Origin of the sequence: Ferrimonas kyonanensis DSM 18153 (assembly GCF_000425405.1) — a bacterium.
Taxonomy (GTDB): Bacteria; Pseudomonadota; Gammaproteobacteria; order Enterobacterales; family Shewanellaceae; genus Ferrimonas; species Ferrimonas kyonanensis.
In genome coordinates, this window is the sequence record NZ_AUDJ01000027.1 from 1 (window position 1) to 57,671 (window position 57,671).

50 protein-coding genes and 4 tRNA genes (1 of these 54 running past the window's edge) are annotated in these 57,671 nt (G+C 57.1%); 16 read left to right on the forward strand and 38 right to left on the reverse strand.

The features are described from left to right. Positions 1-277 (reverse strand): IS3 family transposase (locus tag H598_RS0109925; RefSeq protein ID WP_028112890.1); only part of this gene is annotated, 277 nt, incomplete at its 3' end. Positions 278-478: 201 nt separating this feature from the next. Between H598_RS0109925 and H598_RS27105 the strand changes: the two genes are divergently transcribed. The 3 genes from H598_RS27105 to H598_RS0109940 all read left to right on the forward strand — a co-directional run bounded on the left by H598_RS27105 (position 479) and on the right by H598_RS0109940 (position 2,585). Continuing rightward, positions 479-1,000: a sugar O-acetyltransferase gene (locus H598_RS27105; RefSeq protein WP_425402357.1), complete on the forward strand. Its 522-nt coding sequence runs from the start codon at positions 479-481 to the stop codon at positions 998-1,000. Positions 1,001-1,085: 85 nt separating this feature from the next. Further along, on the forward strand, positions 1,086-1,883 hold the full coding sequence (locus H598_RS0109935) for an AraC family transcriptional regulator (RefSeq protein ID WP_028112892.1): 798 nt from the start codon (positions 1,086-1,088) through the stop codon (positions 1,881-1,883). A 39-nt stretch (positions 1,884-1,922) separates the two neighbouring features. Beyond that, positions 1,923-2,585: a LysE family translocator gene (locus tag H598_RS0109940; protein WP_028112893.1), complete on the forward strand. Its 663-nt coding sequence runs from the start codon at positions 1,923-1,925 to the stop codon at positions 2,583-2,585. Positions 2,586-2,615: 30 nt separating this feature from the next. Here H598_RS0109940 and H598_RS0109945 read toward each other — a convergent pair whose 3' ends face one another. The 5 genes from H598_RS0109945 to H598_RS0109965 all read right to left on the reverse strand — a co-directional run bounded on the left by H598_RS0109945 (position 2,616) and on the right by H598_RS0109965 (position 9,659). Next, entirely contained in the window at positions 2,616-3,902 is a 1,287-nt protein-coding gene (locus tag H598_RS0109945; protein WP_028112894.1) for a DUF4785 domain-containing protein, read from the reverse strand. A 9-nt stretch (positions 3,903-3,911) separates the two neighbouring features. Further along, entirely contained in the window at positions 3,912-4,760 is an 849-nt protein-coding gene (locus tag H598_RS0109950) for a lipase family protein (protein WP_028112895.1), read from the reverse strand. A 266-nt stretch (positions 4,761-5,026) separates the two neighbouring features. Then, positions 5,027-5,638, reverse strand: a complete 612-nt coding sequence (locus H598_RS0109955) for a LysE family translocator (RefSeq protein ID WP_028112896.1) — start codon at positions 5,636-5,638, stop codon at positions 5,027-5,029. Positions 5,639-5,757: 119 nt separating this feature from the next. Then, positions 5,758-7,392: a phosphoethanolamine transferase gene (locus tag H598_RS0109960; protein WP_051252640.1), complete on the reverse strand. Its 1,635-nt coding sequence runs from the start codon at positions 7,390-7,392 to the stop codon at positions 5,758-5,760. A 365-nt stretch (positions 7,393-7,757) separates the two neighbouring features. Further along, positions 7,758-9,659, reverse strand: coding sequence for a methyl-accepting chemotaxis protein (locus H598_RS0109965; protein ID WP_245595586.1), 1,902 nt, complete (start codon positions 9,657-9,659; stop codon positions 7,758-7,760). Between the two features lie 525 nt (positions 9,660-10,184). Here H598_RS0109965 and H598_RS0109970 point away from each other — a divergent pair. Next, entirely contained in the window at positions 10,185-11,165 is a 981-nt protein-coding gene (locus H598_RS0109970) for a cytochrome-c peroxidase (protein ID WP_028112899.1), read from the forward strand. Between the two features lie 48 nt (positions 11,166-11,213). On the opposite strand, the gene H598_RS0109975 is transcribed toward H598_RS0109970, so the two are convergent. The 5 genes from H598_RS0109975 to H598_RS0109995 form a co-directional block, all read right to left on the reverse strand. Beyond that, positions 11,214-11,564, reverse strand: a complete 351-nt coding sequence (locus tag H598_RS0109975) for a DUF2750 domain-containing protein (RefSeq protein WP_051252642.1) — start codon at positions 11,562-11,564, stop codon at positions 11,214-11,216. Between the two features lie 8 nt (positions 11,565-11,572). Beyond that, positions 11,573-11,959 carry a DUF3069 domain-containing protein gene (locus H598_RS0109980; protein WP_035415784.1) on the reverse strand — a complete coding sequence of 129 codons (387 nt, stop codon included), beginning with the start codon at positions 11,957-11,959 and terminating at the stop codon, positions 11,573-11,575. Positions 11,960-12,075: 116 nt separating this feature from the next. Then, a complete protein-coding gene (locus H598_RS0109985; RefSeq protein ID WP_035415786.1) occupies positions 12,076-14,310 on the reverse strand; it encodes an ammonia-forming cytochrome c nitrite reductase subunit c552 in 2,235 nt (744 codons plus the stop codon). A 342-nt stretch (positions 14,311-14,652) separates the two neighbouring features. Next, positions 14,653-16,137, reverse strand: coding sequence for a VWA domain-containing protein (locus H598_RS23940; protein WP_051252643.1), 1,485 nt, complete (start codon positions 16,135-16,137; stop codon positions 14,653-14,655). Position 16,138: 1 nt separating this feature from the next. Beyond that, complete coding sequence (locus tag H598_RS0109995; protein ID WP_028112903.1) at positions 16,139-17,740, reverse strand: AAA family ATPase; 1,602 nt, start codon at positions 17,738-17,740, stop codon at positions 16,139-16,141. Positions 17,741-18,037: 297 nt separating this feature from the next. On the opposite strand from H598_RS0109995, the gene H598_RS0110000 reads away from it, so the two are divergent. The 3 genes from H598_RS0110000 (at position 18,038) to dauA (ending at position 23,929) form a co-directional block, all read left to right on the forward strand. Then, complete coding sequence (locus H598_RS0110000) at positions 18,038-18,433, forward strand: SWIM zinc finger family protein (RefSeq protein ID WP_028112904.1); 396 nt, start codon at positions 18,038-18,040, stop codon at positions 18,431-18,433. A 205-nt stretch (positions 18,434-18,638) separates the two neighbouring features. Beyond that, positions 18,639-21,977 carry an EAL domain-containing protein gene (locus H598_RS25530; RefSeq protein WP_051252644.1) on the forward strand — a complete coding sequence of 1,113 codons (3,339 nt, stop codon included), beginning with the start codon at positions 18,639-18,641 and terminating at the stop codon, positions 21,975-21,977. Positions 21,978-22,207: 230 nt separating this feature from the next. Next, the gene (dauA, locus tag H598_RS0110010; protein ID WP_028112905.1) at positions 22,208-23,929 is read left to right on the forward strand and encodes a C4-dicarboxylic acid transporter DauA; all 1,722 of its coding nucleotides are present in this window, start codon (positions 22,208-22,210) and stop codon (positions 23,927-23,929) included. A 1-nt stretch (position 23,930) separates the two neighbouring features. Here the strand turns inward: dauA and H598_RS23950 are convergent, their stop codons facing one another. From H598_RS23950 to H598_RS0110050, 8 genes are all read right to left on the reverse strand, one after another. Then, complete coding sequence (locus H598_RS23950; protein WP_035415788.1) at positions 23,931-24,791, reverse strand: BrxR family helix-turn-helix transcriptional regulator; 861 nt, start codon at positions 24,789-24,791, stop codon at positions 23,931-23,933. Positions 24,792-24,851: 60 nt separating this feature from the next. Beyond that, on the reverse strand, positions 24,852-25,589 hold the full coding sequence (pxpA, locus tag H598_RS23955; RefSeq protein WP_051252645.1) for a 5-oxoprolinase subunit PxpA: 738 nt from the start codon (positions 25,587-25,589) through the stop codon (positions 24,852-24,854). Further along, entirely contained in the window at positions 25,579-26,499 is a 921-nt protein-coding gene (locus tag H598_RS0110025) for a 5-oxoprolinase subunit C family protein (RefSeq protein WP_028112906.1), read from the reverse strand. Before H598_RS0110025 ends, pxpA begins: the two co-directional genes overlap by 11 nt. After that, complete coding sequence (locus H598_RS23960) at positions 26,492-27,166, reverse strand: 5-oxoprolinase subunit B family protein (RefSeq protein WP_051252646.1); 675 nt, start codon at positions 27,164-27,166, stop codon at positions 26,492-26,494. The genes H598_RS0110025 and H598_RS23960 overlap by 8 nt, the downstream gene beginning before the upstream one ends. 70 nt (positions 27,167-27,236) lie before the next feature. Continuing rightward, on the reverse strand, positions 27,237-29,315 hold the full coding sequence (locus tag H598_RS23965) for a UvrD-helicase domain-containing protein (protein WP_051252647.1): 2,079 nt from the start codon (positions 29,313-29,315) through the stop codon (positions 27,237-27,239). Between the two features lie 94 nt (positions 29,316-29,409). Further along, positions 29,410-31,515: a 5-histidylcysteine sulfoxide synthase gene (ovoA, locus tag H598_RS0110040; RefSeq protein ID WP_028112907.1), complete on the reverse strand. Its 2,106-nt coding sequence runs from the start codon at positions 31,513-31,515 to the stop codon at positions 29,410-29,412. A gap of 196 nt (positions 31,516-31,711) precedes the next feature. Further along, positions 31,712-31,788 (reverse strand) — tRNA-Val (locus H598_RS0110045). Between the two features lie 5 nt (positions 31,789-31,793). Further along, positions 31,794-31,870: transfer RNA gene (locus H598_RS0110050), tRNA-Val, on the reverse strand. A 170-nt stretch (positions 31,871-32,040) separates the two neighbouring features. On the opposite strand from H598_RS0110050, the gene H598_RS0110055 reads away from it, so the two are divergent. Further along, a complete protein-coding gene (locus tag H598_RS0110055) occupies positions 32,041-33,039 on the forward strand; it encodes a 2-hydroxyacid dehydrogenase (RefSeq protein ID WP_028112908.1) in 999 nt (332 codons plus the stop codon). Positions 33,040-33,138: 99 nt separating this feature from the next. Here the strand turns inward: H598_RS0110055 and H598_RS0110060 are convergent, their stop codons facing one another. Further along, positions 33,139-34,155, reverse strand: a complete 1,017-nt coding sequence (locus H598_RS0110060; protein WP_028112909.1) for an AraC family transcriptional regulator — start codon at positions 34,153-34,155, stop codon at positions 33,139-33,141. Positions 34,156-34,300: 145 nt separating this feature from the next. Between H598_RS0110060 and H598_RS0110065 the strand changes: the two genes are divergently transcribed. Beyond that, positions 34,301-35,800, forward strand: coding sequence for a flavin-containing monooxygenase (locus tag H598_RS0110065; protein WP_051252648.1), 1,500 nt, complete (start codon positions 34,301-34,303; stop codon positions 35,798-35,800). Between the two features lie 54 nt (positions 35,801-35,854). Here the strand turns inward: H598_RS0110065 and H598_RS0110070 are convergent, their stop codons facing one another. The 4 genes from H598_RS0110070 to H598_RS0110085 form a co-directional block, all read right to left on the reverse strand. Next, positions 35,855-37,099 (reverse strand): multiheme c-type cytochrome, encoded by a 1,245-nt coding sequence (locus H598_RS0110070; RefSeq protein ID WP_028112911.1) that lies wholly within the window; start codon positions 37,097-37,099, stop codon positions 35,855-35,857. An 80-nt stretch (positions 37,100-37,179) separates the two neighbouring features. After that, the gene (locus H598_RS27110) at positions 37,180-37,734 is read right to left on the reverse strand and encodes a type II secretion system protein (RefSeq protein ID WP_028112912.1); all 555 of its coding nucleotides are present in this window, start codon (positions 37,732-37,734) and stop codon (positions 37,180-37,182) included. A 146-nt stretch (positions 37,735-37,880) separates the two neighbouring features. Continuing rightward, positions 37,881-38,297, reverse strand: a complete 417-nt coding sequence (locus tag H598_RS23970) for an Hsp20/alpha crystallin family protein (RefSeq protein ID WP_051252649.1) — start codon at positions 38,295-38,297, stop codon at positions 37,881-37,883. Positions 38,298-38,447: 150 nt separating this feature from the next. Then, on the reverse strand, positions 38,448-39,857 hold the full coding sequence (locus H598_RS0110085; protein WP_028112913.1) for an aminotransferase-like domain-containing protein: 1,410 nt from the start codon (positions 39,855-39,857) through the stop codon (positions 38,448-38,450). Between the two features lie 59 nt (positions 39,858-39,916). Between H598_RS0110085 and ccoG the strand changes: the two genes are divergently transcribed. Further along, positions 39,917-41,332 carry a cytochrome c oxidase accessory protein CcoG gene (gene ccoG, locus H598_RS0110090; RefSeq protein WP_084144413.1) on the forward strand — a complete coding sequence of 472 codons (1,416 nt, stop codon included), beginning with the start codon at positions 39,917-39,919 and terminating at the stop codon, positions 41,330-41,332. Between the two features lie 46 nt (positions 41,333-41,378). Here ccoG and H598_RS0110095 read toward each other — a convergent pair. The 3 genes from H598_RS0110095 to H598_RS0110105 all read right to left on the reverse strand — a co-directional run bounded on the left by H598_RS0110095 (position 41,379) and on the right by H598_RS0110105 (position 43,014). Then, positions 41,379-41,455: transfer RNA gene (locus H598_RS0110095), tRNA-Val, on the reverse strand. Between the two features lie 5 nt (positions 41,456-41,460). After that, positions 41,461-41,537 (reverse strand) — tRNA-Val (locus tag H598_RS0110100). Positions 41,538-41,649: 112 nt separating this feature from the next. Beyond that, positions 41,650-43,014, reverse strand: a complete 1,365-nt coding sequence (locus H598_RS0110105) for an MATE family efflux transporter (protein ID WP_028112915.1) — start codon at positions 43,012-43,014, stop codon at positions 41,650-41,652. Between the two features lie 37 nt (positions 43,015-43,051). Here H598_RS0110105 and H598_RS0110110 point away from each other — a divergent pair, with 37 nt between their 5' ends. Further along, positions 43,052-43,666 carry a riboflavin synthase gene (locus H598_RS0110110; RefSeq protein WP_028112916.1) on the forward strand — a complete coding sequence of 205 codons (615 nt, stop codon included), beginning with the start codon at positions 43,052-43,054 and terminating at the stop codon, positions 43,664-43,666. 6 nt (positions 43,667-43,672) lie between these two features. Here the strand turns inward: H598_RS0110110 and H598_RS0110115 are convergent, their stop codons facing one another. After that, positions 43,673-43,879, reverse strand: coding sequence for a CPXCG motif-containing cysteine-rich protein (locus H598_RS0110115; protein ID WP_028112917.1), 207 nt, complete (start codon positions 43,877-43,879; stop codon positions 43,673-43,675). Positions 43,880-44,201: 322 nt separating this feature from the next. On the opposite strand from H598_RS0110115, the gene thrS reads away from it, so the two are divergent. From thrS to rplT, 4 genes are all read left to right on the forward strand, one after another. Beyond that, positions 44,202-46,130: a threonine--tRNA ligase gene (thrS, locus tag H598_RS0110120; RefSeq protein ID WP_028112918.1), complete on the forward strand. Its 1,929-nt coding sequence runs from the start codon at positions 44,202-44,204 to the stop codon at positions 46,128-46,130. 3 nt (positions 46,131-46,133) lie between these two features. Beyond that, positions 46,134-46,676, forward strand: coding sequence for a translation initiation factor IF-3 (infC, locus tag H598_RS0110125; RefSeq protein WP_084144414.1), 543 nt, complete (start codon positions 46,134-46,136; stop codon positions 46,674-46,676). A 93-nt stretch (positions 46,677-46,769) separates the two neighbouring features. Continuing rightward, positions 46,770-46,967, forward strand: a complete 198-nt coding sequence (gene rpmI, locus H598_RS0110130; protein WP_028112920.1) for a 50S ribosomal protein L35 — start codon at positions 46,770-46,772, stop codon at positions 46,965-46,967. A gap of 20 nt (positions 46,968-46,987) precedes the next feature. After that, a complete protein-coding gene (gene rplT / locus H598_RS0110135) occupies positions 46,988-47,347 on the forward strand; it encodes a 50S ribosomal protein L20 (RefSeq protein WP_028108504.1) in 360 nt (119 codons plus the stop codon). 126 nt (positions 47,348-47,473) lie between these two features. Here rplT and H598_RS0110140 read toward each other — a convergent pair whose 3' ends face one another. Next, a complete protein-coding gene (locus H598_RS0110140; protein WP_028112921.1) occupies positions 47,474-47,833 on the reverse strand; it encodes a hypothetical protein in 360 nt (119 codons plus the stop codon). Positions 47,834-48,130: 297 nt separating this feature from the next. Here H598_RS0110140 and H598_RS0110145 point away from each other — a divergent pair, with 297 nt between their 5' ends. Beyond that, positions 48,131-48,886: a Nif3-like dinuclear metal center hexameric protein gene (locus tag H598_RS0110145; RefSeq protein ID WP_028112922.1), complete on the forward strand. Its 756-nt coding sequence runs from the start codon at positions 48,131-48,133 to the stop codon at positions 48,884-48,886. 63 nt (positions 48,887-48,949) lie between these two features. Here H598_RS0110145 and ttcA read toward each other — a convergent pair whose 3' ends face one another. The 9 genes from ttcA to ccoP form a co-directional block, all read right to left on the reverse strand. After that, the gene (ttcA, locus tag H598_RS0110150) at positions 48,950-49,876 is read right to left on the reverse strand and encodes a tRNA 2-thiocytidine(32) synthetase TtcA (protein ID WP_028112923.1); all 927 of its coding nucleotides are present in this window, start codon (positions 49,874-49,876) and stop codon (positions 48,950-48,952) included. 146 nt (positions 49,877-50,022) lie between these two features. Next, positions 50,023-50,952, reverse strand: a complete 930-nt coding sequence (gene uspE / locus H598_RS0110155; protein WP_028112924.1) for a universal stress protein UspE — start codon at positions 50,950-50,952, stop codon at positions 50,023-50,025. 299 nt (positions 50,953-51,251) lie between these two features. Continuing rightward, the gene (uspE, locus tag H598_RS0110160) at positions 51,252-52,175 is read right to left on the reverse strand and encodes a universal stress protein UspE (protein ID WP_028112925.1); all 924 of its coding nucleotides are present in this window, start codon (positions 52,173-52,175) and stop codon (positions 51,252-51,254) included. 155 nt (positions 52,176-52,330) lie between these two features. Continuing rightward, positions 52,331-53,077: an electron transport transcriptional regulator EtrA gene (gene etrA, locus H598_RS0110165; RefSeq protein ID WP_176819262.1), complete on the reverse strand. Its 747-nt coding sequence runs from the start codon at positions 53,075-53,077 to the stop codon at positions 52,331-52,333. A gap of 61 nt (positions 53,078-53,138) precedes the next feature. After that, positions 53,139-53,828 carry a sulfite exporter TauE/SafE family protein gene (locus tag H598_RS0110170; RefSeq protein WP_028112927.1) on the reverse strand — a complete coding sequence of 230 codons (690 nt, stop codon included), beginning with the start codon at positions 53,826-53,828 and terminating at the stop codon, positions 53,139-53,141. Then, positions 53,821-53,979, reverse strand: a complete 159-nt coding sequence (gene ccoS / locus H598_RS0110175; RefSeq protein WP_028112928.1) for a cbb3-type cytochrome oxidase assembly protein CcoS — start codon at positions 53,977-53,979, stop codon at positions 53,821-53,823. The genes H598_RS0110170 and ccoS overlap by 8 nt, the downstream gene beginning before the upstream one ends. Beyond that, positions 53,976-56,342, reverse strand: coding sequence for a heavy metal translocating P-type ATPase (locus tag H598_RS0110180; RefSeq protein ID WP_028112929.1), 2,367 nt, complete (start codon positions 56,340-56,342; stop codon positions 53,976-53,978). The genes ccoS and H598_RS0110180 overlap by 4 nt, the downstream gene beginning before the upstream one ends. 11 nt (positions 56,343-56,353) lie before the next feature. Next, the gene (locus tag H598_RS0110185; RefSeq protein ID WP_028112930.1) at positions 56,354-56,830 is read right to left on the reverse strand and encodes a FixH family protein; all 477 of its coding nucleotides are present in this window, start codon (positions 56,828-56,830) and stop codon (positions 56,354-56,356) included. Between the two features lie 164 nt (positions 56,831-56,994). Next, positions 56,995-57,671 carry the 3' portion of a cytochrome-c oxidase, cbb3-type subunit III gene (ccoP, locus tag H598_RS0110190; protein WP_028112931.1) on the reverse strand. 286 nt of this gene lie beyond the right edge of the window, so only the last 677 of its 963 coding nucleotides appear in the window; its start codon lies off the right edge, out of view; its stop codon occupies positions 56,995-56,997.

Here is a 57,671-nt window from a genome sequence, read left to right on the forward strand (position 1 = left end):
GAGCTGTGGCCTTTTTTAGGATCGTCTTTTCTCTTTCAAGACGATTAATCTTGGCTTCCAGCTCTTGGATTTTACGCTGTTCTGGGGTTAATGCTTTGACCGTAGGCGTGGTGCCACCACGTTCTAGCTTGAGTTGTTCAACCCAGCGTCGAAGAGCCGTTTCGCCAACGTCCAGCGATCTTGCAGCTTCAGGGATTGAGTACCCCTGATCTAGAACCAAACAAGCTGTATCCACTTTGAACTCAGCTGAAAATGTACGTCGTTGTCGTTTTGTCATTGAACACCTCATTTACGGCGGTGACTTTACCACCTAATTTGGTGTCCGGGATCATTAGACCACTACAAAGGGGTAAATGGCTGATGTGTATCATGGATGAGGGCGACGCTTAGGGTAAAATCCCGGTCTCTGTGCCCCAGATGGCGCAGCAAATAATAACAGTACTGCCCTACAGGAGTTCCCATGACGTCACTCGAGAAGATGAAAGCCGGTCTGCCCTACAACCTGTTTGATCCGCAACTGGGTAAGATTCGAAAAAAGGCGGAACGGCTGGTGTTTCAATTTAATCATGAACCGGATGCCGAGATTCGGCGTGAATACCTGGTCCAACTCGGGATCAAGATGCACCCTACCGCCCACATTCAGCAACCGTTTCGCACCTGTTACGGTTGTCACATCGAGATTGGTGAGCACAGTTTTATCAACTGGGACGCGGTGATCCTGGACCACGGTGGGGTGCGTATCGGCAACAAGGTGATGATCGGCCCCAAGGTGCAGATTTATACGGTGGCTCACGATCTGGATGCCGACGCCCGCGCCGCCGGAGAGGAAACCGCCGCCCCGGTGGTGATCGAGGATAAAGCCTGGATTGGCGGTGGTGCCATCATTCTGCCCGGAGTGACCATCGGCGCCGAGGCGATCGTGGGCGCCGGTGCCGTGGTCACCAAAGACGTCGCCGCCGGCACTAAGGTGGGTGGCAATCCGGCGCGGGTCATCGGTTGAGCGCCTTGGTGTCATTTTTTTACAAGCCAGTCATCAAATGCTGTGCTGTAATGACCGTCATTCGAGGAGCAGTGTCGGAGCCGAAGTGAACCGAGTCAGTTATCATAAGACCAGTATTGAGGACGTCAGCCTGATTGACGCCCATTACCGCCGGTTTGCCTTTGAGCGTCATTTTCACCTGGATTATCATTTGGGCCTGATCACCGAAGGGGAGCAGCGGTACTATTGCCGTGGCAGTTGGCATCACGCCGGTCCGGGTCAACTGGTGATCATGCCGCCGGGAGAGACCCACGACGGTCAACCGCAGGCGGAGCAGGGCTACCGGGTTAAGGTCTTTGCCCTGGGCGCGGAGTGGGTACGCAATCAGAGCCGGAGTGGCAATCGGCACACCCTGGTTTGTCAGCAGATCACCGACCCGGGTTTGTACGCGCAGTTGAGCCAGTGTCACCATTGGCTCAGGCAGCCAGAGCTCCCCCAACTGGCGCAGGATTGCCTGCCGCGAGAGGCCATCAATGTGCTGCTTGAACGCCATGGCGGTGGCAGCGTAACCCCTTCAGTGGCGTTGGGACGACGGCAGTTGTCTGAGATTCGAGACTATTTGATGGCTCACCTTGACCAGCGAATTCGTCTCGAAGACCTTAGCCACCTGTGCCAATTGAGTCCTTCACAACTGCTGCGGCAGTTTAAGACCCTGACCGGCATGACACCCTACGCCTGGCTGGCTCGGTTGCGACTGGAGCAGGGGATGGCGCTGTTGCGTCTGGGTCTGCCCATTGCCGAGGTGGCGCTGCAAGTCGGCTTCTATGATCAATCCCATTTTGCCAAGGCGTTTAAGCGCCAGTTTTTGGTGGCTCCATCTCAGCTGTTCGCCACCTGTCATTGATCGCTTGACGATCGCCCGTTAGATCGACCGAGGAACTCCATGAACGAAACTACCGTGTTGCTGACGCTGGCGTCGGTGCACTTTGTTGCCTTAATGAGCCCGGGGCCCGATTTTGCCCTGGTGGTGCAACATGCTGGTCGCCATGGCCGTCGTACCGGCGTCTTTATTGCCCTGGGCCTGTCGTTGGGGATCTTGCTGCATGCGCTGTTTAGTTTGACCGGGGTCAGTTTCCTGATTCAGCAGCACCCGCTGTGGTTTCTGTGCATCAAGCTGGCGGGGGGCAGTTATCTATTGTGGTTGGGTATCGGAGCCCTGAGGTACGTGATTCGCCATTGGCGCCAACGTCACAGCCTGGGAGCGACGCCAGCCGCGGTTGCGTCGGCCAGTACCAGCCCCCGCCGCGCGCTGATAAAGGGGTTCACCACCAACATCCTTAATCCCAAGGCGCTGGTATTTTTCGTCAGCTTGATGTCGTCGCTGGTGCCAGTGTCGATGTCGACCCAGGGCAAGATGATGGCGCTGCTGATCATCTGGAGTCTCTCTTTTGGCTGGTTTGCCTCCCTGGCCTGGTTGTTAACCAGTCAGCGATTGCAACAACGACTCAACCGGGCCCGGCTGGGAATTGACGGGGTGTGCGGAGCGCTGTTTACGGTGCTCGGTGGGGGCATTGTGATCCAAAGCCTGGTGATGGCGCTGACCTAGGCCACATGACCGGATCAGCGCCTGTCGTTCCTAAGGGGCCGGGTTCAGCGTCACTGCCTCCTTAAGGGCATCGAGTATGGCCATCTGCCCCTGATCGGTGAGAGTCAGGGCCATCAGCGCGTAAGGGGGGCGCACGGCTCGCGACTCAAATCGAGTCGGGTCCAGCGGAATCGCCACTTGATGGCGACCCGGCTCCAACCACAAGGCGATGTCACTGCGCATCGCAGCCTGAAGTTTGCCGCTGTTATCCTGGCCCCCCAGTACCGCTCGCAACTGATAGCGCCCGGCTTTGGCGACGCTGACGTCGGTGACCAGCGCCTGCAGTTGCCCCTGATGCCACTGTTCCCGGGCCACGCCCGATAACGACGCGGTTTGTGCCACCCGTTTAAATGCCGTTTTGACGCTGCGTTTGATGTCGATGCCATCGACGCGGCTGAGGCTGTGGATCACCAGTTCACTGAAACCGGCGGCAACGATGGGCTCATCATTGAGATCGAGGCGGGCAACGTAGTGACCGTCGCTGGAATGGAGAGGGACCGAGCGTCGTTGGCCGTTTTCCAGCACCAATAGGGCAGTCAGATCGGTGTCGGCAGTCAGTTGGCCTGGCCAGTCGATTGCCAGCTGCAGATCGGCGTCATCGCGGTGCAGAGACGAGGGCGCCGAGACGGCCAGCTGATGGGGACTGCCTTTTTCCTTGACGTGCACCAGGTAGCGAGCATCCGCCAGCAGAGGCTGGCCGACGCTAAGCCGGTACGACCCCGGCTTTAGCTTGCTGGACAACAACAGGGCACTGGAATCGTCGTCGACGCCGGCACTGGCCATGATCATGGCATTGGTGGCGGATTGAATCAGAGGTTCACTGTCTTGGCGGGAGGCCTGGTTGGCCTTTTGCAGTGAGTGCCGCAGTTCCACGGTGGTGGGGTCGATGGCATCGCCGTGGATCAGGGTGCCGCTGCGCAGATCGGCCCGGGGAGCCAGACGCACTAACCCACCGGGTTGGCTGAGGATCAGTTCGATGCCTTGATTCAACTGGCGGCCACTGACCTCGTGCCAGTATTCGTCGCTGCTGCGACTCTGCTGGCCTTTGGGCCCGGCAATATCGGCATCGTCGGCGTTGCTGATGTAACTGACGGTTTCAGTCTTGCTGTTGACCGGTGTGAACTCGCTGCTTTGCGGCGGCGGTGCCGTGGTAGGCAGAACGACGGTGGTCGGGGCCGAGTCGGTGCTGTGGGGATCAGTTGCCGCAGTGTTGCTGTCGCCACATCCGCTCAACAGCAGCAGGGCCGCAGTTAACCTAAGGTAGGAATTGGGGATCATGGGGGTCTCCTAAAGGTGGTTGCGAAGCAGGCTGTCGAGGTTAAAACAGGCGCGGCGACTCTGGTGGTGGCTGAGAGGCTCGCGGCCTCGGGTTCGTTCGGTGTCGGTAAACCACTCCTGACCGGCGGCGCGTTGAGAGCTGCATTCCAGGAAGCCGTCGGAGCAGTCATCCAGCCAGTTCTGGGTGGTTTCCAGGCCCACCTGGTACTGATAGCCCCCGCAGTAGCTGTCGCTGTCCCAGATGGCGGAGTCCACGTCGGAGCCGACCACGGATTCAAACAGACTTGGCAAGGAGGGGCGCCCGGCGGTGCCATACAACCAGCTGGCGTTGTAGTTGGCCATCCAGCTTTCCTGCTGCATCTTAACGGCATCGCTGTCGTAACCCAGTAGCCAGCCAAGGGTGGACTCAAACACATTGCCGTTGGTGACGGCATCCGCCAGAGGGGTTCCGGCACTGGAGGGGGCCAATGCCACCACTCGCGAGGTGGCGTCGATGATGGCCGGGTAGCGACCATCCCAACTGGGGTTGGACAACAGCCATCGCACCACATTGCCGCCGTTGGAATGGGTGATCAAAATCAGATCGTCGACATTGCGTTCGGCCATAAAGTCGGTCAGCTGTGCCGCCAGACAGCCGGCAGCGCCCTCGGTCCACATGTACTGATCGAAGTCGCAATTGATGACGACGGTGTTGGCGGGATTTTCGATGCCCTGACGAACGGAGTCAACGAACTCCGTAGTCCAGTAGTCATCCAGTGCATTGGTTTGTTTGCCGGTGCCATGGACGAAAGCCAGTCCGGTGGTGGCAACGGCGGGACTGGCCACCAGCAGGCACACCAGGGTGTTGAGATAGGTCATTTGACGCTCTTCGGTTAGATGATCTGTTGCTGTTTCAGCCAGTACGCCACAGATCTGACCTGTTGCCGAAGCTAAGGCAGCGTCGGCACAGGATCAAGGGGCCTGGAAGAGCTGGGTTGGGAAAGGCAACCGCCTAAGAAGCCGCTCAGGGATGGTTCTGTCCGGCGCTGATAGGGGTGCAGAGAGGCAAGACGACGCTGGGTCTCGGTGACTTCAGAGATTGTCGCTATGGGTTAGTGGCAATGGCTTACACTGAACTACGCCACTCAGGACAGCCACAGCCATACGCCCAGTACCACCATCACCGTTCCGGAGAGGCGGTGCAGTCGTTTGACGTTGTCCTGGCGCAGCAGTGCTCGAAGGCGACTGCCTCCGGTGGCGTACAAAGTCATGCACACCAGCTCACACAGCAGAATGATCGCCAGTAACAGGCTCAACTGAGGCAGCAAGGGGCGTTGGTGATCGATAAAGGGCGGCAGCAGCGATACCATAAAGGCCCAGCCCTTAGGGTTCGCCAGCGCAGTGGTCAGGCCGCGAACAAACAACTGCCTCGGTGACACATCGGTTACCCGATCGCCGCTGTCCAGTTGACCGCTGCGGCGCCAGGCACACCACCCCAGATAGATCAGGTAGCCGCCACCAACCCCCTGCAGCAGCAACAACAGCGACGGTTGGGCCAGCAGCAGCGCCGAGACTCCGAGCAGGGCGGAGGTGGCCACAATGGCGACGCCAAGCAACTCGCCGGCCATCATTGGCAGGGTCCGTTTCAGGCCGATGGTCATGCCCAGACTCAGGGCCAGCAGCATGCACAGCCCCGGGGTGATGGAGACAGCAAAGAAGGTGGGAAGGAAGATCAGCAGGGTAGACCAGTCAGGCATGGTAATAACGGCACAGTCACAGTGGAATCGAAGGCGGACAAGGGTACGTTAAACGCCGGTTTAAGGCCAGTAACCCTGGGCCAGTAACCAAGGGGGCGAGGTTATCGCCCCCCAATGGCCTATTGGCGACAGTCGGCGAACAGATCCAGCTGCGGTTGATACAGGCTGGTGTGCACATCCATGATTCCCAGCATGCTGTGAAAAAAGTTGTCATGGGACAGTTCGGCCTGCTCGCCTTTTTTGACCAGGCACTGTCGGTCAATGCCCTTGTCGCGGCTAAAAGCGTCAGAAAACCACATCAGCCATGGCACGGTGGTTTGCTGCTTTGGCGCCAGTCCATAGGGGAATCCATGCAGGTACAGGCCGTTCTCGCCGAGAGATTCGCCGTGATCCGACAGGTAGACCAGTGCGGTCTTGTACCGATCGCTCATTCCCTGGAGCCGTTTGATGGTTTGATTTAACACGTAGTCGGTATAGCGAATGGTGTTGTCGTAGACATTGACCAACTCCTGTTCGGTACAGGTCTCGATGTTGTTGCTGTTGCACGCCGGCGTAAAAGCGGCCATGGATTGAGGGTACCGCTGGTAGTAGGTGGGGCCGTGGCTGCCGATCAGGTGCAGCACCACCACTCGATTGCCTTGCATCGCGTCTATCTGGGTGTCGAAGTCCTCAAGCAGTACTTCATCTACGCAAACGCCGCCCTCACAAAACTGCGGGTGGGCGCTGGGGTCCACCGGTAAGTAAGACATTCGTTTGGCGACGCCTTTGCTGCCACCGTCGTTGTCTTTCCAAACGCTGTCGATGCCGGCGTAGCCGAAGATGTCCATCAAGTTGGACTGATTGCGAGCCCGCTTGCCATCAAAGCCGCTGCGCGTCTGGGGTGAGAACAGGCAGGGTACCGACACCGCGGTAGCGGTGCCGCAGGAGCTGACTCGCTTCATTGAGATCAGGTTTTTATCCTGTGTAAACGGGGTGGTGGGCCTGGAGTAGCCGTTATACGCCAGGTTCATGCTGCGAGCGGTTTCCCCGACAACGATGACCATCAGCGTTGGTTTGTCATCGGCGGCCAGCGGCGATTGGCTGGCGTCCTGGCCCAGAGTTTCAAACGGCACCGGGGTGGTGAGGAAGGTGTTGTTGATGTATTTGGCACTGCTGTAGATAAAATGGGTCGGCACAATCATGGTCTTTAAATAGCTGTTATTGCGTCCTACCGAGGAGTAATCCTTGTAGTAGAAGAAGGCGATGGCCAACACGCACAGCACCGACAGTGTTACCGAGGCGGCTTTATGCAACAGCTCTCCGGCCAGAGTTTGTCGTTGGCAGAGGCGCACTCGGCACACCACCAGGGTTGGCAGCAGGGCGGTAATGGTCAGCCACAACACCACATTGAGGTTGAGGTAGGAACCGGCCTCGGCGGGATTGGTTTCAAACAGGTTTTCAATCATGCCGTAATCAAACACCACGCCGTAGGTGAGCATGGTGTAACTGACCAGCGACGAACTGATGATCAACATTATCACCAACGGTTTGGTGATCCCTTTCCAGCAGCACAGTGCCAGCACCAGGTTCAGTACGGCGATGACAAACAGGGGAATCGATGCGACAAAGCCGTAGTCGACGTGTTCCAGTTGCTGAAAGATGCGCTCCAGCGCCAGATAAAAAGGCAGATTGAAAGCCAGGGCAATGTAGGCAGACACCGCCAGGGCCAAGGTACAGGGGTGCAACGTCGGCGAGCGAAACCAGCGAGCGTTCATTGGGCGCTCCCTCCTGGCAGAGTCGAGGGCGATCCCCAACTCGGCACCGAGTCGAAAGTTGTGCCTGAGAAGCGGTGGCGATTGGGGCGGGTGGCGACTGTCATGATCAATATGGACCTGTCCTGGACGGGCTCGGCGCCTGGGAAAGGCGGCGGCGTCGTGCTCTGGTGAGTGAGAGTCACCATTGTCTCTGCGAGCTGCCAACAGTGGGGTAAGCTCGCGTAAGGTCTGGTCATTGGTGTAAGGAAAGTGAGGGGCGATGTAACGGCGAGTAAGCAGGGGGAGAGCTGGGTAAGCGACTCAGCTTAAAAGCGCAGGCGGTCAGGAGTGACTGGTTCGTTTTGGCGTCCTGACCGCCTGAAAGGTTACAGGGTAAACCGACCGGCCTGACCATTTAGATCATGGGCCATACGAGACAGTTCACTGCTGGAATCGGCGATGGTGCGGGTAGCATCTTCGGTTTCACTGATGCCGGAGTTGATGGTCTCGATGTTGCGTGCTATCTCATCGATGGTGGTGGTTTGCTGCTCGGTGGCGGCGGCGATCTGGGTAACCATGTCAAAGATGCCGCTGACTTCTTGGGATACCAATTTATTAATTTGGTTGGCATTTTGGGCCAGGTCCTGAACTTGGCGGGCCTGTTCTACATTGGCGTTCATCTTATCCGCAGCCTCGGTGGTGCTGCTAACGATGGCGTCGATGATTCCTTCAATTTCGGCGGTAGATTCCTGAGTAGATTGAGCCAGTTTGCGAACCTCGTCGGCAACGACGGCGAAGCCCCGGCCGTGCTCACCGGCACGGGCTGCTTCGATGGCCGCATTGAGCGACAACAGATTGGTTTGTTCTGAAATTTGCTTAATGACGTTCAATACATTGGCAATTTTGTCAGAGTTGCGACGCAGAGTGACCATCTCTTCGGCGGTACCAGCGGTCGTCTGCGCCAGACTCACCAGCGATTGATAAGTCTGATCGATGTGCTGGGCCCCTTCGGTGGCTTTGCTCAACACAGCTTCACACACTGAACTGGCGTTGGCGGTGGTGGCGGCCACTTCATTGATGGTGGCATTCATCTCGGTTGTGGCGGTGACCGCCTGAGTGGACTGCACCTGTTGATCGGCGACAGCGGTACTGGTTTGTTCGGTGACCGCGGCGAGTTCATCAGCGGTGGTACCCTGGGCCATGGCGACGTCGGTCAATTGTCCCACCATCTGTTTCAGGTTGGTGACCATCTGGTTCAGTGCTTGCTGTAATTGACCCAGTTCGTCGTGGCGGGTGTGGATTAGCGTTTGAGTAAGATCGCCTTCTGCTACCTGCTGGGCCAGAGCGGCAGCGGCCACAACGGGCTTGGCTAGGGCGCGGGCGAACAGGGCGCCGACAAAGGCAATGGCTACCGTGGCCGCTGCGATAAGCCCAAGGCTGGCGTAAGTGGTGGTATTGATGGGGGCGAAGGCCTCGGCGACGTCCAACTCACTGATGACCACCCACGAGTGTTGATCGATGGCCAAATGGCTGTAAGCCGATAGCACCGGATTGCCATTGTAGTCCTGAGTCTGCATCACGCCGGTGGCACCGCTGAGCCCGCGGGCGACGGGTTCGGTGTCGACGCCATTGTCCGCGATTGTACCGGCAAAACTGGCACTAATAGAGTGCCCTTGGGGGTCCAGATAGGAGTCGGATCGCATTCGTTTATCTTCACCGACCAGATAGCTTTCGCCACTGTCCCCCATGCCTTCCCGAACCGACATGATGGCGGCAATGCCCGCCTGTGATAACTGCAACGCCAGCACTCTCTGGCTATCGGCAATCGGTGTGGCGATAAAGGCGGCGGGTTCGTTGTTGCTGGGGGCATAGGGGCGGTAGTCGCTTAGCTGGGTGCGGCCACTGGTTTCGACGCGTCGATACAAGCTACCGAGGTTACTGTCGGCGTAAGGGCCATCAATTAGGTTGGTATTGAAATCCGCTTCTTTGGCGACGCTGTAAATGATCTGGCCTTGTGCATCGATGATAAACAGATCGTAGTAGTGGTTGGCATTGATGAATTGTTTAAAGTAGCGATCCCTGTGTGCGGCATCGATGCTGGACAAGCTGGCTGCCATCAATTCAATTTCAGATTTTCTGGCATCAAAGAAACGCTCTAACTGGTGTTTTTTGATTGTATTGACTGACTCTAATTGCTGAAGCACAGCGGTTTCAATGGTCTGTCGAGTATTCAAGGTCGATATCAAGGTAATCAACAGGGCCGGAATGACCCCGATAGCCATAAACATGGCTACTAATTTTCCTTGTAGTCGCCAGTGGCGGAATCCCGCCACTCCGGTACTTGTTGTTGCGGTCATGGTGTTCCCTAATTCAACGCGTTGTGTGGTTGTTAGTTGTTGTTGTCTGCGCCGTCCTTGGGCCGTTTCGGACTCGTCTCAACTCCCTGGTCGATGTCGGTGTTGCCACCGTAAAAACCGAATGAAATTCAGCATATAACACAAAAGCTGCAGCCTTGTTAACTTCGCATTTTTATGTTGGGTAACAACCATTGGAAATCCCTGTTTTTCGATTTAGGGCTAGATCAGCGTAATACTGAATTGAGGGTTCAGTTCGATTAGCGGGCAGATGACCGACGCTGATTTAAAGAGGAAGGGTGTTATTACTGCCTGAAGTTTAGTCATTTTTCTTTGTTTTAAATCAAATGTATGGCCTCAGTTGGACGATGGCCCCAATCGCATTATTGTGATTTTGTCTGTTGTCCCTCCTAAGTAGTATTTAACTCAATGACCAGCCACTACTTAAAGAGGACACCCATGAAACCCTTAGCCCTGGCGATAGCCACTGCCTCGATTGCCGGTTGTGCCTTTGCCGCCGAACCGATTCAAATCATAGAACCTGCCGTGATCACCCAACCGGAAAAGGTGGCACTGGGAGAGCGGTTGTTTTTTGAGCCCAGGTTGTCTAAGTCGGGTTTTTTGTCCTGCAACAGTTGTCACAACCTGGCTATGGGTGGGGTCGACATATTGCCGACCTCCATCGGCCATAACTGGCAACAGGGGCCGATCAATGCGCCGACGGTACTGAATGCCAAGTACATGCTGGCCCAGTTCTGGGATGGACGTGCCGCAAACCTGCAAGAGCAGGCTGCCGGTCCTATCGCCAACCCTAAGGAGATGGCGCTGGAGCACGCCATTGCCCTGGAGGTACTGGAGTCGATTCCAGAGTATCAGGCAGAGTTTAAAGCCGTGTATGGTTCGTCAGGCATCAACCTGGAGCGGGTCACCGATGCCATTGCGGCATTTGAAGAGACGCTGGTGACCCCCAACAGTCGCTTTGATCTGTGGCTGCAAGGGGACAAGCAGGCGTTGTCTGAGGATGAGAAACAGGGGTATGCCTTGTTTAAATCCAACGGCTGTGCGGCTTGTCACAATGGACCGGCTGCCGGCGGAACGATGTACCAGAAGATGGGCCTGATGCAGCCCTTTGTCACCGACAATCCGGCTCAGGGTCGAATGGATGTGACCGGTCGGGAAGGGGATCGGATGGTATTTAAGGTGCCGACACTGAGAAATATCGAACTGACGTACCCCTATTTCCATGACGGCTCCACCTACGATCTGCAGCAGGCGGTGGTGACCATGCAGCGCGTGCAACTGGGGCGGGAGCTCAGCGATGAGGATGCCGCCAGCATTACCGCCTTTTTGAAAACCCTGACCGGAGAGCAGCCTAGGATCACTCTGCCAATCCTGCCGCCCTCAACCAGCGCCACGCCGCAGCCGGCGCCGTTTAACTGAGCATCAAAAAGGGCGCCAACCGGCGCCCTTAATCTGCACGGATTAGGATCAGGCCTGATACAGCTTGGCCAGTTCCATGGCGTCGATCTCTTCGCCATCCAGTGACAACTGCCAGTCGCAACCGATGAGGACACCGTCCTGATTCAGCTCATTGAGCCAAATCTCGAAAAAGTCTTCCAGTGGAATCATCGCCACGTCGTACTCTTCCCACTCGTCAACGCAGTGTTCACGGGCGGCACTTTCACTGGACCACAGTGGCAATACATCGGCATTCTCAAACTGAGCAGAATCGCAGATGACCCACTCCTCGCCCTTCGTCAGCCCCCAGAACCCACGGCCTTCAAAGGTGGCATCCACAAAACGCTTTACGGTATCGGATACGGTATTCATGTTAATCATGCTGGCCTCTATGAGTTGGCAAATGGGGCATTGAGCTGACGTTTCAACACCGGGTTGCGACGCGCAGCTTTAAGATTCTTGAGCATCAGCTTGATGCCATGGCCCAAGACACTTTCCAGGTGACCGGCTTTCTGCTCTTCGGTGATGTCGGCGTCCTGGGTCATGCGCAGGGCTTCTGCGGTGGCGCCCAGCAAGTTATAGGTGACCGAGGCATGCAACTGCTCGAAGCTGCCCATGACATTCTGGGCACTGGCGGGCAGGCGCTCGAAATCTTCCCTCAGAGGCGCTTCAATCGCTTCGTGGATGGACGCCAGGCCGGCATGACCTTCTGGTTCCAGTTGGTAGAAATCGGCAATGGTCTGCAGCTCTGGGGCCAGGGTTGGGGTGTCGCTCATGGGAATATCCTAAGGTACCGGGAAAGCCGGATGGTAAAAAACGCCAATTGTAGCAGCATTCCCTTATTAACCATAAGAAAACCGGCCTCGAGGCCGGTTTTTGAGCGTGACGAAGGCTAGGGCAATTGCTGGCTCAATTGCTCAACCACCTCTGGCGGTGCTACGGCTTGCAGTCGCTGTAAACAGGCCCGGGCCGACGCCGATTGCTGCTTGACCTCCAGTTCACATAACGCAAACAGGTGCTGCGGTCTGCCACTGGCGCCATAGGCTGCCGCCATCGCCTGACGGGCCGCGGCGGGGTTGACCGGGGCCAGAGCCAGGCCGAAGACGTAATGAAAGTGAGCGTTATCGGGCTCCAGCTCGGTTGCGCGCTGCAGTGAAGAGAGTGCCCGGGCTGAGTGTCCCGCACGCAGCATCGCCAGGCCGTGGGCAAAGGGAAGCGCGGCAGAATCCGGTTGCGCTGCCATCCCCTGTTTCAGCGTTTCGGCCGCCAGGGTCTCCTTTCCCTGAGTGCGATAGAGATCGGCCAGGTTGGCGTAGGCCAGCGCAAAATGCGGCTCCACTTTGATGGCGCCCAGGTACAGGGCTTCTGCCTGTTGCCACTGTCCCTGCCAGAGTGCGAGATTGGCCAGGTTGGTGCGAGCAAACCCACGATCGCCGTTGAAGCGCTGGCTGTCGCGATACTCCGCCAGGGGCGCCGCCAGAGCCTGCTGCTGTTTCGGGCCGAGTCGCTGCCAGTTCGCCGCCAGGGCGGCGGCGGTTTCAATGCGGACCACCAACACCGGATCAGACAGCAACGGTGCGATCAGCTGCCAGCGATCGTGGCTCGAGTAGGGCGCCGAGCCATACACGGCGCCCAATCGAACCCAGGGATCGTGGTTTTTCACCGCCCGCGTGAGCGCGACCAGGCCGTTGCGACCAGGAAATTGCTGCAGACGCTGCAGTGCGGCTGCTCGAATGAGGTCGGTGCGGTGAATGTCTTGTGCGATGTAGGACAGGGCATTGCCCGCTGCTGTGTCGCCGGCCTCGGCGGCGGCAAACGCCAGGGCCGTGTGGTGGTTGTCACTGTTGTCGGACCCCGGATACCAGTCCCGGGCATGGTCTGCAGCCCACTGGGGGGACTGGTTCTGATGGCAGTTGTTACAGGCGTTGGGCACACCGATCTGGGTACTGAGCCAGGGGCTGGGCACCTTAAAGCCGTGATCCCGGCGTCGATCGATGCCCATGTAGGTGGTTTGAGGCATATGGCAGTCGACACAGTCAGCCCCGGCGTTACCCGGTTCATGGTGATGGTGGGCCGGCGTATCAAATTGAACCGGATTGTGACACTGGCCGCACAGGGCATTTCCTTGCAGCAGTGTCCGGGTCGAGTGGGGGTTGTGGCACTGACTGCAACTGACGCCAGCGTCGTGCATCTTGGACTGCAGAAACGACCCATAGACGTAAACTTCGTCGTCGATCTGACCATCCGGGTAGTACTGGTTGGGGTGAATCAGGTTAAGGGCGTAGCGATCGCCCAGCGGTTGCTCCGGTGCAAGTGGTGCATCGCTGAGTTGCAGGCGACGACTGTGGCAGCGGGCACAGGTATCCAGCTGATGGCTGGTGTTTACCTGATGACCCGGTTGGGCGGTGGCCTGATTCGGCGACCTTTGCCAATGGGGTACGGCTTTGTTCAGCGTCCGATCAAACCCCTTGTGCGCCACATCGGCAGCCCCGGATGCGGCCCAACTGAGGTGATCACTGCCGGGACCATGGCAGGCTTCGCAGCCGACATTGATTTCACTCCAGCGGCTTTGGTAGCGATTGGTGTCGAAGTCATAGCCCTTAGTCAGGTTGGTGGAGTGGCAGTCGGCGCACATGTAATTCCAATTCTGACCGGGGTTGGTCCAGTAAAACTCATCATGGGGTTCGCTGTTTGGATAGAGGTGATACCAGCGCTGGCCACCATCGCCGCGCTCTCGGTTATCCCAGGCGAAGGGGATTAACTGCCGTCGTCCGCCTTCCAGTTCCACCAGGTATTGTTGCAGTGGATCAAAGCCAAAGGTGTGGGTGACTTGATAGTCCCTGAAGGTGCCGCTGGCGTCTTTAAGGCGGGCAAAGTAGCGGCCTTTGTCGGTATAAAACCGGTATTGTTCTCCTTTAAAATCGATGCTGACATCGTCAAAATCCCCCAGCACCCGGTCTTCGGTGGCGTGGTTCATGGCCTGCTCGTGATCCGACCCCAGCCACTGCAGGTATTCGGTGTCATGGCATTGCCGGCACGAGGACGAACCGACAAACTCGGCGCCACTCAAGGACGTCGATGGCAGCAGCAGCCCCAGCAGGTACAGAGTCCGAACGTGTCTGATCATCACCTTCCCTTGAACATTCATCCATGACATCCACGGAGAGGACCTTGTCATCCCGGCGGCCTCCTGATGTCCGGTTCCGTGTCACTGTCGGCGCGGCCGCCGGATTGGTGCACTGACAATGACGGCCGTGTTAACGACCTGGTTGATTGACTTCCTGACTCACACAACCGAAAAGCTAGATAATCATTACAGAAATTTCAGCTCGCTTCCACAAGCTGCCAGGACAAGTTCGGTTTCGATAGGGGTGCTGAATCGTGGCGAACCGGTTGGCAAGGGCTGCGATTAAACCGTTGTAATCAAGGTGACAAGCAGCGGCAATTGCAACCGCTGCCAGTGGTTGGCTCAAGCGGAACCTTGGATCGTGGTGAGGGCCATGGCGATGTCGTGATCCAGTTCGGCGTCGGCGCGGTGATCCCGCAGCCGTTCGATGATGTCGCCCTGGTCTGCCAAATACTGCCACTGGCAGTCAAACAGGGTCTGAAAATGGGATTGGTTCAGTTGTTCGCCGATCACCACCGAGTAGAATCGGTTGCCACATCGGCGTTGTTCGCCCATGGCGGTGAGGGTGGCGGCCGGTAACTCCGCCAGTACGAAGTCTGAGATCACCACCATATCGGCATTGCGGTAGTCATCCCGGTTGAGCACCTCCAGCGCCACATCAATGGCCGGTGCCACGTCGGTGCCGCCGTGGAAAGAGCGGGTCAGGAATCCCAGCAACTTCGGCAAGGCGTGGTCGTCAGACAGGTTCAGGGTCTCGATGTCAGTGGAGAAGTTGACCAGGAAGCACTTGCGCTGACCCGATCGACCGGTGGCGGCCAGAAACAATGCCAGCGCCTTGGCCACCTTTTCCGGCTGGCCTTGCATCGACAGGCTGCTGTCGACGCAGATCACCATGGGCCCAAGGTTGTCCTCGGTGGAGACTGGCCGCAGTTCATCCACATTGACCCAGGTTCGTTCCGGTTGCCAGCCGCGCATTTCAAAGGTTTGAAGTTGCCGTTCCAGGTATTTGAGGTCAAACAGCAATGCGGTGTCTTCCTCCCCCAACAGGGCCAGTTCCGACGGCAGGGTCTGGCTCAGCTGCTGGTCTAACCTAAGCCCCACCAACTCCTCTTTGGCGGGGGCATTGGGGCAATTAACCTCTCGCAGGCGCCGCACACTGACCGTTTCGTAGTGGGTAGAGTAACTGGGTTTTCTTTGCTTGCCGATGCGATGGCACAGGTCCAGCACCCCGGGGGTGTTGGCCAGGTAGTCGCACCAACGTTTTAACGTCTCGACGTCATCCTGGCACAATTGACCGGCGCTGAAGTCCACCAGAAATCCGGGTTCCAGTCCGAGGCGCTCGAAATTACGGCTTAACTCAATCAGGGTGTCGAGCCAGGCCTTTAACTGGGCCAGCATCTCCGTACGCAGCAGGGCCAGTCGATCCAGTTCCCACTTGGCTTCGCTGCGCTCCAGTTGTTTGCGCCAATCCCGCAGCAACAACCGCCGGATCAAAGTAGCGGATTCCGGGTGTTGCGTGGCGCGGCGCATCTGCCCCTGCCAGAACCCCGGGTTGGCCGGCAGTTTCAGGCTGGAGAGGCAGTCGCGGTACGCCTGCCAGTCCTGCTGCAAGGCGGCAACGGTGTTGGCATTGTCATCCAGTTGCTGTTCGGACAGCAGCAGTTGCTGATAGAACGGGCCATAGGGGGACTCCTCCTCCAGCGTTTGCCGGGCGGTGGCTTCCAGTTTATCCAGCGTGGCTGCCAACTGGGCATTGAGGGTCGGCGACGCCGCCAGGATGCTGGCGTAGCTGTGCTCGATGCTCTGTTGCAGCGCTTCGGTGATCATATCAGCGACTCAGTTCCTGCAGCTGTTGGCATTTCATAATGTTCAGCTCCAGATCCCCCAGTTGTTGTAACAGACCGCTGTGTACAACGTCGGTCTCCGCTTCTGTAACAAATGGCGACACATGGTTGTGCTGATAGTGCTGTTGAAATTCGGTGACCTCGGCCAGGGTACGGGTCAGCAATTGATGGCTGTTGTCCAGCTCGCTCAGCAGCTGGTTCAGGGCGGCCTCGTCGCGTTTTTCGCGGCGCTCGCCCTGACGAAACTTCACCGTCGGTTTGAAGCGGTTGACCACGTAGGCATTGCTGTCGAAATTGCCGCTGTCGTTGTATTTAATGTCCATGGCACCGTGTTCATCGAATCGGCACTGAACGGTTTCCATCGCCTTGCCCAGAGTATCCATGGGGTGGAACGGCCGGGGCGACTTCATCTGTTCCTGATGGACGTAGAAATCCAGATACACCGGTTCGCGACGCGCCAATCCGTGTTGGTAGGTGGCCATCGCCTTGACGTAAAAGAAGTTGGATTGATTCTTACGTTGCCGCTCCTCGCTGCCGCCAAAGAAATACTGTTGAGGATAGAAATCCACGGTTTCGTACACATCCTCCTGATGGAACAGCAGGGTGTGCAGCGCGGTTTCCCAGTCGTCGATCTGCTGATACAACTCGCTGATGGCGGCCGCCTGCGGGCAGCCAAGGGCAAAGATGGCGTCGTGGACCAGTTTTACCGCTTTGGGATGGTCCTCCTCCTGAGCCCACAGGCAGTGCTTGAGTAACAGGGCATCACTGAGGTTGGTGTGGTCTCTATCGTTAAAGAAGGCCGATGCTTTGAGCAGCATGGCGGCCCGTTGCCAGCGCCGATCCGACACATACAGCCCCAGGGCTTCGGCTTGCTCCTGCAGTTGCTGCTTGAGAATTTTGATCACTCCCAGGCAGTCGTCGGACAGCTGCACCTGGTGAAGTTGCTGTTGCCACTCGAGCCATTCGCCATTGCTGATTTTGAGCTCCGGGGCGATGTCTACCTCGGCCGATACCGGTCGACTTTGCAACAGGGAAGCAAAGTTGTCCCACTGACGGGTGGGCTGGGCCATGAGTCGAATCAAGAAGCGGTCGTACAAGGCGTCCAGGCCCTGATCCGGCTCAGGGACTTCGTTGGAGGCGGCAATCAGGGCTTTCAGGGGCACCGGTTCAATGTCATCGCCATTTCGGAACAGGCGCTCGTTAATCAGGGTCAGCAGGGTATTGAGGATGGCCGGGCTGGACTTCCAAATCTCATCCAGGAACGCAAAATCCACCGTCGGCAGGTAGCCCTGTGTCTTGCGGTGGTACTGATCCTGCTTCAGGGCCTGAATGGACACCGGCCCAAACACCTCTTCCGGAGTGGAAAAGCGATTCATCAAACACTCGAAGTAGCTGTCGTGATTGAACGCCGACGCGATGCGCCGGGCCAACAGGCTCTTGGCGGTGCCCGGAGGCCCATACAGGAAGGTGTTCTGGCCGGTCAGCGCGCCGAGCAGGGCGATGGCGACCGTCTGTTCCCTTTCCTGTAAGCCCTGACTCAGAGTATCGATGAGTGATTGAATTCGTTGTCGTTTACGCTCTGGCATCGAGGGAACTCCCGGTTAAACGCCATGGTAGTTATCGGATCATCATACCCGCGGGCCAGGGGTAAACTTAGTCTCGGTCATGGTTGTTGTGAAGCGCATCACTAATTGCCGAGCGGGGTTCAACTTGCTGGCAGGGGGTGCGGTTCGGGTTGAACCGCAAAACCCGCCTGAGTCCTTGACCCCAAAGGGCAACCCGGTGGAATGTTATCGCCCGTCGACACGCCGTATGATTTGCGCTTAGTAAACGCGGGCCTTGCCGGGTGATTTTTGGTTTAATTAGCTGAACGAGGAGGGAATATGGACTTTACGATTCTGGAGCAGTTGGCCGGCCATCGCAGTGCGGTGCGGGGTCAGAACTACTTTAACGAGGGCCGGGTGACTCAGGTTACCCGCGTTGGCGATCAGGTGGTCGGTGTGGTTGAGGGAAGGGAGCGCTACTCGGTGACGCTGAGCCTGGAGAAGGGAGTCATCGACGGCGAGTGCTCCTGTCCGGCGTCGGAACACAGTGAGTTTTGTAAGCATTGCGTCGCCGTGGCCCTGGCATTGTCTGCGCAGCAACAGGCACCGTCATGGTTGGTCGCACATCTGAAGCGATTAAAAAAGGAGCAGTTGATTGAGGCGCTGATCAATGAGATTGCCGCCGATAGCCGCAAACTTAGCGCCTGGGAAAAGCGGATCAATACCCCAAAGTAGGGCATTGTCAGGCAAATCCGGGCCCTTTGGGCCAGTAAGGCCCAAGGCAGAGAGGGTTAATCTTCTGTGCATTAACCCGTTAAGTTTGGGTAATTCGCTAATTCAATTGAGCTGGAACCCCATGTTTAGTAGTGTTGCGCACACAACAAACGGATAACAAATGAGTCTGTCTGACTCCTGACTTGAATTTTGGGGATCTGAGTTCATGCCTCATCGCTTTCGCGCCCTGTGGGTGCCGCTGGCAATGGTGTTACTGCTGGTGGTCGCACTGACCTCCGCTGCCCGGGCTCAAACTGCCCCCTCGACCTTGCAGCAGCAAATGGTCGCCATGGCCGAGCAACTGCAAGCCCGGCTTAATAACAAGCGTTATCTGCTCGATGCCATCAGTCAGGTGGTTCGAAACAACCCACAACTGACGCCGGCTCAGTTTGATCAGGCCGCGCAGGAGCTGTTTGCCGGCAACGGCGATCTCACCGCCATTCAGTTGGCTCGTGACCTGGTGATCAGCCATACCTATCCTCTCAGCGGCAATGAAGCGACCATCGGTCATCACCTGCTCGATGATCCCAATCGTCGTGAGCAGACTCAACGGGCACTGGAAAGCAATCGCGCCACCCTGGCTGGCCCTTACCATCTACGCCAGGGCGGCATCGGCTTCATCATGCGTCAGCCTATCTACCTGGATGCGGCCCAAACCCAGCTATGGGGGCTGGCGGTGGTGGTGATGAGCTGGGACAAGATGGCGGAGCAGATTGGCCTCAAGGCGATGGAGAGCCAGTTTCAGTTCGCCATCCGTTCCCTGGCCAAAGATCAGAACGCGGTGGTGCTTGGCGACCGCAATTTGTTTGATGAGCCGCAGGCGTTCAAGCGAACCCTGAAGCTGGCCAATACCCAGTGGCAAATCAGCCTGAAGCCAAGGGAGCAGGTCTCCGCCAGTACTCTGGAAACCTGGGCCATCAGCCTGTTGCTGTTGTTTGGGTTGCTGTTGACCGCCGTGGCGATGGTGCGCCGTCAGGCCACCAGCTGGCACACGCCGGCGGCATTGGCGTCGGCACTGATCTGCATCAGCGTTGCTGGCATCATCGCCTATCACCAAATGGAGCAACGCAACACCTTGCTGCAATCGGCTCGAGTGGCGGACCACGTCCGTCGGCTGATCTACCAACGCATTCAGGACAACCAGAATTACCTGTACCTGCTCAGCCAGGAATACCGCCAGAATCAGCTCAGTACCGACGAGTTTATTGAGCGCGGTGGCCGTTTTGTTACCGATCACCCGGAGCTGCTGAACATCAATTGGGTCAGCGCCGATCTGGTGATTCAGGAGGTGCCGCCCCATAAGGGCAATGATCAGATTTTGGGGTTGGCCATCAGCCTGGATGCCCCGCTGGAGGCGGCGGTGACCGCCCGGGACACCCGCAGCCCCGCCCACACCCGGCTGTTTAAGAACATTCAGGGGAAGTACTCATTTGAAACCTGGTACCCCATCTATCGCGGCAACGAGTTTCAGGGGTTGTTTGCGGCGGTGTACGACGTATCGAGGCTGGTCAAGGCGGTGGTGCCGGCGTCGCTGGCATCAAACTACGCCATCTCCGTTGGCTTTCCCTCCCAGGGCAGTGAGCTGCACCTGGAGCGGGGCGTCGGGCGGGAGTTAGTGGTACCTGGCCATGGAACCCGGCTGCACGTTGCTGCCAGCGAAGCCCGGCTGCAACGGGAAACCCTATTGATGATCATCGCGTGTTTCATCGTCGGTTGTGGCCTGTTTGCGGGCATTCGGGTGTTACAACGGTCCAATCAGCGCCTGGCCGAGCGTTTTGACGATCTGAGCCTGGCCCAGGAGGCGCTGTACCGGGAAAAGGAGTATTCGCAGATTACTCTCAATTCCATCGCCGACGGCGTGATCACCCTGGATAGGGAAGGGCGGGTACAGAGCCTGAACCGAACCGCGGAACGATTTTTGGTGTTGACCACCCCTGAGTCCAAAGGCCAGCCTCTGGCGCAGATTCTGACTCGAGGCAATGACAGCCAGGGGGCCCAGCCTCTGGCGGACAGTCTGACTCAGATGATGACCGAAACCCTGGGTGGTGGCGATCCGGGCCTGCTGCATGGTTCGCTTTCCCGGGGCAATAAGGTCTATTACCTGCAATGCAGTGCCAGTCGCATCGAGGTGTCCGGCCGCACCGAAGGGGTGGTGGTGGTGATGCATGACGTCACCCAGTTGACGGAACTGGCGTCAGAGTTGGAATACCAGGTCTGTCACGATAGCCTGACTGGCCTCATCAATCGCGCCGAGTTTGAGCGGCGCTGCACCCGGGCCTTGACTCAGGGCACTCACTATCTGCTGTACCTGGATCTGGATCAGTTCAAGCTGGTCAACGACACCTGTGGCCACCTGGCCGGCGATAAGCTGCTGATTCAGTTGTCGGGCATACTGCAGAGTAAAATGCCGGACAACGGCACCCTGGCTCGGCTCGGTGGTGACGAATTTGGGGTGCTGCTGACCCACTGTAGCGAGGCGCAGGCGATGACCATGGCCGAGACCATTCGGGTTACGGTCAAGGAGTTTCGATTCGTATCCCATGACAAGGTGTTTGAGCTCGGTTGCAGCATCGGTGTGGTTCCTACTGGCGCAAGCAACGGCGATTATGACGCCACCCTGGCGCGGGCCGATCTGGCCTGCTACATCGCCAAGGACAGCGGCCGCAATCGCATCCACCTGTTCACCGATACCGATCACACCACCAGTCAGCGAGAGGGGGAGATGTCCTGGGCCAGCCAGCTCAAATCGGCCCTGGAGAACGACCGGTTCCTGTTGTATCAGCAGCCGATGATCGCCTTGTCGAGCCCCTCCAACGGCAAGACCAACTTTGAGGTGTTACTGCGACTCAAGAATGAACAGCAACAAACCGTCCCGCCCGGCGCCTTTATGCCGGCGGCTGAACGCTTCCACCTGGCCACTGCCCTGGATCGCCATGTGATTGAGCTGATCCTGTCTTTCCTTGAACAGCGACCGAAAGTACTGGAGGGGGTCGGCATCTGTTCCATCAACCTGTCGGGACAATCCATCAGCGATCCTGCTTTTACCGAGTTCCTCTGTGAGCGCCTCAACCGCTCAGCAGTGAAACCGCAGCAACTCTGTTTTGAGATCACCGAAACCGCCGCGGTCGCCAACCTGACCAAGGCCAGTGAGTTCATTCAGTCGTTGCGGGCCAAAGGGGTCAGTTTTGCCCTGGATGATTTCGGCTCCGGCATGTCCTCCTTTGGTTACCTTAAGGCACTGCCGGTGAACTACCTGAAAATCGACGGCAACTTTGTCCGTGATATCGGCACCGATGCCCAGGACCGGGCGTTCGTCGAGGCGATTCACAACATCGGTCACTCCATGGGCATGGCCACGGTGGCCGAGTGCGTTGAAGATCCACAGACGCTGGCGTTGCTGGAGGCCATTGGGGTCAATTATGCGCAAGGGTTCGGTATTGCTACGCCTAAACCACTCAATCAGTTGAAGTTACGAGATGCGACATTGGAGCAGGGGCTGACCTAACCACCACTGATGACGCCCTTGAAGTCATCGACGTTGACACCGGGATCACATCAACGGCATAAATCCGAGCCTGAGCACGGGGCATGCAAAACTGTGCAGAGTGTCACAATGGGGTAGGGTCGCAGGGATTACACTAATCGGCCTTTCTGGTACTTCGCCCGTTTATTTGCCCTGCTCGCTGTCATGACCGGCGCCGCAAGGGGTAACGGGTTTCCTCATTGGAAGCAACTGTGTCACATCGAACTCACCTGTTCTCTCTCAGGCTGGGGCATGCGTTTATGGATGCCTGTGTCTCTTCTCCCTATGGCCGCCGTCAGGTCAGCCGCGATCTGCTGGCTGGGCTCACGGTCGGCATTATCGCGATTCCTCTGTCCATGGCGTTGGCCATCGCCAGTGGGGTGGCGCCGCAGTACGGTTTGTACACCGCCATCGTAGCCGGCATCGTCATTGCACTGACCGGGGGATGCCGCTACAGCATCAGCGGGCCGACGGCGGCCTTTGTGGTGTTGCTGGCTCCCATCTCGCAGCAGTACGGCCTCACCGGCTTGTTGGTGGCCACCATGATGTCTGGCCTTATCCTGATCATCATGGCGCTGCTGCGGCTGGGTCGATTGATTCAGTACATACCCGAATCTGTCACCCTGGGGTTCACTTCCGGCATTGCGGTGGTCATCGCCACCTTGCAGTTAAATGACTTTTTTGGCCTTAACCTGAGCGAACTGCCTCATGGCTTCGGTCAAAAAGTGGTGTCATTGGCGACGGCATTGCCTCAATTGCACCTGCCAAGCCTGGCCGTTGGCGCGCTGACATTGGTGGTCATGTTGCTGTGGCCAAAACTCAAACTGCCGGTTCCGGCGCATCTGCCAGCGGTGTTGCTGGCGACCCTGGTGTGCTGGTGGTTGAATCAGGCCGGCATGGGCATTGAAACCATCGGCAGTCGCTTTCACTACCTGAATGCCGATGGCAGCCTGGGTCAGGGCATTCCCCCTGTGCCTCCGACGCTGGACTGGCCCTGGCACCGGGGCGGCGATGACACCGCCATCAGTTGGTCACTGATTCAGTCGTTGTTGCCCTCCGCCATGGCCATCGCCATGTTGGGGGCCATCGAGTCGCTGCTGTGTGCGGTGGTGGTGGACGGCATGACCAACAGTCGCCACAGTGCCAACAGCGAATTGCTGGGGCAGGGGATCGGTAACCTGATCGCGCCGTTGTTTGGCGGCATCCCGGCAACCGCTGCCATCGCCCGCTCTGCGGCCAATGTCAAAGCCGGCGCCATCAGTCCGGTGTCGGCCGTGGTGCACAGCCTGCTGGTGCTGCTGGCACTGTTAGGGCTATCCAAAGCCCTGTCTTATTTGCCGATGCCGGCGATGGCCGCGCTGCTGCTGGTGGTGGCCTGGAACATGAGTGAAGCGCCCAAAGCGCTGGCACTGATGCGGCGGGCGCCCGGCAGCGATGTGCTGGTGCTGTTGTGCTGCTTCTTGCTGACGGTGGCCTTCGATATGGTGGTCGCCATCAGCGCCGGCATGGTGTTAGCGGCATTGCTGTTTATGAAAGAGATTGCCGAGATGACCCGGTTGCACGACTTGAGTGACAACCGCCGCTACGTGGAGCAACCTCTACCCGCGGATTGGATCGCCCTGAAGATCAACGGGCCATTGTTTTTTGCCGCCGCCGATCGCATCTTTGCCGAGATTCGACTGCAATCCAGAGGCAAAACCGGGGTGATCTTGTTTATGAACGGGGTATCGGTCCTCGATGCCGGTGGGTTGTCGGCATTGAACCGCTTGGTTGAGGAGTGCCGCCTTAACGGCACCCGCCTGGTGATTACCGACTTGCAGTTTCAGCCGATGAAGGCATTGGCCAAGGCCGGGGTCAGCCCCATCGACGGCGTACTGACCTTTATGCCGGTGCTGTCTGATGCGGTAAATGCCGCTTGCGCAACCCGGCGCTGATTCAGGAGTCGGCCGGTGCTGGCACCGGCCGACGGTCACTCACGACCAGTAACTGACTGTTGGGATCAAAACCTTGAATCGGGGTGGAGATCTGCAACCGGCGCAGATGGTAGTCTGCCAGGGCTTTACGACAGGTGATGCTTAAGCTGCCCGCTTCCATGCCGTAATCGATGGCAATGACCTCCTGCTGCGCCGCCGAGAAAATGGGGTTGGGCTCAATGGTCAGCGTCAGCCACTGATTCCACTCTACGTCGCATTGTTGCCCCTGCTCGCTTCGGTACAACAGCTTGGGCACGCCTCGAATTCGGCTCAGTACCAAATCCAGATAGCGTTTGTGCTGTTCGCAATAGCCGCGTAAATGCCAGCGAAAGCCGTCGTGCACCAGGGTGTGCGGAACGAACAGGCGTTCGTTGACCTGGCCGGTGGCGATGGAGGCGTACTGGACTTTAACCCGGGTTGCTCCCTTTGCCGCCGTCAGCAACAGCCGCACCACGGCAGGATCCACATAGCGCTCGGGCATGGCCACCAACTCGGTGGCAGCCCGGTTCAGGGCCAACAATTCGAAACCACTGCGCTGCAGCAGTTGCTGTTCCGCCAGCAACTGCAGGTACTCACCAAATTCGCCTTGACTGAACCTGGGTTTGAAATAGGCGCTGGGCTTGTAGCCTTTGAGTCGAGTATCGTATTTCAAGGCCGTCGGCGCCAGACTCAGGTAGCGGTTAATGTCTCTGGAGGCTTGTTGCCGGCCCATGCCGAAACTCTGGCACAGGTGTTTGGTGGTCAGGCGGCCCTCCCACAGGGCGATGATCTCGATGTGGCGAAATCGCAGTTGCTGATCCCATTTGATTTGTTGTCGGTCCATCGTATTGATTCAATAAGGCCTGTTCATAGATGTGACTATAAAGGCGACACATGCTGAAAATCAATCACAAGCTATTGAAAACCCCAAATCCGTGAGATATTGATGCGCCAGCATCGCCCGGTTCAATGCTTCCGGGTCGTCACCGTGCAGGCACAGGCTGTCCACCCGCAGCGGAATCAGTCGACCCGACTGAGATTGAACCTGTCCCTTTACCGCCAGGTGCTCCAGTTGCGTCACAATCTCAGTCGGCTCCGTGAGGATGGCGTTGTCCTGGTGACGACTCACCAGGGTGCCGTCATCCTGATAGCGGCGATCAATAAACGCCTCTGCCAGCGTCGGCAGTCCGAAGCGCTGTGCCTCGGTAAGCAACCGGCTTCCAGACAAGCCCATCAGGGTCAGGGGCCGCTTGCCGGCAATAATCGCTCGGCATAATACACCGGCCAATTCATCGTCAAAGGCCGCCAGGTTGTACAGCGCACCGTGGGGCTTTACGTAGTGCAGCGCCACCTGATGGCTGCGGCAGATCTGCTCCAGATGACCGATTTGTTGCGCTAAGCTGAGCTGCAATTCGGTGGCATCCATGGCCATCGGCTGGCGACCAAAGTTAGCCCGATCGGGAAAGGACGGATGAGCGCCGATGCGGATTCGGTGTTTGACACACAAACGCACGGTTTCCTCCATGGTCGTTCGGTTGCCGGCATGGCCTCCGCAGGCGATGCTGGCAGAACTGACCCAGGGCAGCAGCGATTCATCGAAAGGAAAGCCTTCACCGATGTCGACATTGATATCAAGATGCATACAACCCCCATAGTAGCTGATGACGCCAGTGCTGGTGTTTTGCCAGAGCCACCGCCGCTTGCGCCGAGGTAATGGCGCTGAGGCAACAGGCTTGACCGGGAACCAACTGCACCAGCTTCGGCAGATCTGCCCTGGCCAAATAGCCGAGCAGTGGGTAGCCACCGGTAGTCTGGCAGTCTGCGGTCAGTATGATGGCGGTATCGTCTGAAGGCCGTTGAATCGCCCCGGCAAACACCCCAACCGACGCATCGCCATAGCCCGAAGGCAAACCACTCTGGCATTGCAGCCGCACTCCCATTCTGCTGACGCTGGAGGAGAGTCGGCAGTCGAAGCGCGACGGCGTGTTCTCCGCCAGCCTGGAGCAGGGGATAAACCTTAAGGTGGCGTCATAGCCGGGAACCCGAATGCCCCGGTGGCGAGGCGGGTGGGGCGGCGATGGGCCAACCGGCAATCGATCACCGGCCTGAAGCGCCCGGCCATTGAGCCCGCCGATGCCGGCTTGCAGGTCGGTGGCAACACTGCCTAGCTGCGGCGCCACCTCGACCCCGCCGGCGACGGCCAGGTAGCCGTACATGCCTTGACCGCTAGGTGAAAGCCTAAGCCGCTGTCCGGGTTCGAGTGAATAACGCCAATTCGGATACCAGGACTGCCGATGCCCTTCGGCGTCGCAGCACAGGGTGTGAGCCGGTCCACTGTAGGCGATCGCCAACGGGGAGTCCGACTCCAGCTCAAGCGACACCGGCGGAATCTCCAGTGCGGTGAGCGGACGACGGTTTCCGGCGACCGCATTGGCGGCTTCAAAGGCGATGCTGTCCATGGCGCCGGCGGTGGTAACGCCCAGATGACGCAAACCATGACGCCCCCGGTCTTGAAGGGTAACCAGTGGTCCGGCGCTGAGGATGTTAATCATGATGGCTTGCCTGTATGAACCGCACCTCATCGCCCGGTTGAATCCGCGCCGGCGGCGTCTGTGAGGCAGAAAACAGCGTCAGATCGGTTCGGCCGATGATGTGCCAGCCACCGGGGGAGGCCGCCGGGTAGACGGCGCAGTAATGGCTGGCCAGGGCCACACTGCCGGGTTCTACCCGCAGCCTAGGGGTCGGGCGCCTCGGCAGTTGCAGTTTGGGATCCAGTCCCTCCAGGTAGGCAAATCCGGGCTGAAAGCCCACGAAGGCGGCCCAGTATTTGCCTTGGGTGTGACGCCGAATCAGCGTCTGTTGATCACAGCCGCACTGCTGGGCTACCCAGGCCAGATCCGGCCCCCATTCGCCACCGTAACGGACTTCAATGAGGTGGGAGCGTTGCGAGGCGGAGGGCGACGGACACAGGGCAAGTTCGCCTGCAAGTAAGTCCTCAACACGGCTTTGGCAGCCGGGGTAGGTGCATTCGATGGCCAGGCTCTGGTCGCCGGCGACGGCTTCGGCAACCCAGGGGTGCGCCCGCAGCGTCTCTGCCAGGTTGATGAGACTCAACTGACACCATCGCTGATGGGACGGGACCACCGGCTGTGCCCAGCGGATCAGCAGGTGCAGTTCACTGAGTGGCTCGACTGTCAGGCTGTAGTCACACCGTTCCATGGGCAGCTGTCCGATTGATAGGGCCTAAGTATGACCCTATCAACGCACAGGTAAGAAGTCTAATTTACAATCAATTAGCCGTTGGTTTTGGTGGAGTTTCCATCAGTTCCCGCAGTTCCGTCACAAAGGGCCCGGGGTTGACGGGGTCGGTCACCAGGTACAGGTGGTCGCTGGCTCGAGTGAGGGCAACGTAGAACAGGCGCCGCTCCTCGGCGTGGGGGTAGGACTCTGCTGCTGCCAGCATCGCCTCTTTGGCGGGGTGGCTACGGCGGCTCGGAGGAAAACCGTGTTGGTCACCCGCCGGAATCAACAGCACCACAATGTCGGCTTGGCGGCCTTTGCTGGCGTGAACGCTGTCGCAACGAAAATGCAGTTGGGGGAACTGCTTTGCCAGGGCTGCCAGGCTGTTGGCATCGGGCAGCTGAAATTTAAATCGGGCCAGGAAATAGACACTTTGGCCCGATTTCACCCGCGAGGCGATGGCCTGAACCAGCTCGGTCAGCGGTTGTTGATTTGACACCAAGGTCAGCGACGGGGCGGTCGCTCGCTTGTGGGTCGTCATGGTTTTTGGCAACTGGGCCGGATTTTTACTGATGAAGGCGCTCGCCAGCCGGTTGAGGTGATCGTCAAAGCGAAACGTCTTATCCAACAAGGTGGTGGAGGTGGGGCCGAAAAAGTCACTGAAGCCCGTCATCAGGCTGACGTCACTGCCGCTGAACCGATAGATGGACTGCCAGTCGTCGCCGACGGCAAACAGGCTGCGGGCGTTACGGCTGAGACTGCGTAGCAACATGGCCCGAGCACGGGAGATGTCCTGAAATTCATCCACCAGCAGATGACGCCACTGACTGGTAAATCGGCCGCTGCGAACGGCCCGATGGGCCTGATCGATCATGTCGATGTAATCGATCTCATTATTGAGCCGAAGTTGGCGGTTGTAGGCCTCCAGCAGTGGAATTAGCAAGGGGGTCAACAGGTCGAGTTCCCGCCGGCTCACCGAGCCCAACCGGCCACGATGCCCCTTGAACTCCAGCAGCAGATCGGCCAACAGAGTCAGCAACCGTTTAACCGCGCCTTGCTGCTGCCAAAATAACAAACGGGCGTTGAGATCCAAACCGCGGTTTTTCAGCTGCCGGTAAAGCGGCAATACGCCGGCATTTGGGTGCAGGCTGGGATCCGACTCCAGTACTTTTACCGTCGCGCGTTTGAACTCGACCTGTTTCAGGCGAGTACTGATCTGCTCGGACACAAAGGACTGTCGTAAAGAGGCGCTGCCGGCCAGTGGCGACAGCGTCGGGGGGGCCTCGCTGGTCTGGCGAATAATGGCCAGCCCCAAGGCATGAAAAGTGGTGCAGGTCACGGCCTTGGCCCGTTGCCCAAGTCGCTTGGCCAGCCGCTCGGACAGCTCTTGCGCCGCTTGTTTGCCGTAGGCCAGGATCACGATCTCTTCGGCCCGGGCCTGGCCGCTTTCCAGCAGGTAGGCGACGCGGCCGATCAGGGTTGAGGTCTTGCCGCTACCGGCACCGGCAATCACCAGGTTATGATCATTGTGGGTCACGCAGGCGATGCGCTGTTTGGGGGTCAGCGGGCTGGATTCGATGGTATCAAACAGCGCCTGGTAACGACGGCATTCGGTGTCGACACTGTGTTGGCGCAGCGCCCGTAACGTAGCCGGACTGGCGTCTGACAACTGCTGGATCAGGCCAAGGTCGCCGTGGTATTCCAATGCCAGATCGTCCTTGCTGAGGCTGTCCGGCCACATCGCTCGCATCTCGGCGGCGTCGGCAACCAGTTGCTGCCAGCGGGAGCAGGGCATGTACCCCGATTGCAGACAGGCGGTCAGAGAGGCAGCCTGGCGTTTTAGCAATGGTGCCCGGGCCGACAACCACAGGGCGTTGGTGGCAGTCAGCCAGGCCTGAGCCTGACGTTTCGACAGCCAAAAATGGCGCTGCTCGGCGTTATCCGCCTCAATCCGTGCACTGGTAAAAAGCAGGCCACTGTCCAGTTGTACTGGGCGGGTTATCTGTTGCCATTGCAGTTGCTGGCGACGTTTGCCCTGAACCAGAGTTAACCCTGCCGTATCGGCGTGGATCTCCAGTGACGACAGCGACAGCAGGCGTCCTAAAAGTGTACGTTTGAGGGGCAACATGGCAGTCAGGCGGTCACGAACAGGGGCGGGAATTACACCCTAACCCCGGCCAGGGTGCAATGCCTGACCGGGTAACTGCCGACTAACTCCCCAGTTAGTTGCTAATTTTTCGCCAGATGCTCATTTGAGCCAGGGTGTGCTGGAATTTTCGTGCCGTTTCCCGAATGACGAACGGCACCTGGTGTTGTTGCAACAACTCAAACCGATGACCAAGAATCTCCTGCAATGCCTGGTCGGTGGTGTAGTTTTCGCCATCCACCTTGAGCCCACCTAACCACTGTTCCCTGGGGGTAAACTCTTCCAGCCAGGTGTAAGGGCTGACGATCACCAACAGGCCGTCGTCATTGATGCGGGCCGGAATGGCATTGAGAAACTGCCTCGGATTGGCCAGACGATCGATTAGGTTTGACGCCAACACCAGGTCATAGCCATCAAACTGGGGTTTGAGGTTGCAGGCGTCGCCTTGAACAAAGCGGACATTGGCCGGTGCCTCGACGAAGTCCAGTTGACTCAGGGTGACCTGCTTGTAGTCCACCAGATCCCCCTCGCAGGCAACGGTGTAGCGTTTCTCACCCCGCTGCAGTAACTCATAGGCCTGCTGAATGAACCGAGCCGAGAAGTCGATGCCATCGACGTGCTCGAAGCGACGGGACAACTCCAGGCTGGCTCGACCAACGGAGCAGCCGATGTCCAGCGCTCTGCGCTGTTGCCGAATATGGGGAGTGATCAGATTGACGACGGTCTGGGGGAAGTTTGCCACGTCGAAGTAGGTGGGGCCGTAATGAAACTCCAGATACTGGGCGATGAGGGCGTCGGTTTCATAGGTGTTGGTGTACTGAGTGTCGGACACTGGCTGATGAGAGATCACGTAGCGAAACCCCGCATGTTGATAGAAGTGACGACGAAAGGCGTAACGGGAATCGGCCAGGGCTTCGTTGCCGGTGGAGATCCAGGAGCCGCCTTTCATCAGGGTATGTTTGCCGTCGAACGTGGGGGTGGAAAAGTCGTCGTAGAGCGGGTGAACTTCAAAGCCACTGAAACCGTCGATGGCGGTTTCGGTCCATTGCCAGACATTCCCCACCACATCGAAAATGCCATTGTGGTCGAACAGGTCCACCGGGCAGGAGGAGGCCCACTTATCCAGCAACAGGTTACCGGGAATCGTCGACCAGTTGGGGTTGTTGTCTTCCAGGCCCTGTCGCAGCTTCTGCCATTCCGCCTCGGTGGGCAGACGCAGAGGTTGCTGCAGCCGGGCCGCCTTCCAGTTACAAAACGCCTTGGCTTCGAGCTGATTCACCTCAACCGGCCAGTTCATCGGCAAGGGCACCAGCTCGGTGAGGTTGCGTTGCAGCCATTGCTCTCCCTGGCGCTGCCAGAACCTGGGGTGGCGCGCGGCGGTGAATTTCAGCCAGGCCTGGCCTTCGTCGCACCAGTGTTGCTGTTGCAGGTAACCGTCTGACTGGACGAATTCCAGAAACTCCTGGTTGGAAACCAGAAAACGGGACACCTGGAACGACTCCAGTTGCACTTGCTGACAACCATACTCGTTGTCCCAGCCATAGCTGTCGCGCTGGGGGCCCCGGCCCTGTGTCAGGGGACCGCCCTCGACTCTGATCATCGGATTGTCCGGGGCGATGCCGGTCAACGGGCAGGCCGGCCACTGAGGGTGAGGGCTGATGTGTTCGAGCGACAACTGCCGGATGATCACCGACGAGGTTTCTAGGTGAATGCGCTCGTGTTCGATGCCCATCAGAATCACCCAGGCCGGAGAGTCCGGAGTGATGGGCAGGGTCAAGGGCATGGTGTCGATGAAATGCAGCAGGGTGTCTTTTACCTGCTCTCGGTAACGGCGAACCTCTTGTACCCGCGGCCACTGATAGTGGCGCTCGTCCAGATCGTCCCAGGACATCTCGTCTACGCCAACGGCAAACATCGACTCAAACTTTGGGTTAATTCGCTGCGGTAGCCATTTTGCCAGGGTCAATTTGTTGATAAAGAAGGTGGCGGTATGGCCGAAGTAAAACACCAATGGGTGTCTTAGTGGCTCTGGCTTGAGGTAAAACGCGTCATCGTTGTTGATGACTTCAAACAGGGATTCGTACAACGCCCAGGTGGTGCGGAAATAGTCACTGAGCTCCTGGCGTTTTACGTTGGTGTCGGTTCCGGAAAGGGACAGGGTCTGAGCATTCCGTTTCATCATTAGCAGTCCGTTTTTCTTTTGTAGTCAATACAGTGTAGCCAAAGTCGAGGCTGGCCCCGGGGCAGAGGATGACGCACCGATGAGACAGTGCCATGACAGTGGCCGAATAGCAGACTACGGAAAAAGCGGCTTGGGGATCAGAAAAGTGAGGCTATAGACGCAAAAAGCCCGTCTCAAGGACGGGCTTTTTGCAATTTGGTGCGTCTGAGTGGACTCGAACCACCGACTTCCACCATGTCAAGGTGACACTCTAACCAGCTGAGTTACAGACGCGAATTTGGTACACCTGAGTGGACTCGAACCACCGACCCCCACCATGTCAAGGTGGTGCTCTAACCAGCTGAGCTACAGGTGTATAGTCAAATACTGACCAAGCAGTACCGAACGGGTCGTAATACTAATGAGAGCAGGGTAGCATGGCAAGTAAAATTAAAACTGAAATGGCTGACCGCTTAATCCCTGCGCACTGCGACGGTGTGATATGGGCCATAATAAGCGTATTCCATTGCACCCGAGGACCCCAAAATGACCAAAGCCCGTATTGCCGTGTTCAGCAGTAAATCCTATGACAAGGATTCCATGAACGCCGCCAACAGCAACTATGGTTTCGAGCTGGACTTTTACAAAACCCAGTTGACCGCCAATACTGCAAAATTGGTGGAGGGCTACGATGCGATCTCCTGTTTCGTGAATGACATGGTTGATGTTGATGTGCTGTCACAGCTGGACAAAGCCAACATCAAGATGATCGCGCTGCGCTGCGCTGGCTTCAACAACATCGATCTGGAAGAAGCCAAACGTCGCGGCTTTGTGGTCAGCCGGGTACCAGGCTATTCGCCGGAATCCGTAGCCGAACATGCGGTGGCCATGTTGCTGTGTCTCAACCGTAAACTGCACAAAGCGTACTCTCGAATTCGTGAACACAACTTTAACCTGGAGGGATTGCTGGGGTTCAACCTGTCCAGCAAAACCGTCGGCATCATCGGTACCGGTAAAATTGGCCAGGCTACCATTCGAGCCTTGAGTGGGTTTGGCTGTAAGATCCTGTGTCACGACCCCTATCCAACCGATGTGGTTACCGAACTCGGCGCCACCTATGTGGATCTGGATACTTTGTATGAACAATCCGACGTCATCAGCCTCCACTGTCCGCTGACGCCGGAGAGCAATCATATGATCAATCGCGACGCCTTCGCCAAGATGAAGCCAGGCGTTATGTTGATCAACACCTCCAGGGGGGCGTTGGTGAATGCTTCTGACGCCATTGAGGCGCTCAAAAGCGGTAAGTTGGGCTATCTGGGCCTGGATGTGTACGAGCTGGAAGGGGATCTGTTCTTCCGTGATCTGTCCGGTCAGGTCATTCACGACGATGTGTTCGGGCTGCTGCTGAGCTACCCGAACGTGCTGGTAACCGGTCACCAGGGGTATTTCACCGACCTGGCGCTGGATCAGATTGCCGAGACCACCCTGGGCAACATCAAGGCGTACATGAAGGGCGAGACCACCGGCAACGAGGTGTTCTAACCCGGTAACACCGAGACCACGAGCGAGGCCTGGCGCCTCGCTTTTTTGTTTGCTTTTTATGGCTGTGACGGTTATCGGCTACCTGAAAGCGTGCACGGCCTATGGCTCAGTTCGGCGCAGCCGGGTCGGGGAATGACGCTGGCGGTAATGGGTCGGGCTTTCGCCGCTATAGCGCTTAAAGGCGTTGGAAAAATTGGCCGTTTCGCTGTAGCCGAGGCGGTCGGCGATGTCGTCGACTCGCTCTCCTTGCCTTAACATCTCACGCGCCTGTTCGACGCGGTGCCGATTCAGCAGTTGGCGGTAGCTGAGCTTATGTTGTGCCAATCGTCGCCGCATGGTGCGCTCGGCAATGCCCAACATCGACGCCATCTGCGACGCTGTTGGCATTTGAAACGGCTGCCGTTTCAGGTGAGCGTCGATTCGGGCGGCCAGATCATTGTTGGCCAGCGTCAGGCTTTGGGCCTGGCACCGGGCCAGGCAATCGGCAAAGGCCACTTGATCCCGATCCGGCATGGGCCGATCCAGCCATGCCAGGCTAAACCACATCTCGTTGCAGTGGTGATCAAAGGACACCGGGCAGCCAAAATGAGCCTGGTAGTCGACAGTGTCCTCGCTGCCGCGGTGATTGAGTTTTACCGCGATTGGGGCAAAGTCAGGCCCGAACAGCCCATCCGCCACCTGCTTGATGGCCGCCAGATCCCGATCGGAGAAAATCTGATGCAATCGCTGTTCATTCAGCGGCTGGCCGTGAAGGCGCAACTTTATCGCCTGGTCATCGCTGAGAAAATCGAAATCAAACAAGGTAAAAGTAAGGTTGGCGTATTTGCAGACCACATTGAGAGCGGCACGAAAATCCGGTGCCGCCAAGATGGCATAGCCGAGCACCCCGTAACTCTCGATACGAAACCCCTGTCCCAGTTTGAGGCCGATGCCCGGATCGTGTGACTTCTCAGCCAGTTGACGGTAGAAATCCACGTGTTGCCACCGCGAGATAGGGGTAGTCTCATTCTCAAGATCTTGGGCCGTCAGACCGACGTTGCGCAGCATCAGGTCAATATTCAGCCCCAGGGGCGCAACCGCGTCGATGGCGTTTCGAATCGCTTTAACACTGTCCATGTGTCCTCCTTGACTCCATTACCCTAGTTGCTTTGGCCGATAATCACAATGGCCGACCGCAGTGACCATTCCAATCCCGGCGACCACCGGTTAGCTTTGGTACCCGTTTGTGAACTGAAACCGGCTCTGGCCAAAAGGGACAATCATGACTCAAGGTGGCACCAAACCGCACACCACTGGTGAACAGAGGCAGCCTCGGGTGGTCATTGCCGGGGCGGGCATGACCGGCATTCTGACCGCCATCACGCTTCGGCAGGCGGGAATCCGCGATCTGCTGATCCTGGAAAAGCGCTCGAGCGTGGGCGGTACCTGGCGTGAGAATCGCTATCCTGGTGTGGCCTGTGATGTGCCGTCGCACTTCTACAGTTACTCCTTTGCACCGAACCCGGATTGGCAGCGCCGTTTTGCCAGCGGTGAAGAGATTCAGGCGTATTTTGAGCGAGTGTTTCACACCTATGGTCTGGGGACGGTAACCCGGTTTAACCAGCAACTGGTTCACAGTGAATACCGCCGCGGACGCTGGCACTTAAAAACCGACTGCGGTCACACCTACCAGGCCGACTTTTTTGTCTGTGCCACCGGTATTCTGCATCATCCCTGCTACCCCAACATACCCGGACTGGATTCTTTTGAGGGCGCCTGTTTTCATACTGCCCGTTGGCCACAATCGGCACCGGTGGACGGCACCCGGGTCGGAGTGATCGGTACCGGCTCCACCGCCTGTCAGCTGATTCCGGCGCTGGCCGACCGGTCTCAGCACATCAGCGTGTTTCAGCGCACGCCGCAATGGATCATGAGGCTGAGTAACCCGGGTTTTGGCCCGACAACGAGACTGGCGCTGCGGCGGCTGCCACCGCTGCAACGCCTGGTACGCTGGAGCCACCAGTTGCTGCTGAGTCACCTGTTTTCAAAGGCGGTTATCGGTCGCAAGGTTCCCCACTGGATCATATCGACCCTGTGTAAGCTTAACCTGCGATTCAGTGTGCGAGACCCGGTATTGCGGCGCAAATTGACCCCGGATTACACCGTCGGTTGCAAACGGTTGATCATTAATTCCGAGTTCTATCGCGCCGTGCAGCGCGATACGGTGAGCCTGGAAACCGCCGCCATCCGCAAAGTGGTGCCCAAGGGGGTGGTCACCGACGACGGCAAATTGCACCGACTGGATACCTTGATACTGGCCACCGGTTTTCGCCCCTTTGAATTTATGCGACCCATGGTGGTCATCGGCGAGGGGGGCGTGACCATAGAACAGCAATGGCGCCATAAAGTTCAGGCCTACCGTTCGCTGTTGATCCCCGGTTTTCCCAATCTGTTTTTGATGCTGGGGCCCAACACGCCCATTGGCAACTTCTCCGTCATCGCCATGAGTGAAGTCCAGGTGAACTACCTGCTGCAGTTGATTCAACAATGGCAACAACGCCGGTTTGATGCCGTCAGTGCCCGCACCAGCGCCATGGAGGCGTTTAACCAAAGCCTGAAAGCCGGCATGAAAGGCACCGTCTGGTTAGGAGGGTGTCAAAGCTGGTATCTGGATAAGGACGGTGATCCGGCCATGTGGCCGTTCAGTTGGCAACGCTGGGTCGATGAGATGGCTGCGCCGCAGATGGATCATCTGCGGTTGCACCGGTACGGTAACGGCTAGTCTAATCGTTGCCCGGCGACCGCATCGGTATGCGGTCGCCGGGCATGCCAGTGATTACTGGGCCTTGGCCTGTCCGTGGCTGCGGCGCATCTCTTCGGCTTTCTCCCTGATCTCCTGCAAGTCCCTGACCATCTCGCTCCAGCCATACCACAATGCGTAGTCCGGGTTGGCATGAAACGCCCCCTGGAAACCGCGCATTCGATGTTTCAGGTGCATCTCAAACAGCGTTTGTTCGATACTGGTGGGGGCATCATGGAAGGTCAGCAGATCCGGGAACGCCTCGGCGTAAGACTCGGGCTTGGTCAATACCCCTTCCTGGTACAGGGCGGCAATTTCCCGAATCCCCTCGGCCAGCAGGTGGTCCAGATCCCGAATCAGGGCGTCGGCCTTATCCAGCTCAGCTTTGGCAAAATTAGCGGAGTGGCAGTCACCGCACACCTTGAGCATCTTGTTGCGTTCGCGATCGAAGTCTTCCTTGGTCAACCTGGCCACATCGGCGGCCTTAACCACCTCCAGACGTGGTGTCGGCTCGCCTTTGCTATCCAGCACTCCCAATGCCTGCAAAATGGTGATCTGATCGGCTTGCCACTGGGGGTCGTCGGACAACGGCAGGCGAACGGCCAGGAAACCCCAGGCGGTGCGGACTTCGTGGTCACCATCGACCATATGGCAGGTCTGACAGGTTGGCGCGGGGGTAGATTCCGGCAGGGTGCCGTTTTGTTTCAACAGGTAGCGGACCCCGTGCTTGGACGACGACCACATCTCCCACTGTGGATGATCAAACCCCATGTGGCAGGTTTGGCAGGCCTGAGGTTGGCGCGCTTCTTTCACCGAAAAGGTGTGACGGGTGTGGCAGGCATCGCAGGATGCGTGGCCAAACTGGCTGCCAGCCTGCTTCAGGGCTGCGATCTCTTCGTCGCTCTTCAGCCCCAGCTTGTGGCAGCCGGTGCAGCCTTTCATCCCCTGATTCAGGGCCATCGGAAGCGCGTGGGTGGTGGGCATGGCATTGACCGACGCCCAGGAGAGGGCGTGCTTGCCTTTGGAAAACTGCTCTAACCGTTCGCCATGGCATGCGCCACAGGTATCGGCGGTAATGGTACTGAGGTTACCGACGTCATCGGCACTGCTGTGATCGCCTTCGTGACACAGATCGCAGCCGATTTCGTTGTCAAAGTGTCGGCTGTTCTTCCAGTCCTCGACGATCAGTGGTGTTACCTTGGCATGGCAAGACTCACAACTCTCCTGTGCCAGTACCAGGCCGGTCAATAGCGAACACACAAGGGCAAATAGGATGCGCATACCCGCCTCCAAAGCAAAAGGGCCAACTAAACCCTAATCAGCTTAGTTGACCCTGATAAAAGTGCGGGTATTTTATCGCCCTAACTGCCGTTGCTGTACGATGACATTCCAATCTCGGTCTCACCCGTCTCAAGGGTGTAGGTCAGTGTCGGCAGGTCAACACCGGTGGTGTTTTTTTCACCCACGTAAATGTAGTAACAGGCAGAGGGGCCTGAGCGATACCAGTATTTTATCGGAGTGCTGGTGTCGCCATCGAAACTGCCGTTGGAGGCGGTTCGGGTCTCCAGGTCGGAGTTCAGCAAACCGGACCACAGTTCGCCGCAGTTGGTGCCGGTCAGGGTGCCGTTGTAATTGGTGCCGGCGGGAAAGCCTTGCTCGTTACTGTCGACATTGCCGTCACCAAAACTGGCAAGGTTGGTAACGGCGGCCTGGGTGCCGTTGGTCAGCCAGCCACTGTGATACAGCTTCACGGCAGCCCTGAAGTCGGAAAAGGCGGTTTGATACACCGCCTGGTGAGCTTCCGGAGTCAGGCTGGTGAGACGGGGAAGGGCAGTCACGGCCAAAATGGCCAGAACGATGATCACTGCCACCAGTTCAATCAGGGTAAAACCGCGGCTAGGACGGCGGACTAACATTGGCGCCTCGAACAGAAATCTGACTTTAGAGTAAGGGCTCGAATTTTAGACCTGTTCGTAGCCGCTGTCACCCATGCAGATCACTGTTTTTTAAACGCCTGAAAGAAATAAAGGCTGCCTGAGCAGCCCTTTATAGGTGACTATCACTAGTGCACTTCAACCCGATCCGGTACCGTTTGCTTGGGTTCCAGTTTTGGCAGGGTCAGCGACAGCACGCCGTTATCGAAATGGGCGTCGATGTCGGCAACCGTGAGGCCATCACCCACCTCGATGTTGCGGATAAACACCCCTTCATGACGTTCTTTTCGAATAAAATGGTTGTCTTCGACTTGATGTTGCTGACGACGACGAGCCTCGATGCGCAGTACGCCATCGGCCAGGGTGATGGCCACGTCTTCTTTTTTCACGCCGGGTAAGTCGGCGCTGAGCAGGTAGTGGCCTTGTTGTTCGACAATGTCGATACGTGGCATACCAAGGGAATTAACGGCCTCATCACTGTGTTCGCGTCGGCGTTCCATCAGTGGCCAGAAGTCAAACAAAGAGTCACGGGGAAACAGATTCATATTCTCCTCCTGTCAGTCCATGGGCGATGCCAGCAATGCGCCGGCTACCGCCGCTGTGATTCCTCATTGCTTATTTTACGCTCGCGGTTTCGCCCCGCGGGTAAAACTCCGCGCCACATTGATCGTGATCAAGATCACGGAGTTGTCGAGTCAGCCGGGATTCGAAAACGCCCGGTTCAGTTGCATCAGCGCATCGTAACGGGGCCCCTGCGGCGAGTGGGCAAAACTCAGCCTGAGATAGTGAGCATATTGACCATTGGCAGAAAACAGGGCGCCGGGTGTAATGACGATGTTGTTTCTGAGCAGGCTCTGGTAGTGGGCTTTGGTGTCTTGTTCTGGTGCCAGTTCGATCCACAGCGACATGCCGCCTTCAGGTTGGGTGCAGCGAAACGGCACCTGCCACTGCTGGTTCAATACCGCCAGCAGGCGATCCCGGTTGTGCTTTAGCTGTTGCCGCTGGTGAACCAGGTGACGCTTAAAATGCCCCTCAGCCATAAAACTGGCCAGCCCCTCCTGCAACGCCTGGCCACTGGCCAGCTGATTGATCAGTTTCAGGTGCACGATGCGATCATGGTGGCGGCCGCCGCTGATCCAACCAATGCGCAAATCCCGTGACAGCGACTTTGAAAATGAGCTGCACAGAATGACGCGGCCGTGAGTGTCAAATCGTTTCAGCGGTTCTGGTTGGAAATGAAAGCCAAGGTCACCGTAGATGTCGTCTTCGATCAGGGTGAAATCGTGGCTTTGGGTCAACTCAACCAGCCGGCGCTTTTCCGCTGCAGGCATGCAGGCCCCGGTCGGCGTGGCGTAATTGGGGGTAACCACGCAGGCTTTAACGTCCCATTGTTGCAACACCGGTTGCAGGGCATCGGCACTGAGTCCCAGGGTAGGGGACGCGGGCACCTCAACCACTTTGAGTTTTAATTGCTGCAGCAGTTGCAGCACCCCATAAAACGCCGGACTCTCCACGGCCACCACGTCCCCGGGCTCACAGCAACTCATCAATGCCAGAAACAAGCTGTTTTGACAGCCAGAGGTGATGCAGATTTCATTGACGTCAAGGGCACACTGACGACTGCGATAATGGCTGTGTATCTGTTGCCTCAGTGCCGGATTGCCTTCTGGCCCGGTGTAGTAGAACGCTTTTTGCTTGGGCTGCTGGCGCATGGCGCGTCCAAGGTGGCGATTGAGACGCTCCAGGCTGGGTTGAGGTTCTGGCAGCGACGCCCAGGGGCACAAGTCAAATGCGGCGCTGCGAGCCATGATTTCATGGAAGATCTCGGGCACCTGGATCAACTGCGGTGGCTTTTGCACAAAGTGGGCGTGAGTTGCCACGGTGACGTGTTGACGCTGGGCGACAAAATAGCCGCTGCGGGGCCTGGCCTCCACCAGGCCGGCCGCTTCCAGGGCGTGCAGCGCCTTTTGAACCGAAATTTTGGCAACTCGATGCTGCTGGCTAAGTTGTCGAATCGACGGCAGCCGATCGCCGGGCAACCACTCTGCAGAGTGGATGCGTTCACTCAGTGAGCTGGCCAGTTGTTGGTACAGAAACTTGGACATGCTGATGCCTCGAGGCGTTCAATCTGTACCTATTATATTTTATTTTGTTGTATCTATGAATGACAAGCAGGGTCAGTACACTCTCGCCAGGTTCAGCACTTTCTGGAGTCACAGTGAAACCCTTACCCACGTCAAATCAAAGGATTATTTTCAGGAGCGGTGTCTCCGAGGGCAAAATCTACATCAGAGAGCAACAGGGCAGGCTGCAACGGATACGCCGGGGCTTGAATGTCGGCCTCATCGGTCTGTTTATGCTGCTGCCGCTGCTGCAGTATCAGGGTCATCAGGCGATACTGATCGATCTGGCTCAGCAGCGATTGGATCTGTTTTCGCTGTCTCTGTTCCCCCAGGATCTCATGATCGTGGCGTTGCTGTTCATTCTGGCCGCGTTCTTGCTGTTTACTGCCACCAAGTTGTACGGTCGCATCTGGTGCGGGTTCAGTTGCCCACAAACGGTGTGGACCCTGATGTTTAACTGGCTCGAACGCCGAGTCGAAGGTTCTCACAGCCACAGCCGAGCCTTGGACGCTCAGCCCTGGAGTGGCCAAAAGCTTGCCAAGAAGGGGGTCAAGCACGCTTTGTGGCTGGCCTTGTCACTGGCTTCCGGTCTGACCTTTGTGTCCTATTTCGTGCCGGTGTCTGAGTTGTATCCGGCCTTTTTCAGTTTGGATGCTTCGTTAACCGTGCAGGCGTGGGTAGGTTTTTTCACACTGTGCACCTATGTTAACGCCGGGTGGTTACGGGATAAGGTGTGCCAGCACATCTGCCCTTACGCGCGATTCCAATCGGCGATGTTCGATGACAATACCCGTTTGCTCGCCTACGACGCCGCTCGTGGAGAGTCTCGAGGTCCAAGGAAGCGGGGCCAGAAACCGTCTGCCTCGCAGGGGGATTGCGTCGACTGTGATCTGTGCGTTCAGGTATGCCCGGTGGGCATCGACATTCGAGACGGGCTACAGTATCCCTGCATCAGTTGTGGCCTGTGCATCGACGCCTGTGATCAGACCATGGCGCGCTTTAACTATGCCAGAGGCCTGATTCGATTCACCTCGTCGCGCAAGGGCGGGCGTTCCGTTAGCGGCTATCTGGGCTACGGGGTCGGGGTCTTGCTGACGGTGGTGGCCATCATGGCCTGGGCCAACGCCCGAACCAGTTTTGAGGTCAATGTGATTCGTGATCGTCAGGCCCTGTACCGGATCAACAATCAGGGCTTTGCTGAGAATACCTACAAATTTAAGGCGCTTAACAAAACTCAGCAGCCGCGAACCTACGGCATCATCGTTCAGGGCGTCTACGGACTGAGCATCGAAGGGGAGGCCTACATGACGGTGGCCCCGGGGCAACACCAGACCCACGTGCTGACCGTGGCGCTGACGGAAGACGCCCAAAAGGGGCAAACTCCAATTCGATTCGTGGTCGTGGATGTCAAAACCGGCGAGCACCTGTTCCGCAAATCCAGCTTCTATGCCGGCTAACCGGCAACAAAAAAGCCCGCACATCTCTGTGCGGGCTTTCGGAATGTGGTACAACCGAGTGGATTTGAACCACCGACCCCTACCATGTCAAGGTAGTGCTCTAACCAACTGAGCTACGGTTGTATCGCTGGTGCGTCTGAGTGGACTCGAACCACCGACTTCCACCATGTCAAGGTGACACTCTAACCAGCTGAGTTACAGACGCATCTCGCTAAGCGATGGCTAGATACTAGGGGTAGACGCGGTCATTGACAACCCCAATGTTCAGGTTAAGTGTCTGTTTGACTAAACATTGTCCTCGAAAGGTCGAATTTGCATCAGTGTGCTAACTCGGCCGCCAACCGCAGCCGCCGTTGAATCACCACCAAGCGCCATTTCAATAACAGAGCGGCGGTAGACAGGCCACTGATGAATCCGATCCAGAATCCGGCGGCGCCCATGGGGGCGACCAGCCAGTCGGTCAGTCCCAGCACCAGGCCGGTGGACAACCCCACGCCCCAGTAGGAAAACAGTGAGATCCACAGCAGGGCGGTGGTGTCTTTATAGCCTCGTAAACTGGCCGCAGCCACTACCTGTACCGTATCGGAGAACTGATAGATGGCACACAGGAACATCAGCTGACCGGCCAACAGCAATACCGCCGGATCCGAGCTGTACAGCTGCGCAATCGCATCCCGGGCGAGGACAGTGAAACTGGCGGTGATCAAGGCGATGACCAGGCCGACCTGCAGGCCAAGCCGCGCCACTAACGCCGCAGTCTCGGGCTTATCCTGGCCCAGGTAGTAACCGACACGAATGGTGACCGCCATGCCCAGGGCCAGCGGCAGCATGAACACCAACCCGGAGAAGTTGGCGGCGACCTGGTGGCCGGCAACGGTGATCGCCCCCAGCGGCGCGATGGCCACGGCGACAATGGCAAACAGCGTTACCTCGAAGAACAACGCCAGGGCAATGGGCAAGCCCAGACCAAAAATCGCTTTTTGAGTGTCACCGTCCACCTTGCCCCATTGGCTGAACATCTTCATGTGACGGAATTTCTTGGCCCAGGCCACATAGGCGGCCATCGACAGGAACATCGCCCAGAACACAATGGCCGTGGCCACGCCACAGCCAGCGCCGCCCATGGCGGGAAAGCCCAGGTGACCGTAGATCATGACGTAGTTGGCAGGAATGTTCACCGCCAGGCCGATGAAACCGATGATCATCGATGGCAGGGTCCAGGACAGGCCTTCACTGAAATTTCTTAACACCTGAAACAGCAAAAAGGGCGGGGCACCCCACAAAACCGCTTCAATGTAGCCCTGACTGAGCGCAAACAGCTGCGGTTCCAGATCCATCTGTGCTAAAACCCAGTTAGCCTGGCTGAAAACCCCCATAGCGATCACACCGCACAGCAGGGCCATGTAGATTCCCTGGTGGACCAGCGGACGAATTTTCTGTTCTTGCTTGGCGCCATGCAGATGCGCCACCATAGGGGTCAACGCCATTAATATGCCGGCGAAGAATAAGATGGTCGGTAGCCAGATGCTGGTGCCGATGGCCACCGCGGCCATGTCGGAGGCACTGACCCGACCAGCCATGACGGTATCGATAAAACCCATCATGGTCTGAGCCAGTTGAGCGGCGAGAACGGGTAGAGCTAGGCGTATAAGGCTTTTTACCTGATAGAGGCGACTGTGCATATTGTACGGTCCGGTACGACTGAATTATTGGAGTTATATGTTTACTGGAATTGTTCAGACCAAAGCGCGAGTAGCGGCCATTACTGAGAAGGATAGACTACGTACTTTTGCAGTACAGATACCTGAGGCCTTCAGAAAGGAATTGGTGGTGGGCGCCAGCGTGGCCCACAACGGTGTGTGTTTGACCGTTACTGAACTGGATGATGATAAAGTCTTTTTTGATGTAATGGAAGAGACACTTAGGGTCACCAATCTTAAGGATCTCGGCGCCGGCGACCACGTCAATATCGAGCGTTCCCTGGTATTCGGAAAGGAGGTCGGCGGCCATGTGGTGTCCGGTCACGTTCACACCCTGGCCCGCATCACCGCCATCGACAAGACCGACACCAACTGCACCTTCAGCCTGGCAGTGGATTCCAGCTGGATGAAGTACATTCTGCATAAAGGCTTTGTCGCCATCGATGGCTGCAGCCTGACGGTCGGCAACACCAAAGAGGATGGCTTTGACATTCACCTTATTCCCGAGACCCTGGCGGTGACTACCCTGGGTGAGCGCCGAGTCGGCGATGAACTCAATATTGAAATCGACAGCCAGACACAGGCGATCGTCGACACCGTTGAGCGGGTGCTGTCCCAGCGCGGCCTGAGCTGAACCGAGTTAATACAGCTGTTCGTCGTCACCGTCGACGAACAGCTTTAGTGACTGTTTTTGCTCGTCGATCCACAACTGCAAGTGGATGGCATTGCAGCAGGCCTGACAATCTTCGTAATACTCCTGATCGCCACCACTGGCGTCCACCGACACCGAGGTCTGAGATCCGCAGTGCGGACACTGAATGCTTTTGTAGAAGGCATCGGTTCGCATGGCCGTACTCCCGTCTGTGGCTCCTTTCGCAAGTGTAAGCCATAGCCGCCACCTCCACCGCACAATCGACGCTTTGTGGCGTACTTTCGCACTGGCGGAGGACGAAACTGCCGGTAAATCAAGGTTTGGCAAGCTAAAGGGTTTGTAAACCCACCTTCAGATTCCTATACTACGCTTTCGCCGGCACCCTGGGTTGCACTGCGCTGCTCTGTTTACCCCGTAAGGTAGATACCAGACGCATCGGATAACTCACGGAATTGCCGCCTTATTTTACTATTCAAACATGTGATCTTTTGTGTGGATCACCACTGTGGAGAGTCCTATGCCTGTAATTACCCTGCCTGACGGTAGTCAACGTCAATTCGACAACCCTGTTTCTGTCATGGATGTGGCCCTGGACATTGGTCCTGGCCTGGCGAAAGCCTGTGTGGCCGGTCGCATCAATGGCGAGCGTGTCGATGCCTGTGAAGTGATGACCGAAGACAGCGAGCTGTCCATCATCACCGCCAAGGATGAAGATGGTCTGGAAATCATTCGTCACTCCTGTGCTCACCTGCTGGGTCACGCCATTAAGCAGATGTGGCCCGAAGCCAAGATGGCCATCGGTCCGACCATCGACAATGGCTTTTACTACGACATCGATCTGGAGCAGAAGTTGACCCAGGAAGATCTGGATGCGCTGGAAAAGCGGATGCAGACTCTGGCCAAGACCAACTACGACGTCATTAAGAAGAAAGTCAGCTGGCAGGAAGCGCGCGATACCTTTGAAGCGCGCGGCGAGACCTACAAAATCGAGATTCTCGATGAAAACGTCAGCCGCGATGACAAGCCAGGGCTCTACCATCACGAAGAGTACATCGACATGTGCCGCGGCCCTCACGTGCCGAACATGAAGCACTGTCACCACTTTAAGCTGATGAACGTTGCCGGTGCCTACTGGCGCGGTAACTCCGACAACAAGATGCTGCAACGCATCTACGGTACCGCCTGGGCCGATAAGAAGCAGCTTAAAGCGCACCTGAACCGCCTGGAAGAAGCCGCCAAGCGCGACCACCGTAAAATCGGTAAGGCGCTGGATCTGTTCCACTGGCAGGAAGAAGCGCCGGGCATGGTGTTCTGGCACAACGATGGCTGGAACGTCTACCTGGAACTGGAAAAGTTTGTCCGTAGCAAACTGTCCGAGTTCACCTATCAGGAGGTCAAAGGCCCGCTGATGATGGACCGGGTGCTGTGGGAGAAGTCCGGCCACTGGGACAAGTACGCCGACAACATGTTCACCACCGAGTCTGAGAAGCGCGAATACGCCATCAAACCGATGAACTGCCCCGGTCACGTGCAGATCTTCAACCAGGGTCTGAAATCCTATCGCGACCTGCCGCTGCGAATGGCCGAATTTGGTTGCTGCCACCGCAACGAGCCATCTGGCGCGCTGCACGGCCTGATGCGGGTTCGTGGATTTACCCAGGATGACGCTCACATCTTCTGTACCGAAGAACAGGTGCAAGCTGAGGTGACCGATTGCATCCGCATGGTGTACGACACCTACGAAACCTTTGGTTTTGCCAGCATCGCCGTTAAGCTGTCGACCCGCCCGGAACAGCGGGTAGGAACCGACGAGATGTGGGATCGGGCCGAACAAGGCCTGATGGATGCTCTGAAAGCCAATGACATCGCCTACGAGCTGCAGCCAGGCGAAGGGGCGTTCTATGGTCCAAAGATTGAATTTACTTTGCACGATTGTCTGGATAGAGCTTGGCAGTGCGGCACCATTCAGTTAGACTTCGCTCTTCCTGAGCGTTTGGGTGCCAGCTACGTTGCTGAAGATAACAGCCGTAAAACGCCGGTGATGATTCACCGCGCCATTCTGGGCTCTCTGGAACGTTTTATCGGAATTTTGATTGAAGAGTACGCCGGTCGATTCCCGACTTGGCTGGCTCCGACACAGGCCGTCGTCATGAACATTACTGACAAACAATCAGAATATGTTCAAAAAGTCGCAGAAGCTCTCAAAAATGCTGGAATTAGAGTGAAAGCGGACTTGAGAAACGAGAAGATTGGCTTTAAAATTCGCGAACATACTTTAAAGCGCACGCCTTATTTATTGGTCGTTGGTGACAAAGAAGTCGAAAACGGCGAAGTGGCAGTGCGTACACGCGATGGCGCTGACTTGGGTAAATTTAAAGTCGAAGACTTGATTGCCCGCATCACAGATGAAGTCAGTGACCGTAGTCTGCAATTGCTGGAGGAATAAGCTATAAAAGGCGGAAAGAAGCAAGGTCCGGCCAAGGACCAAACTCGAATCAATGGTGAAATTCGCGCTCGTGAAGTTCGTCTGATTGGTGTTGATGGTGAGCAAGCAGGTATCGTTTCAGGTCGTGAGGCCGCGGAACTTGCTCAAGAAGCCGGTTTGGATCTGGTAGAGATCAGTCCAAATGCGGAGCCACCGGTTTGCCGGATTATGGACTACGGTAAGTTCCTTTACGAACAGGCTAAAAACCAAAAGGAACAGCGTAAAAAGACCAAGCGGATTCAGGTTAAGGAAGTTAAATTCCGTCCTGGAACCGATGATGGCGATTATCAGGTAAAACTACGCAACCTGACTCGCTTCTTGGAAGATGGAGACAAAGCGAAAGTTACGCTGCGTTTCCGTGGTCGCGAAATGGCCCACCAGGATCTCGGCATCAAACTGTTGAACCGTATTAAAGACGATTTGGCAGAGATTGCAGTGGTCGAGGCTTTCCCTAAAGTGGAAGGTCGCCAAGCGGTGATGGTCCTCGCACCAAAGAAGAAACAGTAAGGCTTCCAAGTAATTAAATCAGCTCGGTCGCTGACCGGGCTGATTTTGTTCGCCTTGCAGTTCTATTTTTTTATTAACAATGCGGAGTTTCAAATGCCTAAGCTGAAATCCAATAAGGGTGCCGCTAAGCGTTTTAAGAAAACTGCCTCCGGCGGTTTCAAGCGCAAGCAGTCACACCTGCGTCACATCCTGACCAAGAAGTCTACTAAGCGTAAGCGTCATTTGCGCTCCAAACAGATGGTTGCTAAGTCTGACGTTGCTCAGATCAAAACCATGCTGCCGTACGCTTAATTGGGAAGGAGAGTTAAAAAATGGCTCGTGTAAAACGCGGTGTTACCGCTCGTGCTCGTCACAAGAAAGTACTCAAGCAGGCTAAAGGCTACTACGGTGCCCGCAGTCGTGTCTATCGCGTAGCAGTTCAAGCTGTTACCAAGGCTGGTCAATACGCTTACCGTGACCGTCGCCAGAAAAAGCGTCAGTTCCGTCAGCTGTGGATCGCCCGTATCAACGCTGCTGCTCGTCAGAACGGCATGTCTTACAGCCGTTTCATTAACGGTCTGAAGAAGGCGTCTGTTGAGATCGATCGTAAGATCCTGGCCGATATCGCAGTATTCGACAAGGTAGTATTTACTGCCCTGGTCGAAAAAGCGAAAGAGGCTCTGGCTAAGTAAGCACTGCTTACCTGTCAGGAAAAAGGGACCCTAGGGTCCCTTTTTTATTGGCGGCAGAAAATCGTCATAAGCCGCCAAATAAAAAGGCCAGCATAAGCTGGCCTTTTTATTTACCAAATCGCTATTTTAGCGTTGGCCGCGGGGCAGGGCATTGCCCTTATTTGAAGCCAGCTTTTGTGCCCAAAGTTGCTTGGGAGACAAACCGCCGTTGCCACTTTTAACCGCTTGGGGTTTGGCTTTTGGTGCGGCTTTCTTGGCCACAGTCTTCTTGGCTGGCGCTTTCTCTGCAGGCGCTGCTACTTCAGCTTCTGCTGCGCCGGAGCTCAGTTCCTGAGCCAGATCAGCCAGGTCGCCCAGTCGCAGTGACTTGCCACCATCAACTTTGAACCAGCTGCCTTTCTGCTCGATGGTAGCGGCTTTGCCATGTTTCTTAAGGTACGCATCGTTAAATTGCTGCAGTACCTCTTCCTTGTTTAATTTGGACATGTGTTATTAAACCTTTGTCATTAAGCCGACTCGGGCCGGTATTAAAGCTAGTCTTTATACCGATTCTGCAGCTATTTGTCTAATTTTTGCAGTAAAAACGCATCAAAACTGAGAGCGAAACGGGTTATTACCTAAGTTGGTTAAAAGAGCGGCTGATGCCTTTAAAACTAAAGGAACGAGCTCAATTTCACTTATTCTGCAACCGGGCTCAATTCTAATTCCGCAGCGCCTAAACAGTGGCAATCCCTTTCAGTCCGGTTACACTGTATGCCTGCCGTACACTCAACGAGAGATCCCATGAAACGCACTCAACTGCTGGCCCACCTGGAAGGCTTACTCCAACCCTGGAACGTGAAAGATTACGCCCCCAACGGCCTGCAGGTCGAAGGGCGCGAGGAGATTCAGCACATCGTGACGGCGGTGACCGCCAGTCAGTCGGTCATCGACCGGGCGGTGGCGCTAAACGCCGACATGGTACTGGTGCACCATGGTTATTTCTGGAAGGGGGAGGCACCGGAGATCACCGGCATGAAACACAAGCGCCTGCGGGCACTGTTGGTGAACGACATCAACCTGGTGGGCTACCACTTGCCATTGGATATTCACCCGACCCTGGGTAATAACGCCCAGTTGGCTAAAGCCCTGGGCCTGACCATCACCGGCCCCATGGAAGCGGGTAATGAGCACTCGGTTGCGGTCTGTGCTCGATTGGACCCGCCCGTCAGTGGCCAAGAGTTGGCCAAGCGCATCGAAACCGTTCTGGGGCGAGCGCCGTTGCACATCAAGGGCCACGATCGGCTCATCAGCAGCCTGGGTATTTGCAGCGGCGGTGCTCAGGATTACATCGACCTGGCCGCGGCTCGTGGCCTGGATGGGTACCTGTCCGGAGAGGTCTCTGAGCGCACCTATTACAGCGCTACCGAGCAAGGCATCGATTACTTTGCTGCCGGGCACCATGCGACCGAGCGAGGCGGCATTCAGGCACTGGGCAGCCACCTGGCGAACGAGTTTAATCTTCAGATCAGCTTTGTGGACACCGATAATCCGGTCTAACGGCACCAGCAGCACATTAAAAAAGGGCGCCTTGAGGCGCCCTTAGTGTGTTCTCGGCCGTGATCATGGCTGATACAGGTTGACCACATCGATGCGGCTGGCTTCATCGAGATCGATGTGGCCGCTGTTGGCACTGTCAAAGAAATCGAACGCCGGCAGATCCGCTTCGGCCACTTCACCGCTGGGCTTGGCGTTCGGATCGGCGCTCAGACTTTGAAAATCAAAGAGCTGCCGGTCGACCAGTTGCGACGGGGCCACGTTCTGCATGGCGGTAAAGATGGTCTCAATCCGGCCGGGGAATTGTTTGTCCCACAGATTGAGCATCTCTTTAACCTGCTTGCGCTTGAGGTTCTCCTGAGAGCCGCACAGGTTACAGGGAATGATCGGAAACGCTTTCATGCTGGCGTATTCGGCGATGTCCTTCTCTCGAGCGTAAGCCAGTGGCCGAATCACCACGTTGGCGCCATCGTCGGAGCGCAGTTTTGGCGGCATCGACTTGAGCTTACCGCCAAAGAACATATTCAGGAACAGGGTTTCCACCATGTCATCACGGTGGTGACCCAGGGCAATCTTAGTGGCCCCAATACGTTGCGCAAACCCATACAGGGTGCCGCGGCGCAGGCGAGAGCACAGGGAGCAGGTGGTTTTACCTTCCGGAATCTTATCTTTAACGATGGAATAGGTGTCCTTCTCCAGGATATGGTAAGCCACACCCAGGCTATCGAGGTAAGCAGGAAGGATCTCTTCGGGGAACCCTGGTTGCTTTTGATCCAGGTTGACCGCCACCAGTTTAAAATCCACTGGCGCTCGGTGCTGCAGATTCAACAGAATGTCCAGCATGGTGTAACTGTCCTTGCCTCCGGACAGACATACCATGACGACATCGCCGTCTTCGATCATCTTGTAATCTTCAATTGCAGAGCCCACTTCGCGTCGCAGACGCTTCTGCAATTTATTCAGACGGGTTTTCTGTTTCTGACTCAGTTCCACTCAATACCTCGAAATGCCACAAATGGGGCTGGCATTATTCCAGCATCGGTAAACCTGGTAAAGAGGCGAGCACAAAAAAACGCGGCCTAAGCCGCGTCATTACCGGGTTTGAACGGATTACCCCTCTGTCGAGGTCAACACCCGCCTCAGTCGGCCAGGGGGCAAACAAAATTGGCCGGTTTAAAGGCCACCAGATCGCACTCCAGGCTGTCAATGACGTGTTCGGCGGTATTGCCGATCAACGCGGCAGACAATCCGCTTCGACCCACGGTGCCCAGCATCACCAGTTCGGCATTCAGCTCTCGAGCCAGGTCGGGAATCACATCTTCCGGCAGCCCCTCGAGCACATGGCAGTGGCTGTCATCGATGTCGTACTTGGCTGCCAGCTCAGCAATCCGGGCCTGATGGTGCTGTTTGATGGACTGGTTGTAAGCGTGGGCATCGAAGTCGGGCAGCTCGATGGCAATGTTCACCGGCGTCCCCGGATAACCGTTGACCAGGTGCACCTGAGCATCGATGATGCCGGCCAGGGTGACCGCCTTACTGACGATGCGCTCATTGAGCTCCTTGTGGTCTTCATCATCGGCGGCCACATTGACGGCGGCCAGGATGTTGCCCTTCGCCGGCCAGTCGTTTTCTTTGACCAACAATACCGGCACCGGTGCCTTGCGCAACAGATGCCAGTCGGTGGGCGTGAAGATCACCGATTTCAGTTTATCGTGGGCGTGGGTGCTCTTGATGATGTAGGCAACGTCGTTGTTGAGGACGTGGTTGATGATGCTTTCAAACGGCCGGTTATGCCAGACCACTTCAAAGTCCACATCAATCCCCTCGGCTTTGAGAGGCTCTGCCAACTGTTCCAGCCATTTTTGCCGCTGCAACACGACGCCGTTACGCATCGCATCCCGCTCTTCCTGGGACAACATGGAGGTCATCTCATAAGAGAAGTCAAAAATACTGAGAAACAGGGTCAAACGGGTACCGGCGCAGCGCGCCAGATGTGCGGCTCGGGCCAGGGCCGGCTGCTCATCGCGGCTGGGGTCGATTACCACAAGAAGTTTGTCGCTGCTCATAATACTCTCCTAACTGAACTCCCTCACCGTCATCGTGGCACGGGGGTGAGGAACATTCCTTTGTTTAGATCAAAAATAGCGCCGTTGCGGTCCTGTGCAGCGGCGAACCCTTGATGGGTGCCTGCCACGGGCAGACGCCGAAAATCCGTTTCACTGAAGGGAGACGCCTTTCAGCTGAACTGGGGTGGTCAATAATTAGAGTACCACTTGTAGCTGAAATTCAAAGAGTTATTAAGTCAGCTATCCAAGAAGGCGGCCTGGTCGTCGGCCGCCGTCTAGGATGGCCCGGTTTCACATGTCGGTCAGGCCAGTGGCGACCGGAACTGATCCGGCTTTAACGCCAGCAGGTCGCACTGCAGGTTGTCGATGACCTGTTCGGCGGTGGTGCCAAGCAGCGTGGCAGTGATTCCCTGTTCACCGATGGTCCCAATCACCACCAATTCCGCATCCAGCAGTTTTGCCTGGCCAGAGATCACATCCTCCGGCAGTCCCTCCTTAACGTGGCAGCATTCCGGGCTGATGTCGAACTTGGCTCCCAGGGCTTCTACGTGCTCCTGATGGTGCTGATGCACCGACTTATTGAAGCGGGAGGAGTCCAGCGAGGGCTGTTCGATAAACATGTTCTCCGGTAAGCCAGGGTAACCGTTGACTAGGTGCACCACGCCATCGATAAGCGCGGCCAGATTTTTAGCGGTATTGACGATGCGGGTATTGAGCTCCTGATGCAGCGGGTCTTGTGAGTCCACATCCACCGCCGCGATGATCACCCCCTTGGGTGGCCAGTCGTGATCTTTCACCAGCAATACCGGTACCGGCGCTTTGCGAATCAGGTGCCAGTCGGTGGGCGTGAAGATCACCGACTTGAGGGTGTCGTGAGCCTGGGTACTCTTGACGATGTAGGAAACGTCATGGTCGAGCACATGGCGAATAATGCTCTCAAATACCCGTACGTTCCAGTCGATCTCATAGTCAACGATCAGCCCCTCTTGCTGCAGCGGCGCCACCAGCCGTTTCAGGTGGCCTTCGTGCTTCTCCAATAGCGCCGCCCGCAACAACTCTCGCTCCTCTTCGGACAGCAACGCCCGCTTTTCGTAGGAGAAGTTAAATATGGTCAGAAACAGCGTCATCGGCGCGCCGGTCTTTCGCGCCAGGTGGGCGGCGCGGTCCACGGCAGGTTGTTGTTCTCGAGAGGGGTCGATAACGACCAGAAGTCGCTCACTGCTCATAGCGTTTTCCTCCGGACAGGCCCGGGGCACTGCCGCCAAATGGGAATAATCACCCTTTGTTCTAGAACAAAATTGACGCTTTCGCTAATGGGAATGCAGCAGGAGGGGAGGGCGAATGACAACGCCCACCGAAAGGTGGGCGCTTAAACAGGAGCTTAGCGGGCGATTCTGGCATTGCCTGCCAGATCAGAGAGTCGCTCGAGATCGACAATGGTGATGTACTTGCCCTTCACTTCAATCAACCCTGACTTTTGGAACCGTCCCAACAGCCGACTGATGGTCTCTACGGTCAAGCCGAGGTAGTTGCCGATGTCGCCACGGGTCATGGTCAGGCGGAACTCTCGGCTGGAGAAACCGCGATTGCCGAAGCGTTTGGCTAGGTTGCTGATGAAGGCCGCCAATCGCTCTTCGGCGTTCTTCTTGGACAGCAACAGAATCATCTCCTGGTCACCCATGATCTCATTGCTCATCAGGCGCATGATCTGCTGTCGCAGCCTGGGCATAACGCCGCTGAGTTGATCCAGAGTCTCATAGGGGATCTCACAGACCATGGCGGTTTCCAGTGCCTGGGCGAAACTCTGATGTTGTTCCGAATGGATGCCATCAAATCCGATAACATCGCCAGCCAGATGAAAGCCGGTGATCTGCTCGTCGCCGTTTTCGGTGATGGTATAGGATTTGATTGTGCCGGAGCGAATGGCGAACAAACTTTTCAGTGGTTCACCGGATTGAATGAGGATTTCACCTTTTTGTATCGGCTTTTTCCGCTCAATAATGGCGTCGAGTTTATCCAACTCATTGGCATTAAGAGTGAAAGGAATGCAGAGTTCCGACATGCTGCAATCATGACAGTGGATGGCACATCCACCGAACGCCGTCCGTTTTGCTCGATTGTTATCCAAGGTTCTGTACACCTGATTGGCTTCTTCCTAGGGTATGGTAAACCAACTCAGGCCTTTTTAGCTACAAAATTTGACCTAGAGCAATAAAAAGAGTGTGAACTCCGTAGGCGATTAGCAATACTGAACTGATAAGTTTAAACCCCTTATGCACAAGGAGTTTTTTAAAGGCGTCTGCCGCGGCCCCCACCAGGAACATGCTGGGCAGAGTACCCAGGCCAAAGGCCAGCATCGCCACCATGGTGTTGCTGATGCTGCCCAGTGACAGGGCCCAGATCAAAGTGGAGTACACCAGGCCACAGGGCAGCCAACCCCATAACAAACCAGCAAAAACAGCCTTAGAGGGGTGGGTGATCGGCAACTGTCGCCGGGCCAGAGGCGCCAACCGGTTCCACACCGGCTTGCCCAGCTTTTCAACCCACAGCAACCCGCGGTTGAGGTTCGCCAGGTACAGCCCCATCATGATCAACAGCACCCCGGCCAGCAACCGCAACCCCGCTAGCCAGTGATCGACATGAAACAGACTGCTCATGCCGGTGGCCAGCGAGGCCAGAATCGCTCCGGCCATCACATAGCTGATGATGCGCCCGCCGTTGTAGGCGCCGAGCAGGGCAAAGCGTTTGCCCAGATTGGCTTGCTGATGGCTGGGTAGGCCGTGGGACAGCGCCGCCATGATGCCGCCGCACATCCCCACACAATGGGCCGACCCCAGCAATCCTATGGTGACCGCCGCCCAGAAATCGAGCTCATTCATGGCGGTCTTTGCGGTCTTCGTCAAACAGAATGTTGGAGGCCTGACGATCCAGATCTTCGAATTGGTCTGACTTTACCGCCCAGAAGAAGATCACCACGGCGATGATCACAAACAGGATGGCGACCGGGATTAGGGTAAAGATGATGCTCATAATTTCAATAGTCTCACACTGTTGCCCACCACGATGAGGGAGCTTGCTGACATGCCGATGGCGGCCACGTAGGGGGGAACCCAGCCGATGACGGCCAGAGGCATGATGGACAGATTGTACCCCAGTGCCCACAGCAAATTTTGACGGATGACACGAACGGTCTTTTTCGAAATCGCAATGCCATCGATAATCGGCGCCAGGCTGTCGCCGAGCAGCACCAGGTCGGCGCTGCTCTTGGCCAGTTCGGTACCGGCCCCCATGGCGATGGAGATGTCGGCACCGGCCAATACCGGCGCGTCGTTGACGCCATCGCCAAACATCGCCACCCGTTGGCCTTGAGCCTGCTTTTGTTTCAGGTAGCGATGTTTCTGCTCTGGCGTTACCCCGTGGGTGCAGTGGTCCAGGTCCAGCTCGCGGGCGACGACCTCGGCATTGGGGCTGGGGTCTCCGGACAGCATCTCGCAGCGCAGTCCCATGGACTTAAGCGTGGCGATGGTTGCCACCGCGTCCGGTCTAAGGCGGTCGGCCAGAGAGAACCAGGCCAACGGGCCCTGTTCATCGGCCAGCCAGATCTTGTTGTCACTGACACCGGGGCCGGCGAATTCACCATGACCGATGCGATAGCGAACCCCGTTGATTCGGCCGGTGATGCCACTGCCGGCAACGTGTTCAACGTCCTCGGCGCTGACGGCGTCACGCTCATAGGGTTTAAACACCGATGCCAGCGGATGGCTGCTGCGCCGTTCCAAGGCTGCGGCGATCACCAGGGGGTCGAGGTCGGATTCTCTGCCGCTAACACAGCGGTGGTCATCCAATTGCCAGTGGCCGAACGTCAGCGTGCCGGTTTTATCGAACAACAAGGTGTCCACTTTCGGCAAGGCCTCCAGCACCCGGGAACTGCGGGTTAACAGGCCATGATGACGCAGCGCGTTGCCGCCGCAGGTTAACGCTGCCGGGGTGGCCAGTGACAGGGCACAGGGACAGGTGGCGACCAGCACCGACAGGGTGATCCAGAATGCCTGGTCAGGATCGATAAACTGCCACACCAGGTAGGTCAACGCGGCGATGATCAGCACCGCCGGGACGAAGTAGCGAGCAACGGTGTCGGCCAGCCGGGCAATGTCAGGCTTTTCTTCGGCAGCCTGTTCCTGCAGCCGAACGATGGTGTGCAGCAGTTGGTTGCTGCCGACCTGGACCACCTCCACCTCAATGCTCTGATCGAAGTTGACGCTGCCGCCGTAAACCGGGTCGCCTTGAGTCTTTTTCACCGGCTGTTGTTCACCGGTGAGCATGGATTCATTCACCGAGGTCTGTCCGGAGACTACCTTGGCGTCTGCAGGAATCGGCTCTCCCGGTCGTACCAGGCAGCGGTCACCAATTTTCAGGGTCTTGGCAGCGACCTGAGAGTGACCGCCGGCATGGCATAACTCGGCGGTCAATGGCACCAACCGATGCAGATTGGAGCTGGACTCGGCCGCTTTGCGTCGGGCCCGCTGTTCCAAAAATCGCCCCAATAGCAGGAAAAAGGTGAACATCGACACCGATTCGAAGTATACCTCGCCGGTGCCCTTGAAGGTGGCGACGCAACTGGCGCTGAAGGCGCCGAGAATGGCGATGGACACCGGCACGTCCATATTGACCCTGAGCGACATTAACGAGCGCAGGGCACTGAAGTAGAACGGCTGGGCCGAATACAGGGCAACCGGAGTGGCAAACAGCAGCGACACCCAGCGGAAGTAGTCCCGGTACACCTCATCCAGGTCGGTGAAGTAACCCATGTACAGGGCCACGGCCAGCATCATCACCTGCATGGTGGCCATGCCGGCCAGCCCAAGGCGAAACAGAAATTGCTGCGAGCTTTTGGCGTAGGTCTGCTCTTTGCTGTCCGGCTGGAACGGCGTCGAGGGATACCCCACCAGTGCCATCTGGTTGAGAATTTCCGACAGCTTGATCTTGGCCGGATCCCAACTGACGGTGGCTCGCAGGGTGGTGGTATTGACGGTAATGCGGGCGATGCCGTCGCATTTTCTCAGGTGCCGTTCAATCAACCAGGCACAGGCGGCGCAACTGATCCCTTCTACCGACAACACCACCGAGTTGAGTTTGCCGTCACTGGCGACAAAGTCCCGTTGTACCTCATCCAGATCGTAGGCATCGAGCTGGGCCATGATGGCGTCCAGGTTTTGCTTACTGCCGGTTTCGGTGCGATAGCGGTAATAATCGCCCAGGCCAGCATCGCAGATGGTTTGGGCGACGGCAGCGCAGCCCGGGCAGCACATGGGATGAGACTGTTCATCGATGGTAACGCTGTAATCGGTGGACAGCGGAACCTGCTGCCCACAGTGGAAACACCCTTTATCCACGCAGACTCCCGTTATCGAAACCAGACCGACTGCTCTACCGGCAGGGCGATGCGCTGTTGCAGGCGCCAGCTTTGGTCAAAGGCATCAATCATCACTTGCCAGTTGCCGTTGACCAGTTCCTGCGCCGGCACCGGGTAACGGCCACTGGCGTCCTGGGTCAGCATCATGATGCGATCGTGCTGGGGCAGGGTGGTGTGGTGGAATTCCACTTCGATGGCCGCGCCGTCACTGGGGCCGCCATGTTGAATCAGGTACAGGTTGGAATCCTGCTGGGTCAGTTCAAACACCACCCCCAGATTGCGGGCTTGAGTGATGCGGGAAAGATCCTGGTTAATCCCTTTTCCTTTTTTGTAGTAATCCTCAGCCACCAGGGCAACCGGATTGTCTACCGCAACCTTGATGGTCATCAAGGCCGCTATCACAACGGATCCCGGTAACAGGATCAAAAACCATGGCCAGAACTGCTTGTACCAAGGAGTTGCTTTCATCTACTTTACCTTCCAATGGACTGGCCCCCATTTTACGCATTTCCAGGCTGGGAAACCAATCGATGGTGATGACATCCGTGGTCAGCGCAAGCGGCGTCACGAGGCCGAATCGGAGTCTTAACAGGGGAAAAAAAGCCCCGCCAAAAGACGGGGCTGGGTAGGGGTTAGCCCTGGCTCAGGCTATAGACGTAAGCGGTAATAAGGTGAACCTTATCCTCACCCAACACGTCTTTCCAAGCAGGCATCACACCGGTACGACCGTTACGGATGGTGTCTTCAATCACCTTACGGCTGCCGCCGTAGAGCCAATTGTTGTCGGTCAGGTTAGGCGCACCCAGCATCGGATTGCCGGTGCCGTCCATACCGTGACAGGCGAAACAGCCCTTCATGAAGCCGGCTTGACCCTTAGCGGCCAGTTCGGCGTCGTGTTTGCGACCGTTGAGTCCATACACGTACTCGGCAATGGCCGGAATCTCTTCGTCTGTGACCGGCAAGCCACCCTTAGGCATCATCATGCCGCGACGACCGTTCATGATGGTCAGCTTGATGGTGGCCGGATCGCCACCCCACAACCAGGCGCCATCGGTCAGATTCGGGAAGCCGGGGCCACCCTTGGCATCGGAGCCGTGACACTGAGAACAGTTTTGCAGGAACAGACGCTGGCCAATCTTGAGGGCGTCGTCGTTGCTGGCCAGTGCTTCGATTGGCTGCTCGGCAAAGCCCTTAAAGATCGGGCCATACTGCGCATCGGCCTGAACCACTTCCCGGTCGTACTGCACGTAACCCTGGTTGAGGCTGGTGCGGGCGGTGTCCGCGGCCACTTTGGAGTCTTCCAATGACA

Bases quoted from the DNA above. Each gene is read 5' to 3' on its own strand.
- H598_RS27105 (WP_425402357.1), top strand. From the start codon at position 479: ATGAAAGCCGGTCTGCCCTACAACCTGTTTGATCCGCAACTGGGTAAG.
- H598_RS0109940 (WP_028112893.1), top strand. From the start codon at position 1,923: ATGAACGAAACTACCGTGTTGCTGACGCTGGCGTCGGTGCACTTTGTT.
- H598_RS0109945 (WP_028112894.1), bottom strand. From the start codon at position 3,902: ATGATCCCCAATTCCTACCTTAGGTTAACTGCGGCCCTGCTGCTGTTG.
- H598_RS0109950 (WP_028112895.1), bottom strand. From the start codon at position 4,760: ATGACCTATCTCAACACCCTGGTGTGCCTGCTGGTGGCCAGTCCCGCC.
- H598_RS0109955 (WP_028112896.1), bottom strand. From the start codon at position 5,638: ATGCCTGACTGGTCTACCCTGCTGATCTTCCTTCCCACCTTCTTTGCT.
- H598_RS0109960 (WP_051252640.1), bottom strand. From the start codon at position 7,392: ATGAACGCTCGCTGGTTTCGCTCGCCGACGTTGCACCCCTGTACCTTG.
- H598_RS0109965 (WP_245595586.1), bottom strand. From the start codon at position 9,659: ATGTTTATGGCTATCGGGGTCATTCCGGCCCTGTTGATTACCTTGATA.
- H598_RS0109970 (WP_028112899.1), top strand. From the start codon at position 10,185: ATGAAACCCTTAGCCCTGGCGATAGCCACTGCCTCGATTGCCGGTTGT.
- H598_RS0109975 (WP_051252642.1), bottom strand. From the start codon at position 11,564: ATGATTAACATGAATACCGTATCCGATACCGTAAAGCGTTTTGTGGAT.
- H598_RS0109980 (WP_035415784.1), bottom strand. From the start codon at position 11,959: ATGAGCGACACCCCAACCCTGGCCCCAGAGCTGCAGACCATTGCCGAT.
- H598_RS0109985 (WP_035415786.1), bottom strand. From the start codon at position 14,310: ATGATCAGACACGTTCGGACTCTGTACCTGCTGGGGCTGCTGCTGCCA.
- H598_RS23940 (WP_051252643.1), bottom strand. From the start codon at position 16,137: ATGATCACCGAAGCGCTGCAACAGAGCATCGAGCACAGCTACGCCAGC.
- H598_RS0109995 (WP_028112903.1), bottom strand. From the start codon at position 17,740: ATGCCAGAGCGTAAACGACAACGAATTCAATCACTCATCGATACTCTG.
- H598_RS0110000 (WP_028112904.1), top strand. From the start codon at position 18,038: ATGGACTTTACGATTCTGGAGCAGTTGGCCGGCCATCGCAGTGCGGTG.
- H598_RS25530 (WP_051252644.1), top strand. From the start codon at position 18,639: ATGCCTCATCGCTTTCGCGCCCTGTGGGTGCCGCTGGCAATGGTGTTA.
- H598_RS23950 (WP_035415788.1), bottom strand. From the start codon at position 24,791: ATGGACCGACAACAAATCAAATGGGATCAGCAACTGCGATTTCGCCAC.
- pxpA (WP_051252645.1), bottom strand. From the start codon at position 25,589: ATGCATCTTGATATCAATGTCGACATCGGTGAAGGCTTTCCTTTCGAT.
- H598_RS0110025 (WP_028112906.1), bottom strand. From the start codon at position 26,499: ATGATTAACATCCTCAGCGCCGGACCACTGGTTACCCTTCAAGACCGG.
- H598_RS23960 (WP_051252646.1), bottom strand. From the start codon at position 27,166: ATGGAACGGTGTGACTACAGCCTGACAGTCGAGCCACTCAGTGAACTG.
- H598_RS23965 (WP_051252647.1), bottom strand. From the start codon at position 29,315: ATGTTGCCCCTCAAACGTACACTTTTAGGACGCCTGCTGTCGCTGTCG.
- ovoA (WP_028112907.1), bottom strand. From the start codon at position 31,515: ATGATGAAACGGAATGCTCAGACCCTGTCCCTTTCCGGAACCGACACC.
- H598_RS0110055 (WP_028112908.1), top strand. From the start codon at position 32,041: ATGACCAAAGCCCGTATTGCCGTGTTCAGCAGTAAATCCTATGACAAG.
- H598_RS0110060 (WP_028112909.1), bottom strand. From the start codon at position 34,155: ATGGACAGTGTTAAAGCGATTCGAAACGCCATCGACGCGGTTGCGCCC.
- H598_RS0110065 (WP_051252648.1), top strand. From the start codon at position 34,301: ATGACTCAAGGTGGCACCAAACCGCACACCACTGGTGAACAGAGGCAG.
- H598_RS0110070 (WP_028112911.1), bottom strand. From the start codon at position 37,099: ATGCGCATCCTATTTGCCCTTGTGTGTTCGCTATTGACCGGCCTGGTA.
- H598_RS27110 (WP_028112912.1), bottom strand. From the start codon at position 37,734: ATGTTAGTCCGCCGTCCTAGCCGCGGTTTTACCCTGATTGAACTGGTG.
- H598_RS23970 (WP_051252649.1), bottom strand. From the start codon at position 38,297: ATGAATCTGTTTCCCCGTGACTCTTTGTTTGACTTCTGGCCACTGATG.
- H598_RS0110085 (WP_028112913.1), bottom strand. From the start codon at position 39,857: ATGTCCAAGTTTCTGTACCAACAACTGGCCAGCTCACTGAGTGAACGC.
- ccoG (WP_084144413.1), top strand. From the start codon at position 39,917: ATGACAAGCAGGGTCAGTACACTCTCGCCAGGTTCAGCACTTTCTGGA.
- H598_RS0110105 (WP_028112915.1), bottom strand. From the start codon at position 43,014: ATGCACAGTCGCCTCTATCAGGTAAAAAGCCTTATACGCCTAGCTCTA.
- H598_RS0110110 (WP_028112916.1), top strand. From the start codon at position 43,052: ATGTTTACTGGAATTGTTCAGACCAAAGCGCGAGTAGCGGCCATTACT.
- H598_RS0110115 (WP_028112917.1), bottom strand. From the start codon at position 43,879: ATGCGAACCGATGCCTTCTACAAAAGCATTCAGTGTCCGCACTGCGGA.
- thrS (WP_028112918.1), top strand. From the start codon at position 44,202: ATGCCTGTAATTACCCTGCCTGACGGTAGTCAACGTCAATTCGACAAC.
- rpmI (WP_028112920.1), top strand. From the start codon at position 46,770: ATGCCTAAGCTGAAATCCAATAAGGGTGCCGCTAAGCGTTTTAAGAAA.
- rplT (WP_028108504.1), top strand. From the start codon at position 46,988: ATGGCTCGTGTAAAACGCGGTGTTACCGCTCGTGCTCGTCACAAGAAA.
- H598_RS0110140 (WP_028112921.1), bottom strand. From the start codon at position 47,833: ATGTCCAAATTAAACAAGGAAGAGGTACTGCAGCAATTTAACGATGCG.
- H598_RS0110145 (WP_028112922.1), top strand. From the start codon at position 48,131: ATGAAACGCACTCAACTGCTGGCCCACCTGGAAGGCTTACTCCAACCC.
- uspE (WP_028112925.1), bottom strand. From the start codon at position 52,175: ATGAGCAGTGAGCGACTTCTGGTCGTTATCGACCCCTCTCGAGAACAA.
- H598_RS0110170 (WP_028112927.1), bottom strand. From the start codon at position 53,828: ATGAATGAGCTCGATTTCTGGGCGGCGGTCACCATAGGATTGCTGGGG.
- ccoS (WP_028112928.1), bottom strand. From the start codon at position 53,979: ATGAGCATCATCTTTACCCTAATCCCGGTCGCCATCCTGTTTGTGATC.
- H598_RS0110185 (WP_028112930.1), bottom strand. From the start codon at position 56,830: ATGAAAGCAACTCCTTGGTACAAGCAGTTCTGGCCATGGTTTTTGATC.